This window comes from Klebsiella sp. Ech2A, assembly GCF_030078455.1.
Classification (GTDB): Bacteria; Pseudomonadota; Gammaproteobacteria; order Enterobacterales; family Enterobacteriaceae; genus Klebsiella; species Klebsiella terrigena.
Map to the genome: position 1 here is coordinate 1 of NZ_JAQGFU010000004.1, position 56601 is coordinate 56601.

General features: G+C 56.6%; 55 protein-coding genes (1 of these 55 only partly in view). 28 read left to right on the plus strand and 27 right to left on the minus strand.

The window, feature by feature from the left end; translation table 11 throughout:
- On the minus strand, window positions 1–1149 hold a 1149-nt coding region (gene sbcD / locus PFH44_RS01800), incomplete at its 3' end, for an exonuclease subunit SbcD (protein ID WP_283824141.1).
- 181 nt (window positions 1150–1330) lie between these two features.
- Here sbcD and phoB point away from each other — a divergent pair.
- The 5 genes from phoB (at window position 1331) to malZ (ending at window position 8541) form a co-directional block, all read left to right on the plus strand.
- On the plus strand, window positions 1331–2020 hold the full coding sequence (gene phoB / locus PFH44_RS01805; RefSeq protein WP_045854183.1) for a phosphate response regulator transcription factor PhoB: 690 nt from the start codon (window positions 1331–1333) through the stop codon (window positions 2018–2020).
- A 21-nt stretch (window positions 2021–2041) separates the two neighbouring features.
- The gene (gene phoR / locus PFH44_RS01810; protein WP_045854184.1) at window positions 2042–3337 is read left to right on the plus strand and encodes a phosphate regulon sensor histidine kinase PhoR; all 1296 of its coding nucleotides are present in this window, start codon (window positions 2042–2044) and stop codon (window positions 3335–3337) included.
- Between the two features lie 409 nt (window positions 3338–3746).
- Window positions 3747–5066 carry a branched-chain amino acid transporter carrier protein BrnQ gene (brnQ, locus tag PFH44_RS01815; RefSeq protein ID WP_283824142.1) on the plus strand — a complete coding sequence of 440 codons (1320 nt, stop codon included), beginning with the start codon at window positions 3747–3749 and terminating at the stop codon, window positions 5064–5066.
- A gap of 123 nt (window positions 5067–5189) precedes the next feature.
- The gene (proY, locus tag PFH44_RS01820; RefSeq protein WP_045854186.1) at window positions 5190–6563 is read left to right on the plus strand and encodes a proline-specific permease ProY; all 1374 of its coding nucleotides are present in this window, start codon (window positions 5190–5192) and stop codon (window positions 6561–6563) included.
- A 160-nt stretch (window positions 6564–6723) separates the two neighbouring features.
- Complete coding sequence (malZ, locus tag PFH44_RS01825) at window positions 6724–8541, plus strand: maltodextrin glucosidase (RefSeq protein WP_283824143.1); 1818 nt, start codon at window positions 6724–6726, stop codon at window positions 8539–8541.
- Here the strand turns inward: malZ and PFH44_RS01830 are convergent.
- The gene (locus tag PFH44_RS01830) at window positions 8538–9440 is read right to left on the minus strand and encodes a LysR family transcriptional regulator (protein ID WP_283824144.1); all 903 of its coding nucleotides are present in this window, start codon (window positions 9438–9440) and stop codon (window positions 8538–8540) included. The genes malZ and PFH44_RS01830 overlap by 4 nt on opposite strands.
- 292 nt (window positions 9441–9732) lie before the next feature.
- On the opposite strand from PFH44_RS01830, the gene PFH44_RS01835 reads away from it, so the two are divergent.
- The 3 genes from PFH44_RS01835 to PFH44_RS01845 all read left to right on the plus strand — a co-directional run bounded on the left by PFH44_RS01835 (window position 9733) and on the right by PFH44_RS01845 (window position 13259).
- A complete protein-coding gene (locus PFH44_RS01835) occupies window positions 9733–10374 on the plus strand; it encodes a hydrolase (RefSeq protein WP_283824145.1) in 642 nt (213 codons plus the stop codon).
- Between the two features lie 446 nt (window positions 10375–10820).
- Complete coding sequence (locus PFH44_RS01840) at window positions 10821–11366, plus strand: antibiotic biosynthesis monooxygenase (RefSeq protein WP_041144272.1); 546 nt, start codon at window positions 10821–10823, stop codon at window positions 11364–11366.
- Between the two features lie 24 nt (window positions 11367–11390).
- Window positions 11391–13259 (plus strand): amidohydrolase, encoded by a 1869-nt coding sequence (locus PFH44_RS01845; protein WP_283824146.1) that lies wholly within the window; start codon window positions 11391–11393, stop codon window positions 13257–13259.
- 75 nt (window positions 13260–13334) lie between these two features.
- Here PFH44_RS01845 and fba read toward each other — a convergent pair whose 3' ends face one another.
- The 7 genes from fba to acpH all read right to left on the minus strand — a co-directional run bounded on the left by fba (window position 13335) and on the right by acpH (window position 19197).
- Window positions 13335–14195: a class II fructose-1,6-bisphosphate aldolase gene (fba, locus tag PFH44_RS01850; protein ID WP_283824147.1), complete on the minus strand. Its 861-nt coding sequence runs from the start codon at window positions 14193–14195 to the stop codon at window positions 13335–13337.
- A gap of 29 nt (window positions 14196–14224) precedes the next feature.
- On the minus strand, window positions 14225–15187 hold the full coding sequence (locus PFH44_RS01855; RefSeq protein ID WP_041144275.1) for a carbohydrate kinase family protein: 963 nt from the start codon (window positions 15185–15187) through the stop codon (window positions 14225–14227).
- Between the two features lie 66 nt (window positions 15188–15253).
- The gene (locus PFH44_RS01860; protein WP_045854191.1) at window positions 15254–16645 is read right to left on the minus strand and encodes a PTS ascorbate transporter subunit IIC; all 1392 of its coding nucleotides are present in this window, start codon (window positions 16643–16645) and stop codon (window positions 15254–15256) included.
- Window positions 16646–16665: 20 nt separating this feature from the next.
- Entirely contained in the window at window positions 16666–16953 is a 288-nt protein-coding gene (locus tag PFH44_RS01865) for a PTS sugar transporter subunit IIB (protein WP_041144277.1), read from the minus strand.
- 5 nt (window positions 16954–16958) lie between these two features.
- Window positions 16959–17402 carry a PTS sugar transporter subunit IIA gene (locus tag PFH44_RS01870; protein ID WP_283824148.1) on the minus strand — a complete coding sequence of 148 codons (444 nt, stop codon included), beginning with the start codon at window positions 17400–17402 and terminating at the stop codon, window positions 16959–16961.
- A 441-nt stretch (window positions 17403–17843) separates the two neighbouring features.
- The gene (locus tag PFH44_RS01875; protein WP_004858569.1) at window positions 17844–18446 is read right to left on the minus strand and encodes a peroxiredoxin; all 603 of its coding nucleotides are present in this window, start codon (window positions 18444–18446) and stop codon (window positions 17844–17846) included.
- A gap of 169 nt (window positions 18447–18615) precedes the next feature.
- Entirely contained in the window at window positions 18616–19197 is a 582-nt protein-coding gene (acpH, locus tag PFH44_RS01880; RefSeq protein ID WP_041144279.1) for an ACP phosphodiesterase, read from the minus strand.
- A 366-nt stretch (window positions 19198–19563) separates the two neighbouring features.
- On the opposite strand from acpH, the gene queA reads away from it, so the two are divergent.
- The 5 genes from queA (at window position 19564) to secF (ending at window position 25160) form a co-directional block, all read left to right on the plus strand.
- Window positions 19564–20628: a tRNA preQ1(34) S-adenosylmethionine ribosyltransferase-isomerase QueA gene (queA, locus tag PFH44_RS01885; RefSeq protein ID WP_041144280.1), complete on the plus strand. Its 1065-nt coding sequence runs from the start codon at window positions 19564–19566 to the stop codon at window positions 20626–20628.
- 194 nt (window positions 20629–20822) lie between these two features.
- Window positions 20823–21950 carry a tRNA guanosine(34) transglycosylase Tgt gene (tgt, locus tag PFH44_RS01890; RefSeq protein WP_041144281.1) on the plus strand — a complete coding sequence of 376 codons (1128 nt, stop codon included), beginning with the start codon at window positions 20823–20825 and terminating at the stop codon, window positions 21948–21950.
- 22 nt (window positions 21951–21972) lie between these two features.
- A complete protein-coding gene (yajC, locus tag PFH44_RS01895) occupies window positions 21973–22305 on the plus strand; it encodes a preprotein translocase subunit YajC (protein ID WP_041144282.1) in 333 nt (110 codons plus the stop codon).
- 25 nt (window positions 22306–22330) lie between these two features.
- On the plus strand, window positions 22331–24178 hold the full coding sequence (secD, locus tag PFH44_RS01900; RefSeq protein ID WP_072051773.1) for a protein translocase subunit SecD: 1848 nt from the start codon (window positions 22331–22333) through the stop codon (window positions 24176–24178).
- Between the two features lie 10 nt (window positions 24179–24188).
- Window positions 24189–25160, plus strand: a complete 972-nt coding sequence (gene secF / locus PFH44_RS01905; protein WP_045854195.1) for a protein translocase subunit SecF — start codon at window positions 24189–24191, stop codon at window positions 25158–25160.
- Between the two features lie 73 nt (window positions 25161–25233).
- On the opposite strand, the gene PFH44_RS01910 is transcribed toward secF, so the two are convergent.
- Window positions 25234–25413, minus strand: coding sequence for a hypothetical protein (locus tag PFH44_RS01910; RefSeq protein ID WP_283824149.1), 180 nt, complete (start codon window positions 25411–25413; stop codon window positions 25234–25236).
- A gap of 61 nt (window positions 25414–25474) precedes the next feature.
- Between PFH44_RS01910 and PFH44_RS01915 the strand changes: the two genes are divergently transcribed.
- On the plus strand, window positions 25475–25852 hold the full coding sequence (locus PFH44_RS01915; protein ID WP_283824150.1) for a VOC family protein: 378 nt from the start codon (window positions 25475–25477) through the stop codon (window positions 25850–25852).
- Window positions 25853–25901: 49 nt separating this feature from the next.
- A complete protein-coding gene (locus PFH44_RS01920; RefSeq protein ID WP_283824151.1) occupies window positions 25902–26597 on the plus strand; it encodes a helix-turn-helix transcriptional regulator in 696 nt (231 codons plus the stop codon).
- Window positions 26598–26648: 51 nt separating this feature from the next.
- Here PFH44_RS01920 and PFH44_RS01925 read toward each other — a convergent pair whose 3' ends face one another.
- The gene (locus PFH44_RS01925; protein ID WP_045854198.1) at window positions 26649–27533 is read right to left on the minus strand and encodes a nucleoside-specific channel-forming protein Tsx; all 885 of its coding nucleotides are present in this window, start codon (window positions 27531–27533) and stop codon (window positions 26649–26651) included.
- A 291-nt stretch (window positions 27534–27824) separates the two neighbouring features.
- Window positions 27825–28367, minus strand: a complete 543-nt coding sequence (locus PFH44_RS01930) for a SadB/YajI family lipoprotein (protein WP_076944655.1) — start codon at window positions 28365–28367, stop codon at window positions 27825–27827.
- A gap of 148 nt (window positions 28368–28515) precedes the next feature.
- Between PFH44_RS01930 and nrdR the strand changes: the two genes are divergently transcribed.
- From nrdR to pgpA, 6 genes are all read left to right on the plus strand, one after another.
- Window positions 28516–28965 (plus strand): transcriptional regulator NrdR, encoded by a 450-nt coding sequence (nrdR, locus tag PFH44_RS01935; RefSeq protein ID WP_004858609.1) that lies wholly within the window; start codon window positions 28516–28518, stop codon window positions 28963–28965.
- Between the two features lie 3 nt (window positions 28966–28968).
- A complete protein-coding gene (ribD, locus tag PFH44_RS01940) occupies window positions 28969–30072 on the plus strand; it encodes a bifunctional diaminohydroxyphosphoribosylaminopyrimidine deaminase/5-amino-6-(5-phosphoribosylamino)uracil reductase RibD (RefSeq protein ID WP_283824152.1) in 1104 nt (367 codons plus the stop codon).
- Between the two features lie 197 nt (window positions 30073–30269).
- On the plus strand, window positions 30270–30740 hold the full coding sequence (gene ribH, locus PFH44_RS01945) for a 6,7-dimethyl-8-ribityllumazine synthase (RefSeq protein WP_041144290.1): 471 nt from the start codon (window positions 30270–30272) through the stop codon (window positions 30738–30740).
- Between the two features lie 22 nt (window positions 30741–30762).
- Window positions 30763–31182 carry a transcription antitermination factor NusB gene (nusB, locus tag PFH44_RS01950; protein ID WP_045854201.1) on the plus strand — a complete coding sequence of 140 codons (420 nt, stop codon included), beginning with the start codon at window positions 30763–30765 and terminating at the stop codon, window positions 31180–31182.
- A 97-nt stretch (window positions 31183–31279) separates the two neighbouring features.
- Complete coding sequence (gene thiL, locus PFH44_RS01955; protein ID WP_283824153.1) at window positions 31280–32257, plus strand: thiamine-phosphate kinase; 978 nt, start codon at window positions 31280–31282, stop codon at window positions 32255–32257.
- Window positions 32238–32750, plus strand: coding sequence for a phosphatidylglycerophosphatase A (pgpA, locus tag PFH44_RS01960; protein ID WP_161795666.1), 513 nt, complete (start codon window positions 32238–32240; stop codon window positions 32748–32750). Before thiL ends, pgpA begins: the two co-directional genes overlap by 20 nt.
- A 58-nt stretch (window positions 32751–32808) precedes the next feature.
- On the opposite strand, the gene PFH44_RS01965 is transcribed toward pgpA, so the two are convergent.
- The 4 genes from PFH44_RS01965 to xseB form a co-directional block, all read right to left on the minus strand.
- Window positions 32809–33783 (minus strand): aldo/keto reductase, encoded by a 975-nt coding sequence (locus PFH44_RS01965; protein WP_283824154.1) that lies wholly within the window; start codon window positions 33781–33783, stop codon window positions 32809–32811.
- Between the two features lie 64 nt (window positions 33784–33847).
- The gene (dxs, locus tag PFH44_RS01970) at window positions 33848–35710 is read right to left on the minus strand and encodes a 1-deoxy-D-xylulose-5-phosphate synthase (protein ID WP_283824155.1); all 1863 of its coding nucleotides are present in this window, start codon (window positions 35708–35710) and stop codon (window positions 33848–33850) included.
- Between the two features lie 18 nt (window positions 35711–35728).
- A complete protein-coding gene (ispA, locus tag PFH44_RS01975) occupies window positions 35729–36628 on the minus strand; it encodes a (2E,6E)-farnesyl diphosphate synthase (RefSeq protein WP_283824156.1) in 900 nt (299 codons plus the stop codon).
- The gene (gene xseB, locus PFH44_RS01980) at window positions 36629–36871 is read right to left on the minus strand and encodes an exodeoxyribonuclease VII small subunit (protein ID WP_041144297.1); all 243 of its coding nucleotides are present in this window, start codon (window positions 36869–36871) and stop codon (window positions 36629–36631) included. It lies immediately after the preceding gene.
- 285 nt (window positions 36872–37156) lie between these two features.
- On the opposite strand from xseB, the gene thiI reads away from it, so the two are divergent.
- Window positions 37157–38605 (plus strand): tRNA uracil 4-sulfurtransferase ThiI, encoded by a 1449-nt coding sequence (thiI, locus tag PFH44_RS01985; RefSeq protein ID WP_283824157.1) that lies wholly within the window; start codon window positions 37157–37159, stop codon window positions 38603–38605.
- A 103-nt stretch (window positions 38606–38708) separates the two neighbouring features.
- Here thiI and yajL read toward each other — a convergent pair whose 3' ends face one another.
- Window positions 38709–39302 carry a protein deglycase YajL gene (gene yajL / locus PFH44_RS01990; RefSeq protein WP_283824158.1) on the minus strand — a complete coding sequence of 198 codons (594 nt, stop codon included), beginning with the start codon at window positions 39300–39302 and terminating at the stop codon, window positions 38709–38711.
- On the minus strand, window positions 39265–40176 hold the full coding sequence (gene panE / locus PFH44_RS01995; protein ID WP_045854209.1) for a 2-dehydropantoate 2-reductase: 912 nt from the start codon (window positions 40174–40176) through the stop codon (window positions 39265–39267). Before panE ends, yajL begins: the two co-directional genes overlap by 38 nt.
- 198 nt (window positions 40177–40374) lie before the next feature.
- Here panE and PFH44_RS02000 point away from each other — a divergent pair, with 198 nt between their 5' ends.
- The gene (locus PFH44_RS02000) at window positions 40375–40866 is read left to right on the plus strand and encodes a YajQ family cyclic di-GMP-binding protein (protein WP_041144301.1); all 492 of its coding nucleotides are present in this window, start codon (window positions 40375–40377) and stop codon (window positions 40864–40866) included.
- A 27-nt stretch (window positions 40867–40893) separates the two neighbouring features.
- On the opposite strand, the gene PFH44_RS02005 is transcribed toward PFH44_RS02000, so the two are convergent.
- The 9 genes from PFH44_RS02005 to PFH44_RS02045 form a co-directional block, all read right to left on the minus strand.
- Window positions 40894–42258 carry an MFS transporter gene (locus PFH44_RS02005; RefSeq protein ID WP_045854210.1) on the minus strand — a complete coding sequence of 455 codons (1365 nt, stop codon included), beginning with the start codon at window positions 42256–42258 and terminating at the stop codon, window positions 40894–40896.
- 156 nt (window positions 42259–42414) lie between these two features.
- Complete coding sequence (locus PFH44_RS02010) at window positions 42415–43593, minus strand: Gfo/Idh/MocA family protein (RefSeq protein WP_283824159.1); 1179 nt, start codon at window positions 43591–43593, stop codon at window positions 42415–42417.
- A gap of 341 nt (window positions 43594–43934) precedes the next feature.
- A complete protein-coding gene (gene cyoE, locus PFH44_RS02015; RefSeq protein ID WP_045854212.1) occupies window positions 43935–44822 on the minus strand; it encodes a heme o synthase in 888 nt (295 codons plus the stop codon).
- Between the two features lie 11 nt (window positions 44823–44833).
- The gene (locus tag PFH44_RS02020) at window positions 44834–45163 is read right to left on the minus strand and encodes a cytochrome o ubiquinol oxidase subunit IV (RefSeq protein ID WP_283824160.1); all 330 of its coding nucleotides are present in this window, start codon (window positions 45161–45163) and stop codon (window positions 44834–44836) included.
- A complete protein-coding gene (locus tag PFH44_RS02025; protein WP_041144312.1) occupies window positions 45163–45774 on the minus strand; it encodes a cytochrome o ubiquinol oxidase subunit III in 612 nt (203 codons plus the stop codon). The genes PFH44_RS02020 and PFH44_RS02025 overlap by 1 nt, the downstream gene beginning before the upstream one ends.
- Window positions 45764–47755, minus strand: coding sequence for a cytochrome o ubiquinol oxidase subunit I (gene cyoB, locus PFH44_RS02030; RefSeq protein WP_045854214.1), 1992 nt, complete (start codon window positions 47753–47755; stop codon window positions 45764–45766). Before cyoB ends, PFH44_RS02025 begins: the two co-directional genes overlap by 11 nt.
- Window positions 47756–47774: 19 nt before the next feature.
- Complete coding sequence (gene cyoA / locus PFH44_RS02035; protein WP_045854215.1) at window positions 47775–48722, minus strand: cytochrome o ubiquinol oxidase subunit II; 948 nt, start codon at window positions 48720–48722, stop codon at window positions 47775–47777.
- A gap of 519 nt (window positions 48723–49241) precedes the next feature.
- Entirely contained in the window at window positions 49242–50717 is a 1476-nt protein-coding gene (ampG, locus tag PFH44_RS02040; RefSeq protein ID WP_283824161.1) for a muropeptide MFS transporter AmpG, read from the minus strand.
- A gap of 45 nt (window positions 50718–50762) precedes the next feature.
- Complete coding sequence (locus tag PFH44_RS02045) at window positions 50763–51341, minus strand: lipoprotein (protein WP_045854217.1); 579 nt, start codon at window positions 51339–51341, stop codon at window positions 50763–50765.
- A 303-nt stretch (window positions 51342–51644) separates the two neighbouring features.
- Between PFH44_RS02045 and bolA the strand changes: the two genes are divergently transcribed.
- From bolA to lon, 5 genes are all read left to right on the plus strand, one after another.
- Window positions 51645–51962 carry a transcriptional regulator BolA gene (bolA, locus tag PFH44_RS02050; protein ID WP_041144317.1) on the plus strand — a complete coding sequence of 106 codons (318 nt, stop codon included), beginning with the start codon at window positions 51645–51647 and terminating at the stop codon, window positions 51960–51962.
- 344 nt (window positions 51963–52306) lie between these two features.
- Entirely contained in the window at window positions 52307–53605 is a 1299-nt protein-coding gene (gene tig, locus PFH44_RS02055; RefSeq protein ID WP_041144318.1) for a trigger factor, read from the plus strand.
- Window positions 53606–53964: 359 nt separating this feature from the next.
- Window positions 53965–54588, plus strand: a complete 624-nt coding sequence (gene clpP / locus PFH44_RS02060) for an ATP-dependent Clp endopeptidase proteolytic subunit ClpP (RefSeq protein WP_003021624.1) — start codon at window positions 53965–53967, stop codon at window positions 54586–54588.
- A 132-nt stretch (window positions 54589–54720) separates the two neighbouring features.
- Window positions 54721–55995 (plus strand): ATP-dependent protease ATP-binding subunit ClpX, encoded by a 1275-nt coding sequence (clpX, locus tag PFH44_RS02065; protein WP_045854218.1) that lies wholly within the window; start codon window positions 54721–54723, stop codon window positions 55993–55995.
- Between the two features lie 184 nt (window positions 55996–56179).
- Window positions 56180–56601: the 5' portion of an endopeptidase La gene (gene lon / locus PFH44_RS02070; protein WP_045854219.1), read on the plus strand. The gene runs 1933 nt beyond the window's last position; 422 of the gene's 2355 nt are visible here — the first part of the coding sequence; its start codon is at window positions 56180–56182; its stop codon lies beyond the right edge, outside the window.

Below are 56601 nucleotides of genomic sequence, written 5' to 3' on the forward strand. Positions count from 1 at the left end.
GAGGCGCTGCTGCTGCGGCTCTTCGAGATCCTCCAGCGCCAGGCGACGGGCAAAAACCTCCTCAACCCGCAGTTCGCTGAGGGTTTCCCGCCGCTCGCCGGCCAGAATGCGCTCGCGCTGGGCGCGGCTGCGGCGCACCAGCAGCACTTCTACCGGCAGCGCTTCGCAGCGGGCCTGGATCTGGCGCTGAATATCGTGCAGATATTCATCGCTGGTGATTTCAATATCCAGCCAGGCGGCGGGCAGCTCCGCGTCGTCCTGCCATCGGTCAAGCTGCTCGCTGATGCTGGCGAAATCGCCCTTTAGCACCGCCAGCGGCTGGACTATCGGCACCGTCAGCGGGCTCACGTCCGCCAGTCGGCCCTCGGTAAAGGTCACCAGATTGACGCTTTTACTTTTCCCGGTCTCATCAAAGCTCAGGGAGACTGGCGAGCCGCTGTAGCGGATATGCTCGCAGCCGCCGACGATCTGCGCCCGGTGGATATGGCCCAGCGCGATATAGTCGACGGGAGGAAAGCGGCTGGCCGGGAAGGCATCGAGGGTGCCGATGTAGATTTCGCGCACCGCGTCGCTTTTGCTGGCGCCGACGGTGGTCAGGTGGCCGCTGGCGATAATCGGCAGCGGCCGGTCGCCGCGCAGGGCGCAGGCCTGCTGGTACTGCTGCTGATAGTAGTCGCTGATGGCGGTGAGCAGCAGCTGCTGCTTTTCACCGCTGGAGTGTCCGGCCTGGCTGGTGACCAACTCGCGCGGGCGCAGGAAGGGGACCGGACAGAATATCGCCCCCGGAGAGCCGTCGCGCAGCGGTAGAACGAAGGGGGCATGGCCGGCGTTCGCCACGACCGTGGTTTTTAAAAAGGCCAGGATGTCGCGCGATTCATTCAGCGTGGCGACCGAATCATGGTTTCCCGCCAGCACCACCAGCCGACAGCCGGTTTGCTGGAGCTGAACCACGAAGTGGTTATACAGCTCGCGGGCGTAGCTCGGCGGCGAGCCGGTATCAAAGATATCGCCGGCGACAATAATGGCATCGACCTCGTGCTCCTGCGCGCTGGCCAGCAGCCAGTCGAGAAAGGCCGCATGCTCAGCGGCGCGGCTTTTGCTGTAAAAGTTTTGCCCGAGATGCCAGTCAGAGGTATGAATGATGCGCATAAATATTCCGTTGCCTGAGAGCGTTGCCGCCATTATACCATCGACGCAGGGGGAGTTAAGTGCGTGTCATAATTCAAAATCCTCGATCGTCAGACGACCATTTTTTTCATAAATCTGTCACAAAACTGACGCATAATGGCGCCGCACTCTATACTGATGGCTAAAAAATACAGGGTAAATAATGGCGAGAAGAATTCTGGTCGTTGAAGATGAAGCTCCAATCCGCGAAATGGTCTGCTTTGTTCTGGAACAAAACGGCTTTCAGCCCGTCGAGGCGGAAGATTTTGACAGCGCGCTGAACCAGCTCAATGAACCCTGGCCCGATCTGATTCTCCTTGACTGGATGCTGCCGGGTGGATCGGGTCTGCAGTTTATTAAGCAGCTTAAGCGTGAGGCGATGACCCGTGATATTCCGGTGGTGATGCTGACCGCTCGCGGCGAAGAGGAAGATCGCGTTCGCGGCCTCGAGACCGGCGCCGACGATTACATCACCAAGCCTTTCTCGCCGAAAGAGCTGGTGGCGCGAATCAAAGCCGTGATGCGGCGCATTTCCCCGATGGCGGTGGAAGAGGTGATTGAAATGCAGGGGCTGAGCCTCGATCCCTCCTCCCATCGCGTAATGACCGGCGAAAACCCGCTGGACATGGGACCGACCGAGTTTAAGTTATTACACTTCTTTATGACCCATCCGGAACGCGTATACAGCCGCGAACAGCTGCTGAATCACGTCTGGGGGACCAACGTGTATGTAGAAGACCGAACGGTAGACGTGCATATTCGCCGTCTGCGTAAAGCGCTGGAACACAGTGGCCATGACCGGATGGTACAAACGGTTCGCGGCACGGGATATCGTTTCTCCGCCCGTTTCTGAATGTCGACAGGAGTGTGAACCGTGCTGGAACGGCTGTCATGGAAAAGGCTGGCGCTTGAGCTTTTCTTATGTTGTATCCCGGCCCTGATTCTCGGGGCGGTATTTGGTCATTTGCCGTGGTTTTTACTGGCGGCGGTGACCGGACTTCTTATCTGGCATTTCTGGAATTTATTACGTCTATCGTGGTGGCTGTGGGTGGACCGCAGCATGACGCCACCGCCGGGGAGCGGCAGCTGGGAACCGCTGCTGTACGGCCTCCACCAGATGCAGATGCGTAATAAAAAACGCCGACGCGAGCTGGGAAGCCTGATCAAACGCTTTCGCAGCGGGGCGGAATCGCTGCCCGATGCGGTGGTGCTGACCACCGAGGAGGGGGCGATCTTCTGGTGTAACGGCCTGGCACAGCAGATCCTCAATCTGCGCTGGCCGGACGACAGTGGACAAAACATCCTTAACCTCCTGCGCTATCCTGAATTTGCCAACTACCTCAAAAGCAAAGATTTCAGCAAACCGCTTAATCTGATCCTTAATAACGCGCGTCATCTGGAAATCCGCGTGATGCCCTACAGCGACAAGCAGATGCTGATGGTGGCGCGCGACGTGACGCAGATGCACCAGCTTGAAGGCGCCCGGCGCAACTTTTTCGCCAACGTCAGCCACGAGCTGCGCACGCCGCTAACGGTGCTGCAGGGATATCTGGAGATGATGCAGGAGCAGGTGCTGGAAGGGGTGACGCGGGAAAAGGCCCTGCATACCATGCGCGAGCAAACTCAGCGTATGGAGGGGCTGGTTAAACAGCTGCTGACCCTGTCGCGTATTGAAGCGGCCCCGGTTCTGGCGATGAACGACAAAATCGACGTGCCGATGATGCTGCGGGTTGTCGAGCGCGAGGCGCAAACGCTCAGCCAGAAAAAGCATACCCTGCACTTTGTGGTCGATGAGTCGCTGCAGGTGCTCGGTAACGATGAGCAGCTGCGCAGCGCGATCTCGAATCTGGTGTATAACGCGATCAACCATACGCCGGCGGGAACGGAAATTACCGTCAGCTGGCAGAAAGCGCCGCACGGCGCGCTGTTTAGCGTTGAGGATAACGGCCCGGGGATCGCGCCCGAGCATATTCCGCGGCTGACCGAGCGCTTCTATCGCGTGGATAAAGCGCGCTCGCGGCAAACCGGGGGCAGCGGCCTGGGGCTGGCTATCGTTAAGCATGCGGTCAACCATCACGACAGCCGGCTGGATATTGAGAGCACGCCCGGTAAAGGAACGCGGTTTAGCTTCCTGCTGCCGGAACGTTTAATTGCCAAAAAAAGCGGCTAGGCGCCGCGCTGTCAACATAACTTGTCAATGACCAGCTCCGGCTGGTCATTTTCGTTTGCAGTCAATTTTCAGCTGCGTAATTAACGAACGCCTGCTGCTTTTTTGTTCGCATGATTAGCCACATGTTTTCCTTCATTATGGTTAATAACGCTGGTTGAAATTGTAGACTTAGCATAATCATCTGCTTTTACGATCCCGCCTTGCTTTAAAACGTTATAAGCGTTTAAATTGCGCCCCATGCGGTCGTAGACAGACTGCTTTTGCGTGGTATTTCAAAAAACAATTCTTTCCCACGCCGCTTCGGGAGCATATCTCGCTGAGTTTCCGGCAATAGCCGCTGTATCATCCCTAAGGGAAGGCACGGTATTTTTCCGTTTAACACCACCACATCCACAGGCAGTATGAATTTATGACCCATCAGTTAAAATCTCGCGACATCATAGCGTTGGGCTTTATGACCTTCGCGCTGTTCGTCGGTGCAGGCAACATCATCTTCCCCCCAATGGTTGGTTTACAGGCTGGTGAACACGTCTGGACCGCCGCTATCGGCTTTCTGATCACCGCCGTGGGTTTACCGGTGCTGACGGTCGTGGCGCTGGCGAAAGTCGGCGGCGGCGTTGAAAGCCTGAGCACCCCGATTGGCAAAGTGGCGGGAATTCTGCTGGCCGTCGTCTGCTACCTGGCGGTAGGACCGCTGTTCGCGACTCCGCGTACCGCGACGGTCTCCTTTGAAGTGGGGATTGCCCCGCTGACCGGCGACGGCGCGATGCCGCTGCTGATTTATAGCGTTATCTATTTCGCCCTGGTGATCCTCGTTTCGTTATACCCCGGCAAGCTGCTGGATACCGTCGGCAATTTCCTCGCTCCGCTGAAAATCATTGCCCTGATTATTCTCTCCGTCGCGGCGATTATTTGGCCGGCAGGCCCGATCAGCAACGCGCTGGAGGCCTACCGCACCGCGCCGTTCTCAAACGGCTTCGTCAACGGCTATCTGACGATGGACACCCTCGGCGCGATGGTCTTCGGCATCGTCATTGTTAACGCCGCCCGTTCTCGTGGCGTCACGGAAGCGCGCCTGCTGACCCGCTATACCGTGTGGGCCGGCCTGATGGCGGGCGTCGGCCTGACGTTGCTGTACCTCGCCCTGTTCCGCTTAGGCTCCGACAGCGCGACCCTGGTCGATCAGTCAGCTAACGGCGCGGCCATTCTGCACTCGTACGTCCAGCACACCTTCGGTGGCGCGGGAAGCTTTATGCTGGCGGCGCTGATTTTCATTGCCTGCCTGGTGACCGCGGTTGGCCTGACCTGCGCCTGTGCGGAATTTTTCGCCCAGTATCTGCCGCTCTCCTACCGCTCGCTGGTGTTTATTCTCGGCATCTTCTCGATGGCGGTCTCCAACCTCGGGCTGAGCCACCTGATTCAGATTTCGATCCCGGTGCTGACGGCTATCTATCCGCCGTGTATCGCACTGGTGGTATTAAGCTTTACCCGCAACTGGTGGCATAATTCGTCCCGCGTTATTGCGCCGGCCATGTTTATCAGCCTGATGTTTGGTATCATTGACGGCATTAAAACGTCAGCCTTTGCCGATATGCTGCCGGCGTGGACCGCGCGCCTGCCGTTGGCGGAGCAGGGTCTGGCCTGGCTGATGCCGACCGCCGTGATGGTGGTTCTGGCGGTGGTCTGGGACCGCGCCGTGGGGCGTCAGGTGACATCCAGCGCGCACTAGCCGACGTTTAAAAATCAGTGTTAAACCACGGGACTTCAGGTCCCGTGGTTTTTTGTTTTTCAGGTAATCCTCTTTTGATCTTCGCCCGACGGAGGCTAAAGGAGAAAAACGGCATGGAATACGATGGAAAGTAGTAACAAACTTAAGCGCGGGCTAAGTACCCGGCATATCCGCTTTATGGCGCTGGGTTCGGCAATTGGTACCGGCCTGTTCTATGGCTCGGCCGATGCGATTAAAATGGCCGGCCCGAGCGTGCTGCTGGCCTATATTATCGGCGGCGTGGCGGCGTACATTATTATGCGCGCGCTGGGCGAGATGTCGGTGCATAACCCCGCCGCCAGCTCATTTTCGCGCTACGCGCAGGACTACCTCGGCCCGCTGGCGGGCTATATCACCGGCTGGACCTACTGCTTTGAAATTCTGATTGTCGCCATCGCCGACGTGACGGCCTTCGGCATCTATATGGGCGTCTGGTTCCCGACGGTTCCGCACTGGATCTGGGTGCTCAGCGTGGTGCTGATTATCTGCGCCGTCAATCTGATGAGCGTGAAGGTGTTTGGCGAGCTGGAGTTCTGGTTCTCCTTCTTTAAAGTCGCCACCATTATTATCATGATCCTCGCCGGTTTCGGCATCATTATCTGGGGCATCGGCAACGGCGGCCAGCCGACCGGCATCCATAATCTGTGGAGCAACGGCGGCTTCTTCAGCAACGGCTGGCTGGGAATGGTGATGTCGCTGCAGATGGTGATGTTCGCCTACGGCGGGATTGAAATCATCGGTATTACCGCCGGGGAAGCGCAGGATCCGGAGAAATCCATTCCGCGCGCCATCAACTCGGTCCCGATGCGTATTCTGGTGTTCTACGTCGGCACGCTGTTCGTGATTATGTCTATTTATCCGTGGAACCAGGTCGGGACTAACGGCAGCCCGTTCGTCTTAACCTTCCAGCATATGGGCATCGCGTTTGCCGCCAGTATCCTCAACTTTGTGGTGCTGACCGCCTCGCTGTCGGCGATTAACAGCGACGTATTCGGCGTCGGGCGCATGCTGCACGGCATGGCCGAGCAGGGCAGCGCGCCGAAAATGTTCGCCAAAACGTCGCGCCGCGGCGTGCCGTGGGTGACAGTGATGGTGATGACCATCGCGCTGCTGTTTGCGGTCTACCTGAACTACATCATGCCGGAAAACGTCTTCCTGGTGATCGCCTCCCTGGCAACCTTTGCGACGGTGTGGGTGTGGATTATGATCCTGCTGTCGCAGATTGCCTTCCGCCGCCGTCTGCCGCCGGAAGAGGCCAGGGCGCTGAAGTTTAAGGTGCCGGGCGGCGTGGCGACCACGGCGGTAGGCCTGGCGTTCCTCGTCTTTATCATCGCGCTGATTGGCTACCATCCGGATACGCGTATTTCCCTGTACGTCGGCTTCGCCTGGATAGCGCTGCTGCTGGTCGGCTGGAAGCTGAAAACCCGCCGCGACCGTCAGCTGGCGCAGGCCCGCTAGGCGGGCCGCTCGCCTGCCGGATATGCGCGCTGTCCGGCAGGCGATTTCCGCTTTTCCGATATCCTCCTCCGCTCTCCTCCCCCAATAATTCTGCCGATGATGAGTCATACGCATACGCGCTGTGGCAAGGTGTGCCCATTCTGTACAGAGAGGAATAACGATGTTGAAGGCATGGCACCTGCCTGTTGCCCCGTTTATCAAGGAGCAGCAGGGACGACTCTTTATCACCCTATGGGTTAGCGGCGATGAGCTGCCGCAGCGCGTCACGCTGCGTGCGGAAGAAGACAACGAAGAGCTTTCGCTGCCGATGCACCGCCTGCGCCAGGAGCCGCGGCCGGGCGTCGTCGCGTGGCGCGGTGAGATTAATCTGGCCAGCGGCCAGCCGCGTCGGCGCTATAGCTTCAAGCTGCTGTGGGCCGACCGGCAGCGTTGGTTTACCCCGCAGGGCTTTAACCGCTTCCCGCCGGCGCGGCTGGAGCAGTTTGCGGTCGACCTGCCGGACAGCGGCCCGCAGTGGGTTGCCGATCAGGTCTTTTATCAAATCTTTCCTGACCGCTTTGCGCGCAGCGAACCGCGCCAGGCCGAGCAGGATAGACCCTACCATCACCACGCTGCGGGACAGGATATCGTTCAGAAGCAGTGGGATGAACCGTTAACCGGCGAGGCGGGTGGCTCAACTTTCTACGGCGGCGATCTGGACGGTATCAGCGAGAAGCTGCCGTATCTCAAGCAGCTGGGCGTCACGGCGCTGTACCTGAATCCGGTGTTTGTCGCGCCGAGCGTGCATAAATACGATACCGAAGATTATCGTCGCGTCGATCCGCAGTTCGGCGGCGACGCCGCGCTGCTGCGCCTGCGGCACAATACGCAGCGGGAGGGGATGCGCCTGATCCTCGATGGCGTGTTCAACCATACCGGAGATTCACACGTCTGGTTTGACCGCCACCAGCGCGGCAGCGGAGGCGCCTGCCACAGCGCGGATTCACCGTGGCGCGACTGGTTCACCTTCTCCCCCGAGGGCGAGGCGCACAGCTGGCTGGGCTACGCCAGCCTGCCGAAGCTGGATTACCGGTCGACCAGCCTGATTAACGAAATCTATGCCGGGGAAGACAGCATCGTGCGCCACTGGCTGAAGGCGCCGTGGAGTATGGACGGCTGGCGCCTGGACGTGGTGCATATGCTGGGTGAGGGCGGCGGGGCGCGTAATAATTTGCGCCATATTGCCGGTATAACCCAGGCGGCGAAGGAGACACAGCCAGAATCCTTTGTTTTTGGTGAACATTTTGGTGATGCGCGCCAGTGGCTGCAGGCCGATGTCGAAGATGCGGCGATGAACTATCGCGGGTTTACCTTCCCGCTGTGGGGCTTCCTGGCGAATACCGATATCTCTTACGATCCGCAGAAGATAGATGCGCAAACCTGCGTGGCGTGGATGGATAACTACCGCGCCGGGCTGTCGCACCAGCAGCAGCTGCGGATGTTTAACCAGCTTGATAGCCACGATACGGCGCGCTTTAAGTCGCTGCTGGGTAAGGACGTTGCGCGTCTGCCGCTGGCGGTGGTCTGGCTGTTCTGCTGGCCGGGCGTGCCGTGCATCTACTACGGCGACGAAGTGGGCGTTGATGGCAATAACGATCCGTTCTGCCGCAAACCCTTCCCGTGGGACCCGGCTTTGCAGGACGCTACGCTGCTGGGCCTGTATAAACGCATGGCGAAGCTGCGCAAGGCGAACCAGGCGCTGCGCTACGGCGGGTGTCAGGTGATTTATGCCGAAGAAAACGTGGTGGTATTTGCCCGGGTGTATAAAAATCAGCGCGTGCTGGTGGCTATCAACCGCGGCGAAGCCTGTGAGGTCGTCGTGGAGGATTCACCGCTGCTGGACGTGGGCGAGTGGCAGCTCAAAGAGGGCGGCGGAGCGCTGCACGACGGCGTGCTGACGCTACCTGCCGTCTCCGCCAGCGTGTGGTTTAGCCGTTAGGGATAAAGCTGGTGTAGAAACGGTTCTTCGAGAATGGCTTCCCGCCACCAGCGCTGGGCCAGGCCGTCGTTATCCGTACGCCAGGCCATGTAGGCGATATCCTTTTCGCGAAAAGAGATGACGGTTTTCTCCACCAGTTCGCCGCTCGCCAGCCACGGATGGGCGACGTGGCGGGGGAGAAAACCGCAGCCGATCCCGGCCCGCAGCAGCGCGACCTTGCTGGCAAAATCATCGACGCGAATTTGCGGCTGCTCGGTGAGAAAGTTGCTGTTGAGCGGATGGCAGTGGCGGGCGCTATCGCTGATCACCACCGCGCGATGCAGGCTGAGCTGCTTGTTGGTCAGCGGTTGTACCGTTTCCGCCAGCGGGTGGCCGGGCGCGACCACAAATACGTTATCCAGCGTGCCGAGCATTTTCCACGACCATTCGGCGGAGGTCGGCGGTTCGTTGATCGCGCCAAGAATGATATCCGCCCCGTTACGGGTCAGCTCTTCCCAGGCGCCCGCCAGCGTATGGTGGGTAAAATTGAGGCGGGTTTGCGGGTTTTGCGCGTAAAACGCGTCGATAAGCGGGAGTAGACGATCGAAAGGGAAGGAGGCGTCCAGCGCGATGGCCAGATCCCGCTCCCAGCCGGCATTCAGCTGCAGCGCCTGCTTTTCCAGATCCTTTGCCGCGTTGAGCAGCAGCCGACCCTTTTCCAGCACCATTGTGCCGGTATCGGTAAACTTCGCCCGGTGTCCGCTGCGATCCAGCAGGGTGATACCGAGATCGCTTTCCAGCTTTTGGATCATGTAGCTCAGGGCGGCGGGCGTTTTATAGAGCGATTCCGCGGCGGTGGCGAAGGAGCCATGGGTCTCCAGGGCATCGAGGATCTGCAGGACATCAAGATTCAGGCGCATCGGCGGCTTACCGGTAATAAATAATCCCTCTGTTTTACCGAAGCCAGTTGCTCAATACCAGTGAATAATTTAGAACCGTTACCCGCAATTTTTTGATAAACATCATTATCGCCCTCTTCGCTAATAGCGTATTTTTTATTTCTTGTCTTTTATTTTTGAAATAAATCAGAAAAATTTCTTTAATAACTCGTTAGAAATTACTGACTATACTCACCATGCTTTATCCGTCAGGATCCAGACCCACAGCAGCGCTGATTTTCTCTTTTTAACTCATTGATTAAGAAGGTATGCTATGTCTATTCGGGAACTGATTGATCCAACCAACTCAACGCTTATCTTTATTGACCACCAGCCGCAGATGTCGTTTGGTGTCGCCAATATCGATCGCCAGACGCTTAAAAATAATACCGTTGCGCTAGCCAAAGCGGGCAAGATTTTTAATGTTCCGGTGATTTACACCTCCGTGGAAACAAAAAGCTTTAGCGGCTATATCTGGCCGGAATTGCTGGCGGTGCATCCGCAGGTTAAACCGATAGAACGTACCTCAATGAACTCCTGGGAAGATGCGGGGTTCGTTAAGGCGGTTAAGGCTGCCGGGCGTAAGAAGCTGATTATCTCCGCGCTGTGGACCGAAGTCTGCCTGACGTTCCCGGCGCTGATGGCGCTGGAAGAGGGATATGAAGTGTACGTGGTGACCGACACTTCCGGTGAGACCTCCGTCGATGCGCATGAGCGCTCGATTGACCGCATGGTGCAGGCCGGCGCGGTGCCGGTGACCTGGCAGCAGGTGCTGCTTGAGTACCAGCGCGACTGGTCGCGCAAAGAGACCTACGACGCGGTGATGGACCTGGTTCGCGAACATAGCGGCGCGTACGGCATGGGCGTGGATTACGCGTATACCATGGTGCACGGCGCGCCGGAGCGCCAGGCCTAAATACACTTCATCCTTCAGGCTGCCTCTTTGTTGGCTGCACTCAGAAACCCCAGTCGCATAGTTATCTATGCTCCAGGGGATTTCTTCCCTTGCCGCCCCGGCGCAGCTTGAATGATTTTGTGTATTGTCATCGTCCTTCAGGCTGCCTCTTTGCTGGCTGCACTCAGAAACCCTGGCCACATAGTTACCTATGCTCCCGGGGATTTCTTCCCTTGCCGCCTCGATGCAGCATGAATGATTTTGTGTATTTCAGGCTGCCTCTTTGCTGGCTTCGTTTGCCCGCCCCGGCGCAGCTTGAATGATTTTGTGTATTGTCATCGTCCTTCAGGCTGCCTCTTTGCTGGCTTCGTTTGCCCGCCCCGGCGCAGCTTGAATGATTTTATGTATTGTCATTTATGGCTGATGGCGGGGTAATTCCGCCGCTTCCCTGCAGCAAGGAGCTCCTTATGGCGCAACAGAAATCGGTAACGCTGGTTATCAGTCATATGCTCGATCCCGAACACGGTAAGCGCTATGAAGAGTGGCTCGGAAAAATTATGCCCGTGGCGGCGGAGTTTCCCGGGCACCTTGGCGCTAACGTTATTCGCCCGGGGGCCGGGCAGAATTTATGGAGCGTGATTATTCGCTTCGACACCATTGAGCACCTCTACGCCTGGACGCAGTCGGAAACGCGCCGCGAACTGGTTGCCGAAATTGCGCCGCTGCTTAACGAGGGCGATCGCACGGAGGTCCGTACCGAGCCGGCTTTCTGGTTTACCCCGCCGGCGGCCAACGTGCGCCAGCCGCTGCGCTGGAAGCAGTTTCTGATAACCCTGCTGGTTATCTTTCCCAGCACCAACCTGGTGCCCTGGCTGACCGGCATGCTGCTGCCCTCGATGCGGGGAAGCCTGCCGCTGCATTTGATAAACGATGCCTGCGTCGTCGCGCTGGTGGTCTGGTTCTGGATGCCCATCGTGACCCGCCTGTTTGCTGGCTGGTTAAAGAAAAACTGAGTCAGCCTCCTCAAGGAGAGCGTTATGTCACAAACTGCCACACTGATCCTGACCCATGGTCGGATCCACACCCTCGATCGCCAAAACCCGCTGGCCGACGCGGTCGCGATCGCCGACGGTAAGATCCTCGCGGCCGGGAGCCACGATCGAATCATGAGCTTTGCCGCCGAAGGCACGCAGATCGTCGATCTGCAGGGCCATACGGCGATCCCCGGCCTGAATGATTCCCACCTGCACCTGATCCGCGGCGGGCTGAACTACAACCTTGAGCTGCGCTGGGAAGGCGTTCCCTCGCTGGCGGACGCGCTGCGGATGCTCAAAGAGCAGGCCGATCGCACGCCTTCGCCGCAGTGGGTGCGGGTGGTCGGCGGCTGGAGCGAATTTCAGTTTGCCGAGCGGCGCATGCCGACGCTGGAAGAGCTCAACCAGGCTGCGCCGGATACGCCGGTATTCGTGCTGCATCTCTACGATCGCGCGCTGCTTAACCGCGCGGCGCTGAAGGCCGTAGGCTATACCAAAGAGACGCCGGATCCGGCGGGCGGAGAAATTGTGCGGGATAGCAACGGCAACCCGACCGGGATGCTGATCGCCAGGCCCAATGCCATGATCCTTTACGCGACGCTGGCGAAAGGGCCCAAGCTGCCGCTGGAGCTGCAGGTGAACTCGACGCGCCAGTTTATGCGCGAGCTGAACCGTCTTGGGCTGACCAGCGCGATTGACGCCGGCGGCGGCTTCCAGAACTACCCGGAAGATTACGAAATTATTGAACAGCTGCACGCGAACCAGCAGATGACCGTGCGCATTGCCTATAACCTGTTTACCCAGCGTCCGAAGCAGGAGCTGGATGATTTCGAACGCTGGACCGATATGCTGAAGCCGGGGAAGGGGACCGACTTTTTCCGCGCCAACGGCGCCGGCGAGATGCTGGTCTTTTCGGCGGCGGATTTTGAAGATTTCCTGCAGCCGCGTCCGGATCTGCCGGCGGGAATGGGGGACGAACTGGAGCGGGTGGTGCACCACCTGGTGGAACACCGCTGGCCGTTCCGCCTGCACGCCACCTATGACGAATCCATCAGCCGGATGCTGGACGTCTTTGAGAAGGTGAACCGCGAGATTCCGTTTAACGGCCTGCACTGGTTCTTTGACCATGCGGAAACCATCACCGAGCGCAATATTGAGCGCGTGAAGGCGCTGGGCGGCGGGATTGCGGTACAGCACCGGATGGCCTTCCAGGGGGAATATTTTGTCGACCGCTACGGCATCGATGCGGTGAAGCACACCCCGCCGGTGGCGAAAATGCTGGAAATGGAGGTGCCGGTGGGGCTCGGCACCGACGCCACCCGCGTGGCGAGCTACAACCCGTGGACCGCGCTCTACTGGCTGGTTTCCGGGCGCACCGTCGGCGGCATGGCAATGTACGACGAGAGCAACCGCCTGCCGCGCGACGTGGCGCTGGAGCTGTGGACGGCGGGCAGCGCCTGGTTCTCCAGCGAGCAGGGTAAAAAAGGGCGTATTGAGCAGGATCAGCTCGCCGATCTGGTGGTGCTGTCGAAGGACTATTTCAGCGTGCCGGAAGAGGAGATAAAAGGCATCGAATCGGTGCTGACGGTGGTTGATGGCAAAGTGGTTTATGCCGCCGGACGCTTCTCGCCGCTGGCGCCGCCGCCCATCCCGGTGCTGCCGGAGTGGTCTCCGGTGGTCAAGGTTCCGGGCCACTACCGCTCGGCGCCGCCTGCTGCGGCAAAAATCGGCGCCATCGTGCAGATGCACCAGTGCTGCGGCAGCTGCGGCGTCCACGGCCACCAGCACGATATTGCGCGGCGGTCGCCGATCCCGGTTGCCGATGAGCAGGCGTTCTGGGGCGTGCTGGGCTGCTCCTGCTTCGCGTTTTAGCCCCTGATTAACCAGCCTCCGGATCTGTCCGGGGCTGGGTTCTTCCTGAAGTGGCGTCGATAAAGTGAATATTGGCTAATAGCGGTTTTGTGAGCCAAACAGCTCAATGCGCCGCGCAATCATTTCGCGCACCGGTTTCAGCCCCTGGCCGATCACTTTGCGCGGGTCGTTTACATCATGACCGGTATCGGCGGATAGTATGGCCTTCACCTCCTGGCACCAGGCGTACATATTTTCGGTATTGACGTTAATTTTGGCCGTGCCGCAGGCAATGGCCTTACGCATATCCTCGTCGGCAATGCCGGTGCCGCCGTGCAGCACCAGCGGAACCTTAACCCGCTCCGCAATCGCCTTCATCTCCGTAAACCCGAGCTTTGCTTTGCCTTTGTACAGCCCGTGGGTCGAGCCTAGCGCCGCCGCCAGACAATCGACCTGCGTTTCGCTGACCAGGGTGTAGCACTCCTGCGGGTCGGCATAGATCACCGTCGAGTTAACGATACCGTCTTCGCTTCCGGCAATGGTGCCCAGCTCAGCTTCAACCGAAATGCCTCTGGCATGCGCTAGCTCGACCAGATGGCGGGTGATGGCCAGGTTTTCGCTAAACGGCAGGTGCGAACCATCAAACATGATGGAGCTGAATCCGGCCTCAATAGCCGCTTTGCAGGCTTCACGGGTGGTCCCGTGATCGAGATGCAGCGCGACCGGAATATCAATGTGTAAATAATCAATCGCGTTGACCACGATGTCATGAATACATTTTAATCCCAGCATATGCTTAACGGTACCGCCGGAGACGCCGAGAATAACCGGGGAGCGCAGCTGTTGTGCGGTGCTTAATACCGCGCCGACCCATTCCAGATTATTAATATTGAACTGCCCTACGGCATAACCGTCCCGCAGGGCATGCTGAAGCATGTCCTTCATAGAAACTAACATGATCACCTCTCGATATTGATTAACGAAAATTATTCACCAAAATATTGCGTTAAGTTTCTTTCGTAGTTATTTAGCGAGTTATGGACGATGGCAAGGTCGGGCATTGATTCACGCACGCCCTTTTTCTCAATAGAGATTGCCGCGGTCAGGCTGGCAAACAAAATAATATTGTCGATATGCCACGAGTAGTGCACGCCATAGGTAAAGGCGCCGTGGAATACGTCCCCGGCGCCGGTAGTATCAACCACATTGCAGAGCCAGGCCGGAACAATTTGCAGCATGCCGCTTTTTAAGAATGCACAGCCTTTTTCCCCCAGCGTAATAAAGGCGTCACCGCGGCAAATTTTATTTAGCTCGATCAGCGCCGCTTTAATTTCCGCTTCGGTCTCGAGGGCGCGATAGCCCATATAGTCTCTGGCGAAATGCTCGCTAACAACAAAGTAATCGGTCCAGGCTGCCAGCTTAATATTGCTGGCGCGCAGCGAACCACCGTCCATAACTACCTTTGCGGCTGGCAGTTTCTTAATGATATATTCGCTGAGTTCTGCTTCATGCCCATCAACTAATAGCGTTACCGGTTCCTCTGATTCAATGAGCCGCGCCGCTAAATCATCAATTTTCAGCTTCTGGTCGTAGGTCAGCGAAGGCGGTGTTTGCATTTTGCGGGTAATAATCGTCCTTGAGCCCGACAGGCGATTCACCAGCACCGACGCCAGCGGGGTGATCATTTCATCGGAGAAGACCACCTGGCTGGTATCGACCCCGGCCTCGGCAAACTCATCGATAATACGCTGGCCGTAAAGGTCCTTATTCAAATGGCCAATGTAGTAAACATCTTCCCCCCACAGGCCCAGCAACCATGCCGCATTTGCTGCCGGGCCGCCGCCGCTCTCGATAAAGTCGTGGCAGAAATTTTTGGTATTCTCCTGCGGCCATTCGTTAAGAAAAAAGAACTGATCGAAACATGAAAACCCAATGGACAAGATAGCCATAACAACTCCTGATTATTTTGTCAGCTGCGGGAGGAAGTCCCTTCCCGCAGGGAAAAATGAAACCGCTTATTCATTTTTCTTATCCGCAGTGAGCTCCTCATAGCTGAGGGTGTCACCGACCACGCGCACCGAGCGGAAGCAGAATGGCACCAGCAGCGCGACCAGAAGCGCCAGGCAGATGAGATAAATCGTTATCTGACCAAACTGGGTGAATGCATTGCCGATGATGATGCCCCAGACCGCAAAGTCGAAGTCGGCGAAGGTGCTGTTCTCAAAGCCGAGGCTACCCAAAGCCGGAAGCAGCATCGCCGGCAGGAACGCAAGGAATATGCCGCCGATAAATGAGGCGATGACGCAGCCGCGTTTGCCGCCCAGCTTATCGGCAAAGACTCCGGAGGTTCCGCCGCAGAAGAAGTGCGGCACCATGCCGGGGATTATCAGCGCCATGCCAAATGCGCCGAGGAAAAGCATGCCCACCAGGCCGCCAACGAACGAGCTGATGAACCCCACGACAACGGCGGTTGGGCTAAAGGTAAAAAATACGGCGCAGTCGACGGCGGGGATGGAGTTCGGTATCAGCTTCTGACTGATCCCCTGGAACGCCGGGACGAGATCGCCGAGGATCAGCCGTACGCCGTTGTAGACGATGGCGACGCCGACCGCGAACTGCAGGCCGGTAAGGATAGAGAAGATCAGCATATTCTGGTCGGTTATCGTCCGCAGGTACTCCGTGCCCGCGACGGCGCTGCAGACGAAGTAGATAACAAACATCACGATCCCGGTGGTGACCGTGGTGTCGCGCAGAAAGCCCCATTTCTCTGAGATTTCTGTATCGGCAAATGAATTTGCCGGATTACCGGTTTTCGTGGCGATCCAGGCCGAGATGTAATAGCCCAGCGAACCGAAATGCCCCATCGCAATGCCGCCATCTTCGGTAACCTGTTTGGTGTAGCGCTGACCGATTGCCGGAGAAATGGCCGACCACGAGCCCAGCAGGAATCCGCCGATTAACACCAGCATCCAGCCGTGGAATTCTGCCGCCTGCAGCACCGCGGAGAACAGGCATGCCAGGAAGAAAGAGTGGTGCCCGGTAAGAAAGATATATTTGTACTTGGTGCAGCGGGCAATGAGCAGATTGAAAATAAAGCCTAAGAGCAAAATGCTCATGGTTTCCACGCCCAGCATTTTTTGCGCGACGGAAACAATGGCCTCATTATTAGGGATCACCCCGCGAATATTAAATCCGGCTTCAATAATGCCGCCGAGAGGGTTGAGGTTTGCCACAATAACCCCGGCGCCGGCGCTTAACATCAAATAGCCTAATATTGGCTTAAGGGTCCCGGTCAGTAATTTATTACCCGGGGAGCGTAGCGCCACTAAACCGACAAAGGCGATAATCCCCATCAGAAATGCGGGTTGACTAAATATTTCCGCTAAGAAGCTAAGAATAGCCTGCATGGTCGTTCCCTCAATAATGATTAAGAGTGAGTTGCAGCAATTTTGGTGAGTGCTTCAGTAATATCCTCGGCGATTTTTGCTTTGTGCACGTAGCTGCGAATAATGGCGACGTTGCAGCGCGCAGGAAACTGGTTTGCCAGCTCTTTAATGGTGACGTAGAGGTCGGCTTTTTCTCCTACCGCATTGGCAAAATCAACGGAGGCCACGTCGGCTTTAATACCTAATTCATCGCATATTTTTTTGACATTATTCGCAGCCATTAATGAACTGCCAATACCGTTACCACAAACCGTTCTGATAACTAACATAATGACTACTCCATTTGCTTTTGGATGAAATGTAATACTGAATTGGCGTCATGCTCCTGTTGAAGAAACGTGACAATATCTGACTCAATCAGCGAGGCTATCAGCTGGATCATTTTTATATGGCTATTCGCATCCGCCCCGGCGATGGCGATAATGACGTTCACCGGATCGAACTCCTCGTGGCCAAATGCGATCGGCCGTTGGGTGGTGACTAAGGAAAAACCCGTCTGTAATGCGCCTTTTTCCGGTCGGGCATGGGGCATCGCCAGGCCGTGGTCGATAACAATCGCCGGACCAAAATCCCGATACACCCCGACCATCGCATTAATATATTCCGGGCGACAAATATTTTGCCGGGCAAGCAGCGTTCCGGCGCATTCGATCGCCTGCTCGGCTGTGGAAATATTCTGCTTAAGCGCAATTAATGTAGGGTTAAAAATAATATCCATCATCCGATCCTTAATGCGTTCATATTCCTGAATCAGATCATGAACAAAGATCTCAACAAAAATTATGGTCCAGATCACATATGGATTTTTAAATATTGAAGCCGATCACATCGAATGGATTGGGGGAATATTTTTCTCAAATGGATAAATTTTATTATATCGTTATATATCAATGGATTATGATTTATTATTTTTCCGGAGAAGGAATAACATGGGGTAGGGAATGGGCCTGCGTCTTAATTTAAAATGAAAAAATGCAGCGCTTATCACAAATATCAGGGCGCTTTTTCAGCAAAGTTTGAACGGGGTTACAAAAAAAGGCGTACAGGGGGCCTTTTATCCCTTTACGGTATCCGCCGTCTGTTTCCAGCAGCCGCAAAGCCAGGCATAAAGCAACAAAAAAGGCTCGCGGTTGCGAGCCTTTTTATCAACGGCAGCCGATTACAGGCTGGAAACGTTCTCGGTCAGGTATTTAGCCACGCCTTCCGGAGAAGCGGCCATCCCTTCTTTACCTTTTTCCCACTGAGCCGGGCACACTTCGCCGTGCTCTTCGTGGAACTGCAGCGCGTCAACCATGCGCAGCATTTCGTCGATGTTACGTCCCAGCGGCAGGTCGTTAACCACCTGGTGGCGAACAACGCCGTTCGCGTCGATCAGGAAGGAGCCGCGCAGCGCAACGCCTTCGTCCGGATGTTCGATACCGTAGGCTTTCTGGATTTCACGCTTGATGTCAGCAACCATCGCGTATTTAACCGGACCAATACCGCCCTGGTCTACCGGGGTGTTACGCCATGCGTTGTGAACGAATTCGGAGTCGAAGGAAACGCCAACAACTTCTACGCCGCGCTTCTGGAATTCTTCATAGCGTTTGTCAAAAGCGATCAGCTCAGACGGGCAAACGAAGGTGAAGTCCATCGGCCAGAAGAACAGTACGGTGGCTTTACCGTTGGTGTGCTGTTTGAAGTTGAATTTCTCAACGATTTCGCCGTTACCTAAAACTGCTGCTGCGGTAAAATCCGGAGCCTGACGAGTTACCAGAACCATATGATTCTCCTGTTAATACTAAGGTTAATTGAAACGCAACGCGGGCAAGTATAGGGGCAGGAGCGGGCGAACTCAACGTGAGGCTGACAATCGATGAGATAGGTTTTACCTATCAATCTGCATGGAAGTGTGACCTTCAGAATAGCCTTTTTGTCAGCAAACGCAACCGCTAGAGTTCGCGATTTTTCGCCTGCGCCATCATGCGCGGATAAAAAAGCCAGAACTGCTGCTCCAGCTTGTCGTAGTGGGTATCGAGGTCCTGCCAGGAGTCGCGCAGGGCGTCGAGGCGCGGGCGACGGCTGGCCATTCCGTTAAGGACGCGCTGGATAAACGCCATATCCTCATAGCGCTCGAGCCAGCGCTCGGACCACATATATTCATTGAGATTGACGAAGCGCGGCGGCGAATCCGGCAAAATGGTTGCCACCTGGGCATGAGCGTAGCGGACGAACTCGCTGAGCGGCATATCGGGCGAGATGCGGTCCCAGTGGTGCGAGAGAAAGTGATCCCACATGACGTCGAGCGTAATGGGCGCCACGCGCCGGGTCTGCGGACGAAACCACTCCCGGGCGGCCTTAACTTCCGCCAGATTGTCGGTCATGACGTCTATTCGCCGATGCATAAAGATGCCGTCAACGATCTCCAGGGGATAGTCCGACTGCGGATTACCGCGGACGAAATCGGCCAGCAGGTTGCCCGGCAGCGAGCTGTCGGCAAGGTGGGCCAAGTGCAGGTGTGCGAGAAAATTCATAATACTCGTTGTACTTCCGGTTGCATGTGCGTTGGCTTCCTTACTTGGTCCATTCGTGGGCCTTGTTCTTCCCTGTCACTGAGTTGACTAAGCGCCCGGGATTAATGAAGGATATCCATGCCCCTCACCGGAGGCCAGGCCTCGGCAGGTTAAATTCGCTGCTGACGAATTTGCCTCCCGATTGCCGCACGACTCGCCGACGGCCTCGCCCTCATGGGGCCAGAGCAGGCGCTGTTTAAGGCACAGGCGCCTTGTCCTGCAGCGCGAATTATTTAGAGTATTATAACCGTGCTGCGGGGTAAAGGTTGCAGGGAGAACGCCCCGGCACTAGACTACCCGCCTCTTTATTTAGTCTGAGCCACCGTCATGCGCGTTACCGATTTTTCCTTTGAACTACCCGAATCCCTGATTGCCCACTACCCGCAGCCTGAGCGCAGTAGCTGCCGCTTGCTGTCGTTAGACGGGCCGACGGGCGCGCTGACGCACGGCACCTTCACCGATCTGCTCGATAAGCTTAATCCCGGCGATCTGCTGGTCTTTAACAATACCCGGGTGATCCCGGCGCGCCTGTTCGGGCGTAAGGCCAGCGGCGGTAAGATTGAAGTGCTGGTCGAGCGCATGCTGGATGACAAACGCATCCTGGCGCACATCCGCGCCTCGAAGGCGCCGAAGCCGGGCGCCGAGCTGCTGCTGGGCGATGATGAAAGCATCCAGGCGACGATGGTGGCACGCCACGACGCGCTGTTTGAAGTCGAGTTTAACGACGAGCGTCCGGTGCTGGATATCCTTAACAGCATCGGCCATATGCCGCTGCCGCCCTATATCGACCGCCCGGATGAAGAAGCCGACCGCGAGCTGTACCAAACCGTTTATAGCGTCAGGCCGGGCGCGGTAGCCGCGCCGACCGCGGGCCTACACTTTGACGAGCCGCTGCTGGAAAAGCTGCGCGAGAAAGGCGTTGAGATGGCGTTCGTGACGCTGCACGTCGGCGCGGGGACGTTCCAGCCGGTGCGCGTGGACAGCATCGAAGAGCACATCATGCACTCCGAATATGCCGAAGTCCCGCAGGACGTGGTTGACGCGGTGCTGGCCGCCAAAGCGCGCGGCAGCCGCGTTATCGCCGTGGGAACGACCTCGGTACGCTCGCTGGAGAGCGCGGCCCAGGCGGCAAAAAACGATCTGATCGAACCCTTCTTCGGCGACACGAAGATTTTTATCTATCCGGGATATCAGTACAAAGCGGTGGATGCGCTGGTCACCAATTTCCATCTTCCTGAATCTACTCTGATTATGCTGGTTTCGGCGTTTGCAGGCTATCAGCACACCATGAACGCCTATAAGGCTGCGGTAGAACAAAAATATCGCTTTTTTAGCTACGGGGACGCGATGTTTATCACGTACAATCCGCGGGCTATTTTTGAGCGTCCGTAAGCAGGCTATCTCACCTGCCATGTTGACGCCGGGCAGCGCTTGCCATCCTCACGTACTGCGCGTACGTGAGGATGGCAAGCGCTGGCCAACCCCAAACTGGCTGCGCCGATAGCGCCTCCAGGTATTTTTAGCTATGGAATCATTCCGTAGCGAGTTGTTTAACGTCAGACTGTTTTTCTGACGCAGGAGTGATAATGAAATTTGAACTGGATACCACCGACGGTCGCGCCCGCCGCGGTCGCCTGGTGTTTGAGCGCGGCGTGGTTGAAACGCCTGCATTTATGCCCGTCGGCACCTACGGTACCGTTAAAGGGATGACGCCGGAAGAAGTTGAAGCCACCGGCGCGCAGATCATTCTGGGCAACACGTTCCACCTGTGGCTGCGTCCTGGTCAGGAGATCATGAAGCTGCACGGCGACCTGCACGACTTTATGCAGTGGAAAGGGCCGATTCTCACCGATTCCGGCGGCTTTCAGGTCTTCAGCCTCGGCGATATCCGCAAGATAACCGAGCAGGGCGTGCACTTCCGCAACCCGATCAACGGCGATCCTATCTTCCTCGATCCGGAAAAATCGATGGAGATTCAGTTCGATCTCGGTTCCGATATCGTGATGATCTTCGACGAATGTACGCCGTATCCGGCGGACTGGGACTACGCCAAACGCTCAATGGAGATGTCCCTGCGCTGGGCGCAGCGCAGCCGCGACCGCTTTGACGGCCTGGGCAACAAAAACGCGCTCTTCGGCATCATTCAGGGCAGCGTTTACGAAGATTTACGTGATATCTCCGTTAAAGGTCTGGTAGATATCGGCTTTGATGGCTACGCTGTCGGCGGTTTGGCTGTCGGCGAGCCGAAAGAGGACATGCACCGTATTCTCGAGCACGTCTGCCCGCAGATCCCGGCCGACAAGCCGCGATATCTGATGGGCGTCGGCAAGCCGGAAGATCTGGTTGAAGGGGTACGTCGCGGTATCGATATGTTCGACTGCGTTATGCCTACGCGTAACGCGCGTAACGGTCACCTGTTCGTCACCGATGGCGTCGTAAAAATCCGTAATGCGAAGCATAAAAGCGATACGGCGACGCTGGATGCCGAGTGTGATTGCTATACATGTCGCAATTATTCACGCGCTTACTTGCATCATCTCGATCGCTGCAACGAAATATTGGGCGCGCGCCTCAACACCATTCATAACCTGCGTTATTATCAGCGCTTAATGGCTGGTTTACGCAAGGCTATTGAAGAGGGTAAATTAGAGAGCTTCGTGGCCGATTTTTACCAACGTCAGGGACGAACCGTTCCTCCTTTGAACGTTGATTAATTTTAATAATGAGGGAATTTCAATGAGCTTTTTCATTTCTGATGCGGCAGCAGCAACCGGTGGCGCAGCGCAGAGCAGCCCGATGTCTCTGATCCTGATGCTGGTGGTGTTTGGTCTGATTTTTTACTTCATGATCCTGCGCCCACAGCAGAAACGCAGCAAAGAACATAAAAATCTGATGAGCTCCATCGCCAAAGGTGATGAAGTGCTGACGAATGGTGGCCTGGTTGGTCGCGTCACTAAAGTTGCCGAAAGCGGATACATCGCTATCGCACTGAACGACACCACTGAAGTGGTTATCAAACGTGACTTCGTAGCCGCCGTTCTGCCGAAAGGCACCATGAAGGCGCTGTAATCCACTTTTCCCTAAGGGAACTGCCGTGTTAAACCGTTATCCTTTGTGGAAGTACGTCATGCTGGTCGTCGTCATTGTCGTCGGCCTGCTGTATGCGCTCCCCAACCTGTATGGTGAGGATCCGGCTGTTCAAATCACTGGCGCGCGCGGCGTCGCCGCCAGTGAGCAAACGCTGATCCAGGTCCAGAAAACGTTACAAGAAGAAAAAATTACCGCTAAGTCTGTGGCACTGGAAGAGGGCGCAATTCTTGCGCGCTTCGACACCACCGATGTCCAGCTCCGCGCACGCGAAGTGCTGGTGGACGTGTTGGGTGATAAATACGTCGTGGCGCTGAACCTTGCTCCGGCAACCCCGCGCTGGCTGGCGGCCATCCATGCCGAGCCGATGAAGCTGGGTCTTGACCTTCGCGGCGGCGTACACTTCCTGATGGAAGTCGATATGGACACCGCGCTGGGCAAACTGCAGGAACAAAATATCGACAGCCTGCGCAGCGAGCTGCGTGATAAAGGCATTCCTTACTCCACCGTGCGTAAAGAAGACAATTTTGGTCTGAGCATCGCTTTCCGTGACGCTACCGCGCGCGATCAGGCAATCTCTTATCTTAGCCCGCGTCACCGCGACCTGGTTATCTCCACTCAGGGCAGCACCGGCCTGAAAGCGGTGATGACCGACGAGCGTCTGAAAGAAGCCCGCGAATACGCCGTGCAGCAGAACATCAACATTCTGCGTAACCGTGTAAACCAGCTGGGCGTTGCCGAGCCGCTGGTTCAGCGTCAGGGTGCCGACCGCATCGTAGTTGAGCTGCCGGGTATTCAGGACACCGCGCGCGCGAAAGAGATTCTTGGCGCCACCGCGACCCTGGAATTCCGTCTGGTCAACAGCAACGTTGACAGCTCCGCAGCCGCTTCCGGCCGCGTCCCTGGCGATTCTGAAGTGAAAAGTACGCGTGAAGGTCAGCCGGTTGTGCTGTACAAGCGCGTGATTCTGACCGGTGACCATATCACCGACTCCACTTCCAGCATGGACGAGTTCAACCAGCCGCAGGTTAACATCTCGCTCGACAGCGCCGGTGGTAACATCATGTCTAACTTCACCAAGGACAACATCGGTAAGCCGATGGCGACCCTGTTTGTGGAGTACAAAGACAGCGGTAAGAAAGATGCCAACGGTCGCGCCATTCTGGCGAAAGAGGAAGAGGTGATTAACATCGCCAACATCCAGTCTCGCCTGGGTAACAGCTTCCGTATTACCGGTATCAGCAACCCGAACGAAGCGCGTCAGCTCTCTCTGCTGCTGCGTGCCGGTGCGCTGATCGCGCCGATTCAGATCGTTGAAGAACGGACTATCGGCCCGACCCTGGGTATGCAGAACATCAAGCAGGGCCTGGAAGCGTGTCTGGCCGGTCTGGTGGTGTCTATCCTGTTCATGATCTTCTTCTATAAGAAATTCGGCCTGATCGCGACCTCTGCGCTGGTGGCTAACCTGGTGCTGATCGTCGGTATCATGTCCCTGCTGCCTGGGGCGACGCTGAGTATGCCGGGGATTGCGGGTATCGTCTTAACCCTTGCGGTGGCGGTCGATGCGAACGTTCTGATCAACGAGCGTATTAAAGAAGAGTTGAGCAACGGGCGTTCCGTTCAGCAGGCTATTGATGAAGGTTACAGGGGCGCATTCAGCTCGATCTTCGATGCGAACATTACGACGTTGATCAAAGTTATCATCCTGTACGCGGTCGGTACCGGTGCAATTAAAGGGTTTGCTATTACTACCGGTATCGGTGTGGCAACCTCGATGTTTACCGCTATCGTCGGCACCCGTGCCATCGTGAACCTGCTGTACGGCGGCAAGCGCGTTAAAAAGCTGTCTATCTGAGGAGTGCGTTGTGGCACAGGAATATACTGTTGAACAATTGAACCACGGCCGTAAAGTCTATGACTTTATGCGCTGGGACTACTGGGCTTTCGGCATTTCCGGTTTTCTGCTGATTGCCGCCATTGTGGTGATGGGCGTGCGTGGGTTTAACTGGGGTCTCGATTTCACCGGCGGTACGGTGATTGAAATTACCCTCGAAAAACCCGCCGACCTGGATCAGATGCGCGAAGCGCTGCAGAAGGCGGGCTTTGAAGAGCCGCAGCTGCAGAACTTCGGCAGCAGCCGCGACATCATGGTACGTATGCCGCCGGTACATGATACCAACGTCAGCCAGGAGCTGGGCAGCAAGGTCGTGAGCGTGATTAACCAATCGACCAGCCAGGACGCGACGGTTAAACGTATCGAGTTCGTGGGGCCGAGCGTCGGGGCCGATCTTGCGCAAAGCGGTGCAATGGCGCTGCTGGCGGCGCTGATCTGTATCCTGGTATACGTCGGCTTCCGTTTCGAATGGCGTCTTGCCGCCGGGGTGGTCATCGCCCTGGCGCACGATGTGGTCATTACGATGGGTATCCTCTCGCTGTTCCATATCGAGATTGACCTGACCATCGTTGCCTCGCTGATGTCGGTTATCGGCTACTCGCTGAACGACAGCATCGTGGTATCTGACCGTATTCGTGAAAACTTCCGTAAGATCCGCCGCGGTACGCCGTACGAGATCTTCAACGTGTCGTTGACCCAGACGCTGCACCGTACCTTGATCACTTCCGGGACCACGTTAGTGGTGATCCTGATGCTGTATCTCTTTGGCGGTCCGGTTCTCGAAGGCTTCTCGCTGACGATGCTGATCGGTGTCTCCATCGGTACGGCCTCTTCTATCTACGTGGCGTCCGCGCTGGCGCTGAAGCTGGGCATGAAGCGCGAGCATATGCTGCAGCAGAAAGTGGAGAAAGAAGGGGCGGATCAGCCGTCAATTCTGCCGTAAGGCAGTCCCGTTCTGATAACGCAATCCCGGCCGCAAGGCCGGGATTTTTTTATTACAGCGTCGCCAGTTTTGGCTACTCTTCATTATCCGCATGTGATGACAGGGAGTAACGCCCGCGGCCGTCGTAACCCGCTTCGCACTCCCCAACCGACCCTCCGGTACGGCCTGCCCGGCCCTGCGCCTGCGCAAAGCCGTACAGGCTCCGGGTAGCGAAGAGGCGCTGTACGGCGGGGAAGCCAATCGCTACTGACACTACGCTGTCAGTAGCCCTGTCGTAGACTCCTCCTGAACCCAAACAATGGACAGGAGGATGTATGAACAACGTAATTAACTGGTTTGAAATTCCGGTCGCCGATATGGATCGCGCGGTGGCGTTTTACGAGCCGGTGCTGCAGGTGACGCTGCGTCGGGAAAATATGGATAGCGCTGAAATGGCCGTTTTCCCGTACCAGGACCCGGCTCCCGGCGGCGCGCTGGCAAAATTTGACGGGGTTAAACCTGCCGCTCAGGGATGTATTATCTATCTGCATACCGACAATCTGGCCGCGACGCTCGACCGCGTAAGCTCTGCCGGCGGCAGCTGCGTCTTTGGCCCGCTTGAGCTGTCGAACGATATCGGCACCATCGCGCTGTTTATTGACAGCGAAGGTAATCGGATTGGCCTGCATCAACCAAAGAACCTGTCCCATTAATGCTCAATGACGCCTGCGGGACAAGCCCTAAAGAGTAAGAGAAAAGAGAATGAGCCGACGCGCCGACCGCCTTTTTCAAATCGTGCAGATCCTGCGGGGGAGAAGGCTGACCACCGCCGGACTGCTGGCGGAGCGGCTCGGCGTATCGGAGCGCACCGTCTACCGGGATATCCGCGATCTGTCGCTCTCCGGCGTGCCGGTGGAGGGCGAGGCCGGCAGCGGATATCGCCTGCTGGCCGGCTACAGCCTGCCGCCGCTAATGCTGACGACCCAGGAGTCGGAAGCGCTGGTGGCCGCCATTCGGCTGCTGCAAACCTGGGGAGGCGAATCGCTGTCCCAGGCGCTGGAGTCGGCTCAGGAAAAGGTGCTGGCGATTTTGCCTGAGGAGAGCCGGCGCAAGGCCGAGCAGTCGCGGCTTTTTGCGCCGGACTTTGGCGTTCAGGGCTACAGCAAGACGCAGTTCGATCTGGTGCATCGGGCGGTTTCCGGTCAGCGGGTGCTGGCGCTGCACTATCGCGACGAAGCAGGAAAGGTGTCGCAGCGTGAAGTGCTGCCGCTGGGACTGTTTTTCTGGGGCGAGCGCTGGCTGCTGGTGAGCTGGTGCGAGCTGCGCGATGATTACCGCTGCTTTCGTCTCGACCGCTGTCTGGAAGTGGCGGCTACCGGGCGCCTTTTCAGCGAGCGGGCCGACCGTTCATTGAGTGATTTTCTGCGTAAGGTGAGGTGCGAAGATCGCGAAGCATAATGCGGGTCAATCGATATCCCCGGCGCAGAGGCCGGGGAGCATCGGGCAGGATTAGAAGTTGTAACCCACCACGAAGTAACCACCCCAGCCGGTAGAGCGAACGTTGAAGTCGCCGTCACCGAAGTTCAGCTTCGCGTCGTTAGCCCACTGACCGCCGTTATGGAAGTAACGAGCCACTACCGAGTAGTGCCAGTGTGCGTAGTTCAGTGCCAGGATGTGGCTGGAAGCGATGGAGTTGCTGGTGCGCGCGTGTTTGCCGTTCTGGTCGTAGAAGTTGTCATCGCCCAGATCGGAGCCCCAGTCAAAGTTGGTGAAGCCGATGTAGCTCAGCGAGCCGCCCCACAGGTCGGTCAGCGGAACAAAGTATTTCACCTTGAAGCGGTAGCCATCCCACTCGTTTTCGTTGGATGCGCCGTAGTTCTGCCACTGGTATTTGGCGTAGACGTTCAGGGAGAGGCTCATCGGCAGGCCGGTATCGATGTCGGTACCGAGACCCATATACCAGGTGCTCTGACGACCGGACGCGTTGCGGCCCATGTCGTAGATGTAGTTGTTAGCGAAATACCACTCTTTAAACGGACCGAAGCTCAGGTCGGTATTGGTCAGCTTATCGATAGAGAAACGCGGCTCAATTTCCATAAACAGCGGGGAACCGTGGTTCCAGATACCTTTCGCGTTGGTGTTACCGCCGAAGAATACCGGTGCATCCATGTAACCATAGAAATCAAACCAGTCTTTCTTGGCAAAGGCTTCGTATTCCAGGTAGGTATCGTTGCGGATTTGTGGCCCAAAACGGGTGTGGTAGCTACCCACCACGTTTACACTCTGGTGCCACCAATCAGACAGGTACTGCGGTTTGTCGTTTTCTGCCGCGCCGGCAGTGAAAGATGCGGAGAGCGCCACGACGGCGCTTGCTGCCAGTAATGTTTTTTTCATATTGATGCCACTGTTTAAATTGAGCCGAAAGGCGTGAAGAAATTTGCCGAAGCGTATCTAAATATTTCGTATTTCTGTGGCGTCTATTATAGGAATCATTGCTCACAAAAATATGTGTTGTTTCACAGATCGAAAACATGCGTAATCGATTGCGTTCACGATTCTATGCATTTCTTGACAGAATGCCACTGAAATTCATCACTGAAGCCCATTTTTTCTGAACTGTTGCGAAAAATTGTAAGTGGATTTTCGGCGGGGGAAGCCGGACGTCAGAAACGCCCGGCGGGGAGCTTACTGCGCGTCTGCGGGTTGAATATCGTGGATGCGTACGAAGCCTAGCTGCTCCGGCGTGACGCCGCTGAGGCGTAGCGGAATATCGACGTCGCTCGGTGCCAGAATGCTGGCGGGGGCGCTAATCAGCTGGTCGCGGACGTTGACCTCCCGGTAGCTCTCGGTGGTGCCGCTGATCTGCCCGGAGGCCACGGTTGCGCTAAACGCCGGCAGCGGATCGTTTGATTCGCCCTGGATACGCAGCGTCAGGCGGGTGCCGTCGCCGTCGGGAGCGATATCGCGCAGCGACATCCGCAGGGTGCCTATCTGGCTGTTCAGCCGCGCCGGGGTTTTCGCTCCGGGCAGCAGGTAAACGCCGCTGCTGGACTTCGCGTTAAGGGCGTTTTGCTGGGTAATTTTCACCGTTTGCTGATTGAGCTGGGTCATCTCCTTGCTCAACGTGCTCACGCTCTGATTCATCTGGCGAACTTCGCTTTGCTGAGCGCAGGCGCTGAGCGTAAAAAGGCTACCCACAATCGCCAGCTGCAAATAACGTCTTGTCATGGTCTGGATTCCGTTAACAGAGGGATGCTTAATGGTAGATCGTTTGCATAAGCGCACTATAGATCCTTTGTCTCAAAAGCTCTTTCTTTGTAGTCGGGTCACTTCGCGGTAAACTACCCGCCAGTTTAACTTGATGCCAGGACGCGCTATGCACTGCCCTTTCTGTTTCGCCGTAGATACTAAAGTGATCGACTCTCGTCTGGTGGGGGAGGGCTCTTCTGTACGTCGTCGTCGGCAGTGCCTGGTCTGCAATGAACGCTTCACCACCTTCGAAGTGGCCGAGCTGGTGATGCCGCGAGTGGTAAAAAGCAACGACGTTCGCGAACCCTTCAACGAAGATAAGCTGCGCAGCGGGATGCTCAAAGCGTTAGAAAAGCGTCCGGTCAGCGCCGACGATGTAGAAATGGCGCTCAACCATATCAAAACGCATCTGCGCGGCACCGGTGAACGCGAAGTTCCCAGCAAAATGATCGGTAACCTGGTGATGGAGCAGCTGAAGAAGCTCGATAAAGTCGCCTACATCCGCTTCGCTTCCGTCTATCGCAGTTTTGAAGACATCAAAGAATTCGGCGAAGAGATCGCCCGCCTACAGGATTAAGCCATGCATGACGAAATATACATGGCACGCGCGCTCAGGCTCGCCGCGCGCGGTCGCTTCACCACCCATCCAAACCCGAACGTCGGCTGCGTCATTGTTAAAGACGGCGAAATTGTTGGCGAAGGTTTCCACTACCGCGCCGGCGAGCCGCATGCCGAAGTGCACGCGCTGCGCATGGCCGGTGAAAGGGCCAAAGGCGCCACCGCCTACGTCACCCTGGAGCCCTGCAGCCATCACGGACGCACGCCGCCGTGCTGCGACGCGCTGATTGCCGCAGGCGTTGTGCGGGTGGTGGCCGCGATGCAGGACCCCAACCCGCAGGTGGCCGGGCGCGGTCTGTATCGCCTGCAGCAGGAAGGTATCGACGTCAGCCACGGCCTGATGATGGGCGAGGCTGAAGCGCTGAATAAGGGCTTCCTGAAGCGGATGCGCACCGGCTTTCCCTATATTCAGCTAAAAATGGGCGCCTCGCTTGACGGCCGCACGGCAATGGCCAGCGGCGAAAGCCAGTGGATCACCTCCCCGCAGGCGCGACGCGACGTGCAGCGCCTGCGCGCGCAAAGCCATGCGATCCTCACCAGCAGCGCCACCGTCCTCGCGGACGATCCGGCGCTGACCGTGCGCTGGGACGAGCTCAGCCCTGATATTCAGGCGCGCTATCCGCAGGAGAATCTGCGCCAGCCGCTGCGTATTGTCATCGACAGCCAAAACCGCGTGACGCCGCAGCACCGCATCGTGCAGCAGGCGGGAGAAACGCTGTTTGCCCGCACCCGTCAGGACTCCCGCGAGTGGCCTGAGAACGTGCGCACTCTGCAGATCCCGGAGCATAAAGGCCATCTCGATCTGGTGGTGCTGATGATGCAGCTGGGCAAGCTGCAGATTAACAGCATCTGGGTGGAGGCCGGTCCTGCTCTGGCCGGCGCGCTGCTGCAGGCGGGGCTGGTGGACGAGCTTATCCTCTACATTGCGCCTAAACTGTTAGGAAGCGACGCGCGCGGACTCTGCGCGCTGCCGGGGCTTGAGAAGCTGGCCGACGCTCCCCATTTCAAATTCAACGAGATACGTCATGTAGGCCCGGACGTTTGCCTGCATTTAGTCAGCGCGTGATCGCCCTGCCGGACGGGGAAACCGCGCCGCTACGCCTGGTTATTCAGCATGCGACGAGACGGTCAGCGAGGGACGCAGCCTGAAGAGAGGTCGGGTCGGCCGCAGCTCACGTCAGAGCAGTTTGCAGGATGAAGTGTATAAAATATTATGGTAGAATCCGCCCCCCTTGCGGGGCCAAATGAACCCGAAGGAAGAGTATGAACATTATTGAAGCTAACGTTGCTACCCCGGACGCTCGCGTCGCCATCACCATTGCGCGTTTCAACAACTTTATCAATGACAGCCTGCTGGAAGGTGCTATTGACGCCCTGAAGCGCATCGGTCAGGTAAAAGATGACAATATTACCGTTGTTTGGGTTCCAGGCGCGTATGAGCTGCCGCTGGCGGCTGGCGCACTGGCAAAAACCGGTAAATATGACGCGATAATTGCGCTGGGTACGGTGATCCGTGGCGGTACCGCGCACTTTGAATATGTGGCTGGCGGAGCAAGCAATGGCCTGGCGCACGTCGCCCAGGAAAGCGAGGTTCCGGTAGCCTTTGGTGTTCTGACCACCGAAAGCATTGAGCAAGCCATCGAACGCGCTGGCACTAAAGCCGGTAACAAGGGCGCAGAAGCTGCGCTGACCGCGCTGGAAATGATTAACGTATTGAAAGCCATCAAGGCCTGAATTTTTTTGTAAGGGGAATTCCGTGAAACCTGCTGCTCGTCGCCGCGCCCGTGAGTGTGCTGTCCAGGCGCTTTACTCCTGGCAGTTGTCGAAAAACGACATCTCTGATGTTGAATACCAGTTCCTGGCGGAACAGGACGTTAAAGATGTCGACGTTCTGTATTTTCGCGAACTGCTGTCCGGAGTGGCGACTAACAGCGCATACCTCGACGGCCTGATGAAGCCGTATCTGTCCCGCCTGCTTGAAGAGCTGGGTCAGGTTGAGAAGGCGGTACTGCGTATCGCGCTGTTCGAACTGTCAAAACGTGACGATGTGCCGTACAAAGTCGCCATCAATGAAGCCATTGAGCTGGCGAAAACCTTCGGCGCTGAAGATAGTCACAAGTTTGTCAACGGCGTGCTGGATAAAGCAGCTCCGGCAATTCGTCCCAACAAAAAGTAAACTCCAGGTCGGGCTTTGCAGGACTCATCCTCGTGAACCCGGCCTTAGAGCCTATTTCGGTAGGCTCTCATTTTTTTCTTTTGCTGAGGCATAACGTATGGCATGCGGCGAATTCTCCCTGATTGCCCGTTATTTTGATCGCGTAAAAAGCATGCGTCTCGATGTGGAAACCGGCATTGGCGACGACTGCGCACTCCTGAATATTCCCGAGAAAAAAACGCTGGCAATCAGCACCGACACCCTGGTGGCGGGCAACCATTTCTTACCTGATATCGATCCTGCCGATCTGGCCTATAAAGCGCTGGCCGTTAATCTGAGCGACCTCGCGGCGATGGGCGCGGAGCCGGCGTGGCTAACGCTGGCGCTGACGCTGCCGGAGGTGGACGAGGCGTGGCTGGAGTCCTTCAGCGATAGCCTGTTTATGCTGCTCAACTATTACGACATGCAGCTGATCGGCGGTGATACCACCCGCGGCCCGCTGTCGATGACGCTGGGTATCCACGGTTTTGTGCCGCCGGGACGCGCCCTGAAGCGCTCCGGGGCGAAGCCCGGCGACTGGATTTACGTAACCGGCACGCCCGGCGACAGCGCCGCGGGGCTGGCAATACTGCAGGAGCGGCTGGCGGTGGCTGACGCCGCCGACGCCGACTATCTGCTGGCGCGCCATCTGCGCCCGATGCCGCGCGTGCTGCAGGGCCAGGCGCTGCGCGATCTGGCGAGCTCGGCTATCGATCTTTCCGACGGCCTGGTCTCCGATCTGGGCCATATCCTCAAAGCCAGCGGCTGCGGGGCGCGCATCGACCTTGACGCGATGCCGCTATCCGAGGCGATGCAGCGTCAGGTTGAGCCGGAGACGGCCCTGCGCTGGGCGCTTGCCGGCGGCGAAGATTATGAGCTGTGCTTTACCGTACCGGAGCTCAATCGCGGCGCGCTCGACGTGGCTATCGGCCAGCTTGGGGCGCGATTTACCTGCATCGGGCAGGTTTGCGCCGAAGCCGACGGCCTGCAGTTTTTGCAGGCAGGTAAGGCGGTGAAGCTTGATTTAAAGGGGTACGATCATTTTGGTACGCAGTAAAGATAGTGCAAAAAGTCGGCTGAACCTGCTTAACCCCTGGCATCTGCTGGCGACCGGCTTTGGCAGCGGGCTAAGCCCCATCGTCCCCGGGACTATGGGGTCGCTGGCGTCGATTCCGTTTTGGTATCTGATGACGTTTCTACCCTGGCAGCTCTATTCGCTGGTGGTGATGATGAGCATCTGTATTGGGGTCTATATCTGCCACCGCACGGCGAAAGATATGGGCACTCACGATCACGGCAGCATCGTCTGGGATGAGTTTGTCGGGATGTGGATAACCCTGATGGCGCTGCCGACTCTTGACTGGCAGTGGGTGGCCGCCGGATTCGTCATTTTCCGCATTTTCGATATGTGGAAGCCGTGGCCGATTCGCTGGTTCGACCGTAATATTCACGGCGGAATGGGGATCATGGTCGATGATATCGTCGCCGGCGTGATTTCGGCGGGCGTGCTCTACGTCATCGGCCATCACTGGCCGATCGGTCTTATCTGACGGCAGAACCCCGGCGGCGCGATGCCTGCCGGGGTTCTGGCTTAACGCCGTCGGCAGGCTATTTGAATCCGACCACCGGATGCGGCCTGTACGGCGCTTCCAGCTTTTCTATCTGCTCCGGCGTCAGGGTTAAATCGACGGCGTTCAGCAGCTCATCCAGCTGGTCCTGACGCGAGGCGCCGATAATCGGCGCGGCGACGCCGGGCTTGCTCAGCAGCCACGCCAGCGCAACCTGTGCCCGTCCGACGCCCAGCTCCTCCGCCACCTCCGCGAGATTCGCCGCGATCAGCTCATCGTTGCTATCGCTGGCGCTATACAGCGACTGGCCAAACTCATCGGAGACCAGCCGCGCGGTGGTTTCTCCCCACGGGCGGGTGAGACGGCCGCGCGCCAGCGGGCTCCAGGGGATGACCGAGACCCCTGCTCGATTGCACAGCGGCAGCATCTCGTTCTCTTCTTCGCGGTAGATCAGGTTGTAGTGATCCTGCATGGTGACGAAGCGCGCCCAGCCGTGACGCTCCTGCAGGTCCAGGGCCTGGGCAAACTGGCGGGCATGCATCGACGAGGCGCCGATATAGCGTGCCTTACCCGCCTTAACCACCTCATTCAAGGCTTCGAGGGTCTCTTCAATCGGCGTGGTGTAATCCCAGCGGTGGATTTGCAGCAGGTCAACATACTCCATGTCCAGGCGCCGCAGGCTGTCGTCGATAGAGCGCAGGATCTGCGCGCGGGAGAGGCCTTCCGGCAGATCGCCCACCTGGTGATAAACCTTGGTGGCGACCACCACTTCGTCGCGGCGGGCAAAGTCGCGCAGGGCGCGGCCAACGATCTCTTCGCTGCTGCCTTCGGAGTAGCTGTTGGCGGTATCAAAAAAGTTGATGCCGCCTTCCAGAGCGCGCTGAATTAGCGGGCGGCTGCTCTCTTCCGGTAGCGTCCAGGCGTGTTTGCCCCGGTCCGGCTCGCCGAAGGTCATGCAGCCAAGACACAGTCGGGAAACCCGCAGGTTGGTTGCTTCAGGGGTGATATATTGCATTGATATGCTCCTGCTATGCGCTAAAAAGGGTTTCTTTTAAGCATAGCAGGAGCCGTTCGGAGGGTTATGCGAGCCAGGCGTTGATTTTGGCTTCGATACCGGCGGCATCGAGGCCGAGGTCAACGTGAACTTCTTCCTGGGTTCCCTGGGGAATAAAGAAGTCCGGCAGACCGATATTCAGCACCGGCACCGCGCGGCGATGCGCCATCAGCAGCTCATTAACGCCGCTGCCCGCGCCGCCCATGATCGCGTTCTCTTCCAGGGTGACCAGCGCCTCGTGCCCGGCGGCCAGCTGCAAAATCAGCGCGTTATCAAGCGGTTTCACAAAGCGCATATCCACCAGCGTGGCGTTGAGCTTGTCCGCCACCAGAGCGGCTTCCTTCAGCATGGTGCCGAAGTTCAGGATCGCAATTTTTTCGCCTTCGCGCTTCACCACGCCCTTGCCGATCGGCAGTGCGGCCAGCGGCTCCAGCGTCGCGCCGGTACCCGTTCCGCGCGGATAGCGCACCGCGCTTGGGCCGTCGCCGTAGTGATAGCCGGTATACAGCATCTGGCGGCATTCGTTCTCGTCGCTCGGCGTCATGATGACCATCTCCGGAATACAGCGCAGGAAGGAGAGGTCGAAGGCCCCCTGGTGCGTCTGCCCGTCGGCGCCGACGATGCCGGCCCGGTCGATGGCAAACAGCACCGGCAGCTTCTGGATAGCGACGTCGTGAATCACCTGATCGTAGGCGCGCTGCAGGAAGGTGGAGTAAATGGCCACCACCGGCTTATAGTCGCCGATTGCCAGCCCGGCGGCAAAGGTCACCGCGTGCTGCTCGGCGATAGCCACATCGAAATACTGGTCAGGGAATTTTTTCGAAAATTCGACCATCCCCGAGCCTTCGCGCATGGCCGGCGTCACGGCCATCAGCCTGCTATCTTTCGCCGCGGTTTCGCACAGCCAGTCGCCGAAAATTTTCGAATAAGAGGGCAGGCCGCCGCTGCTTTTTGGCAGCACCCCGCTGGTATGGTCAAATTTCGGCACCGCGTGGAAGGTGATTGGATCTTTTTCCGCCGGCTCATAGCCGCGGCCTTTTTTGGTCATAATATGCAGGAACTGCGGTCCTTTCAGATCGCGCATGTTCTTCAGCGTATTGACCAGCCCGAGCACGTCGTGACCGTCCACCGGCCCGATGTAGTTAAAGCCCAGCTCTTCAAACAGGGTCCCGGGAACCACCATGCCTTTGATATGTTCTTCGGTGCGTTTGAGCAGCTCTTTAATCGGCGGAACGCCTGAGAAGACCTTCTTGCCGCCTTCGCGCAGGGTCGAGTACAGCTTTCCGGAAAGCAGCTGCGCGAGATGATTATTCAGCGCGCCGACGTTCTCAGAAATCGACATTTCATTGTCGTTCAGCACCACCAGCAGGTCGGGTTTGATATCGCCCGCGTGGTTCATGGCCTCAAACGCCATCCCGGCGGTGATCGCCCCGTCGCCAATGACGCAGACCGCGCGCCGCTGCTTGTCTTCCTTCGCGGCGGCAATGGCGACGCCAATGCCCGCAGAAATGGAGGTCGATGAGTGTCCGACGCTCAGCACGTCATATTCGCTTTCGCCGCGCCACGGGAACGGATGCAGCCCGCCTTTCTGCCGAATGGTGCCGATTTTGTCACGGCGGCCGGTCAGAATTTTATGCGGGTAGGCCTGATGGCCAACGTCCCAAATCAGGCGGTCGAAAGGGGTGTTATAGACGTAGTGAAGCGCCACGGTCAGTTCAACCGTGCCGAGGCCGGAGGCAAAATGCCCGCTGGAACGGCTGACGCTGTCCAGCAGATAGCGCCGAAGTTCGTCGCACAGCTTCGGCAGGCTATCTTTCGGCAACAAACGCAGCTCCTGGGTGGAATCTACCAGCGCCAGGGTCGGGTATTTGGCAATATCAAAACTCATCAGAGACTCATTTATTGTTTATTTATCACGCTGAATTATGTAATTCGCGAGCGCTTCCAGTGCCGTGGTATCCAGAGATTGCGCGGCCAGCTCATTTAGCGACTGGCGGGCGTCTTCAATCAGGCCGTGCGCTTTGTTTCGGGCTTGCTCAAGACCCAGAAGCGCGGGGTAGGTACTTTTGCCCAGCTGCTGATCGGCTCCCTGACGTTTGCCAAGGGTCGCAGTATCCCCTACCACGTCAAGAATGTCATCCTGGACCTGGAAGGCGAGGCCGATATTTTCCGCATAGCGATCGAGCGCCGGCAGCGCCGCACGGCAGCGTTCGCCGGCGCTCAGGGCGCCCATGCGTACCGCCGCGCGAATCAGCGCCCCGGTCTTATGGCGATGAATGCGCTTGAGCGCTTCAAGGTCAACCTGATGGCCTTCGGCTTCGAGATCCAGCGCCTGACCACCGCACATCCCGGCAACGCCGCTGGCCTGAGCCAGCTCGGAAACCATCGCCAGCCGGTCGCGATCCGGTACTTCCGGCATCGCCGCATCACTTAGTATAGAAAACGCCAGCGTTTGTAGGGCATCTCCGGCAAGAATTGCGTTGGCTTCGCCAAATTTAATATGGCAGGTAGGCAGGCCGCGACGCAGATCGTCATCGTCCATGGCCGGCAGATCGTCATGCATCAGCGAATAGGCGTGGATGCATTCAACGGCCGCGGCCGGCGCGTCCAGGGTTGCGCGGCTGACGCCAAACATGTCGCCGGTGGCGTACACCAGGAAGGGGCGCAGGCGCTTGCCGCCTAATAATGCGCCGTATTGCATGGCTTCAACCAGCGGAGTGTTCTGAAACGGCAGCGGCGCAAGAAAACGGCGCAGCGCGTCGTTGGCCTGCTCAACGCAGGCCTGAAGCTGTTGCGGGAAATCCATCTATTCAGCGTCCGGTGTAAAAGGCGTCAGCGGCGTATCTTCGCTCTCTGCCAGCAGAATTTGTACGCGCTGCTCGGCCTGCTGCAGCTTTGCCTGTCCCTGACGCGCCAGCTGCACGCCGCGCTCAAACTCACCGAGCGCTTCTTCTAACGGCAGAGCGCCGCTTTCCAGACGATTGACGATCTGCTCCAGTTCGCTCAGGGCGGTTTCAAAGCTGGCCGGGGCCTCATTTTTCTTTGGCATAGTGAATATAGACTCTTGTTATGTCGCGACAGCAGTATGGTAACGAAGTCACGTGGTTAAGCAAATATACGCTTTATCCGGCAAGCGGCGCCGGCCTAAGCCTGATGCGCTCCCGGCGAACCTGTCGTCCCGGCTGCGGCAGATGATTTAGCGTAAAACACGCAATGCCGGGTGAAAAGCTTCCATTAGTGGTATACTTCGCGCCCTGGATGCAGGCACCGCGGTGCACTGCAGTACATCTTTTGCTTAAAGCCCTGTCGGGCTTGCCAACGAACTATTGTCGCCATGAAGTTTATCATTAAATTGTTCCCGGAAATCACCATCAAAAGCCAATCTGTGCGATTGCGCTTCATTAAAATCTTAACCGGGAACATTCGTAACGTTCTCAAAAACTATGATGAGACGCTCGCCGTCGTTCGTCATTGGGATCATATCGAAGTTCGCGCGAAAGACGAAAATCAGCGTCCGGCTATTCGCGATGCGCTGACCCGAATTCCCGGTATTCACCATATTCTCGAAGTCGAAGACGTCCCCTTCACTTCGCTGCACGATATTTTCGAGCAAACGCTGCCGCTGTGGCGCGAGAAGCTGGAAGGCAAAACCTTCTGCGTGCGCGTGAAGCGTCGCGGTAAGCATGAGTTTACCTCTATCGAAGTGGAACGCTACGTCGGTGGCGGCCTCAACCAGCATATCGAGACCGCCCGCGTTAAGCTGACCAACCCGGATATCACCGTCAATCTGGAGATCGAAAACGATCGCCTGCTGCTGGTGAAAGGGCGCTATGAAGGCATCGGCGGTTTCCCTATCGGCACCCAGGAAGACGTGCTGTCGCTGATTTCCGGCGGCTTTGACTCCGGCGTTTCCAGCTACATGCTGATGCGTCGCGGCTGTCGCGTACACTACTGCTTCTTTAACCTCGGCGGCGCGGCGCACGAAATCGGCGTTCGTCAGGTTGCGCACTACCTGTGGAACCGCTTTGGCAGCTCCCACCGCGTGCGTTTTGTGGCGATTAACTTCGAGCCAGTAGTCGGTGAGATCCTCGAAAAAGTTGACGACGGCCAGATGGGCGTCGTGCTCAAGCGCATGATGGTTCGCGCGGCTTCGCAGGTAGCCGAACGCTACGGCGTGCAGGCGCTGGTGACCGGCGAAGCGCTGGGTCAGGTATCCAGCCAGACGCTGACCAACCTGCGGCTGATCGATAACGTCTCCGATACGCTGATTCTGCGTCCGCTGATCTCTCACGATAAAGAGCACATCATCAACCTGGCGCGCGAAATCGGTACCGAAGATTTTGCCCGCACCATGCCGGAATACTGCGGCGTGATCTCGAAGAGCCCGACCGTGAAGGCGGTGAAGGCGAAGATCGAAGCGGAAGAGCAGAACTTCGATTTCAGCATCCTTGAGAAGGTGGTGGCGGAAGCCAATAACGTCGATATCCGCGATATCGCCCAGCAGACTCAGCAGGAAGTGGTTGAAGTTGAAACCGTCAGCGGTTTTGGCCCCAACGACGTGATTCTGGATATTCGCTCGGTTGACGAGCAGGATGAGAAACCGCTGAAGGTGGAAGGCGTCGAGGTGGTTTCGCTGCCGTTCTACAAGCTGAGCACCCAGTTCGGCAACCTCGACCAGAGCAAAACCTGGCTGCTGTGGTGCGAGCGTGGCGTAATGAGCCGCCTGCAGGCGCTCTATCTGCGCGAGCAGGGCTTTGATAACGTGAAGGTCTATCGCCCGTAGCCGGCGGAGAGCACCCCGTAAAGCGCCGCCCGGCGCGAACGGGGAGGTCCCGGATAGCGGCAGCGATGCCTTATCCGGGCGACCAATCCTGACCCGTCGCGGATCAGGCTTCGTAGAAGTTATAGATTCCCGCCGCCATCACCAGCTGTGAAGCGACCTCGTACGCCTTTTCACGACCGACCAGCAGATCGATCATCTTGAGCGCAAAATCAATCGCCGTTCCCGGCCCCTGGCTGGTGAGCAGGTTAACCCGCGGATCCCAGACCACGCGCTTATCCTGCCACTGCCCGACGGGAATTTGCTCCTTCAGCGCTGGAAAGCCGGTCATGTTGCCGATGGGGAAAAGGTTATGCGGGACCAGCACCGTGGCGGCAGCGGCGCAGATGGCGGCGACGATCCGCCCGGAGAGATGGAACTGGCGGACCGTTTCGACCAGCAGCGGGCTATCGCGGAAGTATTCCGCGCCCTTGATGCCGCCGGGCAGAACGATAATGTCATAGTCGCCGTCGGCAACTTCGACCAGCGGCGCATCGGCCAGCAGCTTAACGCCGCGCGAGCAGACAACGGTCAGGCTGCCGTCGCCGGCGACGCTGGCGGTGGTGACCTGCACGCCGCCGCGTACTAATAAATCGATAGCGGTGACCGCTTCCGTCTCTTCGCTACCAGGGGCGAGGCAAATCAGTGCCGACGCGCTCATATTCATTCTCCTTACGCTTGACCAGTTCAAACATGCGGGCGTTTTCCGGTACGGCAAGGCCGTGGGCGCGGGCGCGCTTGAGCAGAAAACCGGTGATATAGTCGATTTCCGTATGACGCTGAGCGCGGATATCCTGCAACATCGAAGAGATATTTTCTGCCGTACTTTCAATTACCTGATGAACATAAAATAGCAGGTTTTCCGGCGACGTATGTATGCCTTCGCGCTCCATCACCGCGGCAACTTCCCGGCAGATAGTTTCTACCTCCGCCGCCGCGTCGCGCAGATCGCCGTTTTTACAGTTTCGTAGCGCCGTCAGCGGATTAATCACGCAGTTGACCGCCAGCTTGCTCCAGAGCGCCGGCTGAATATTATTGTGCCAGGCCACGTCGGGCAGGACGTTTTGCAGCGTATCGGCAAGCGCGCTGTAGTCCTGCGGATAGCCCTTCGCCGGGCCAATATGGGTGGTCCCGTTAGCGACGTGAACGATAACGTTGCCGTCGCGCCGTGCGGCCTGGGTGGTTGACGCCAGCAGCAGGGGCTGGGTGACGCCTTTGAGCTCGTCGACGGTGCCCATGCCGTTATGGATAAGCAGTATCGGGGAGGAGGCGGGCAGGCGCTCGGCGAGGTTCTTTACCGCCGTAGAGACCTGCCAGGCCTTCAGGGTAACCAGCAGCAGGTCGCTGCTGGCGAGAAAATCGGGATCGTTAGCAGTTAACGATTCGTTGAAAATGCTGCCGTCACTCTCGACCAGATTGACGCTGCAGAATGGCTGTGGGACGCGCAACCACCCCTGGACTTCGTGTCCATGTTTACACAGCGCGGTCAGCCATAGCTGCCCAAGCGCACCGCATCCGAGTACGGTTACCTTCATTAATCCTCCTCACCTGCGACAATCCCAGGCACTCATAGCTAAAGTATATACTCGTTGTCCTTCCTGCTGCAGCCAATGCCGCCGCGGCGGGAAAAACCTGGAGCATAGCGCCGTCAGCTATGCTTGCGGGATAACCAGTTGAGTTATGCCGTGTTGCAGGTATTATGCAACGCAAAAGAAACGAAAGGAGAGGAAAAGATGCCATCTTTCGATATTGTCTCTGAAGTCGATCTTCAGGAAGTTCGAAACGCCGTAGAGAATGCGACCCGTGAAGTTGAATCGCGTTTTGATTTTCGTAACGTGGAAGCCAGCTTTGAGCTGAACGAAAAAAATGAGACCATCAAGGTTCTCAGCGAGTCTGATTTCCAGATTAACCAGCTGCTGGATATTCTGCGCGCTAAGCTGCTGAAGCGCGGCATTGAGGGCAGCTCTCTCGAGGTGCCGGAAGAGTTCGTGCACAGCGGTAAAACCTGGTTTGTGGATGCCAAACTGAAGCAGGGCATTGAGAGCACGATGCAGAAAAAAATCGTTAAGCTCATCAAAGACAGCAAGCTGAAGGTGCAGGCGCAGATTCAGGGCGAAGAGATCCGCGTGACCGGCAAGGCGCGTGACGATCTGCAGGCGGTAATGGCGCTGGTGCGCGGCGGCGATTTAGGCCAGCCGTTCCAGTTCAAGAACTTCCGCGACTAATAAAAAAGCGGGTTATCCCCGCTTTTTTTAACTTCCTTTTATCGCCTGCTCAACCTCAAAGCGATTGGTCAGCTTGCTGTCGATTTTGACGTAGACCGAACGCTCTTCGGCCACCACCAGCGCCTGCTTCACCCCGTCGAGGGCCAGCAGACGCGTCTGCAGTGAATCATCAACGGCCACCTCACCCGGGATTTCAATTCTCAGGCTGCTGACGTACGGCGGCTCGCTCATCGTTCCGGCAACCAGCAGCCACAGCATCGCCAGCAGCGCGCCGAGCAGGAACACGGTCTGCGAATCGAAGAAGCCGTCAACCCAGCCGCCGAGCGCGCCGCCAATCGCCACGCCGAGAAACTGGCTGGTGGAGTAGATGCCCATCGCGGTGCCTTTATACCCGGCCGGCGACTCTTTGCTAATCAACGACGGCAGCAGCGCTTCCAGCAGGTTAAAGGCGAGGAAGAACAGCTGAACCCCCGCGACCAGCTCCCAGAAGTATCCGCCCGCGCCCCACAGGACGATTTCGGCGACCAGCAGCAGCGCAACGCAGAACACGAAGACCTGCTTCATCTTGCGCTTCACTTCGGCATAGATGATAAACGGCACGACCGAGACAAAAGAGATAAGCATGGTCACCAGATAAATCTTCCAGTGCTCAGCGGCGGGGAAGCCTGCGGCCTCCAGCTGGCCGGGAAGGGCGACGAATGTCGACATCAGCATGATGTGCAGGCACATAATGCCGAAATTGAGCTTCAGCAGCTTTGGCTCGGCGAGCACTTTGCTAAAGCAGCCTTTTACCATGCCTGATTCGCGGTTCAGCACGTGATTATGGCTGTTGGGCACCACCCACAGGGTGAGCAGAATGCCCATTGACGCCAGTCCGGCGATCATCCAGAACAGGGCGTGCAGGCCCAGCTGGTGGGTGACTATCGGCCCCAGTACCATGGCGATAGCAAAGGTTACGCCGAAGCTGACGCCAATAAAGGCCATCGCTTTGGTGCGGTTCTGCTCGCGGGTTAAATCGGAAAGGAGCGCCATGACCGCGGCGGCAATCGCCCCGGAGCCCTGCAGCGCCCGGCCGAGAATAATGCCCCAGATGGAGTCGCTGAGCGCGGCGATAACGCTGCCAATAACGAAGATCAGCAGGCCGCCTACGATCAGCGGCTTGCGGCCGATACGGTCGGAAAGCAGGCCGAACGGGATCTGAAACAGGGCCTGGGCCAGTCCATAAATACCAATCGCCAGACCGATAAGCGCCTCGCTGGCGCCCTGTAATGCCATACCGTAGGTGGTTAGAACCGGCAGAACCATAAACATGCCGAGCATACGCAGCGAGAATACGGTTCCCAAACCCCAGGTCGCGCGCAGTTCGCCTGGCGTCATTTTGTTATCGTTCATTACCACCTCAATCTAAAAACTGCGCCTAGTGTAGTGGGGGGAGCCGGAAGCGTAAATAAATGTTTGTTTAACAGATATTACCGGTCTGTTGCGCGGCGAGGTAAGTGCGGTAGAAATAAAGAAACCGGTGGAGGAAGCCCCACCGGGATGCAGCATTTATTGTAAATTAAAGTCAACCCACTGGCCGCCGGCGTCGGCGGATTTCACGCATTGTTCAACCCAGTAGACGCCGTGCAGGCCAGCCTCGACGTTCGGGTACCAGAAGTCTGCCAGCAGCTCGGCGTCGCCGCGATCCGTCGCATCTATGGCAATAGCGAAGCGGCGGTAGAGGTTTGCCCAGGCTTCGAACAGACCCTCAGGATGGCCGCCGCCGATGCGATCGTCCGCCAGCGCCTCGCGGCTGAGGTAGGGCATTCCGCGCTCAAGGATCCGTACCGGTTCGCCCTGCACCTCGTAGCTGAGCTGATTGGGGCGCTCATCCCACCATTCGATACTGGCCTTTTCACCAACCACGCGCACCTTTTGCGAATGCATGGCGCCGCTGTTGACCGCGCTGGTCCACATCGAACCGACCGCACCGTTGTCGTACTCCATCAGCACGAAGGCGTTATCTTCCAGCGGCGCCCTGGACTTAACGAAGCTCTGGCGGGCGCACATCAGGCGCTTAATGTTGATCTGCGGCACCATGGTTTCGGCGATAAACAGCGGGTGCGTTGCGAGATCGCCCAGCACGTAGCTCGGACCCGCGTATTCCGGCGTTACCCGCCAGCGGGTCGATTCCGCCTGCAGCTCGATCGCCTCGTTATGAAAACCGTGGGCGAACTGCATGGTGATCACCCGAATCTGGCCGAGCAGCCCTTCGGCGATCATCTGCCGCGCCTGCTGGACCATCTGATATCCGGCATAGCCGTAGGTGACGCCGACGATTTTGTTCTGCCGGCGGCTCAGCGCCAGCAGCTCGTTGGCTTCGGCGGCGGTGAAGCACAGCGGCTTTTCGCAGATAACGTGCAGCCCGGCTTCCAGCGCGGCTTTGGCGATCGCAAAGTGGGTATTGTTTGGCGTGGTGACCGACACCACCTCGACGCCATCGGGACGCAGCGCCTCCTCGCGGAACAGGGTTTGATAGTCGGCGTAGCAGCGCTCCGGCGCGATGCCGAGCTGCTGGCCAAACCGACGCCCGCGTTCGGCATCGATATCGAGCGCGCCCGCCAGCAGGGTAAAGACGTCGTCGCGCAGCGCCGCAGAGCGGTGGCTGTAGCCAATCTGGCTGGTGCCGCCGCCGCCGACCATCCCCCAGCGAAGGGAACGGGGCAGGGGTTTCATGCCGTTTAACATGGAGCTCTCCTTTCAAAAACACGGGTGTCAGAGGGGACGTTGAGTGATTCCTGCCGCTTGCGCCGTCGACGGGGCATATTTCGGCATCCACATTATGGAATTATTTATTTCATTTTATTATTAATTTGAAATTTATTTTTCGTTTGTGCGAGGGCGATCGAAAAATGGCGATATCCGTGAAGAAATAAAGGGGAGGAGAAGAAAGAGAAGGCTATGTGCCGGGCGATACGGGGCGACACATCCGGCGGGCGTGAGATAAGCAGGGAGGCGCAGGCGATGCTGATTAGCGAGCGGTACAAATAAAAAACCCCGCCGAAGCGGGGTTTGTCACAGAGCCAATCTTATCCGACGTAGGCCAGCAGATTGTGCGAGTTCGGCACCATAAAGTCGACGGACATCATCACCGACAGCGCGGTAATAGCGACGATGGAAAAGACGAACAGCTTGCGCGCCCAGACTTTATCATCGGCCACTTTGTAACCGCGCAGCGCCATACCCAGCCACCAGACGCTCACCGCGGCCGCCACCACCAGGTATTTATACCCGGCGTAGCCACCCAGAGAGAGCATCAGCGTCGCGACGGCGAAAGCAATGATGTAGACGGTGATATGGTTCTTGGCAACCGAGATACCTTTCACTACCGGCAGAACCGGAATATTTGCCGCCTGATAATCCTTGAAGCGGAAAATCGCGATGGCATAGGAGTGAGGCATCTGCCACAGGCTAAAGATAGCCAGCAGAATGGCGGCACCGCTATCGAAATTACCGGTAACCGCACAGTAGCCAATCACCGGCGGCGCAGCGCCGGAGAGAGAACCAATCAGCGTGCCGTAAACGGAGTGGCGCTTCATGTACAGGCTGTAGACGCCGACATAAACCACGAACCCCATCACCCCCAGCCAGCAGGCCAAGGGATTAGCGCCAAACCACAGGAGCATGAAGCCAGCAATACCCAGCAAGGTGGCGTATACCAGCGAAGCTCCTGGCGAGATCAGCCCTTTGACCAGCACCCGGTTTTTCGTCCGTTCCATCTTGCGATCGATATCGCGGTCGATGTAGTTGTTGAATACACAACCCGAGGCGACCACCAGGGACACGCCGAGGAGCGTCCAGGCGAACAGCGGATAGTCGATGTGGCCCTTAGAGGCCAGCAGGAAACCGCCGATCACCGAGATCAGGTTGCCGAAAATGATGCCAGGTTTCGTTACTTGCAGGTATTGCTTAAACATACTCGCCGCTCTTAGTGCATCATCATGTTGTAGTTCAGGTTCCACATAATCCAGATGGAGCCGATAACAACGATAGCAATGATGATTACGGTGAAGATAAACGCGGTCAGGTTCCAACCTTCGTCAGATTTGCTGTTCATGTGCAGGAAGTACACCAGGTGTACCACGATCTGCACAATAGCAGTGACCAGGATAGTTCCCAGAATAGCCGCATGCGATGCGGAGCCACTCATAACCATAGCAAACGGAATGGCCGTCAGAATGATCGACAGGATAAACCCTGTCATGTAGCTCTTAACGCTGCCGTGAGAAGCGCCGTTATGATCGGTAGAATGACTCATTACATTGCCCCCATCAGATAAACAACAGAGAACACGCAGATCCACACCACGTCCAGGAAGTGCCAGAACAGGCTCAGGCACATGATACGGGTACGGTTAGTTGGCGTCAGGCCGCGACGCGAAACCTGGAACATCAGCACCGCCATCCAGATCAGACCGGAGGTGACGTGCAGACCGTGCGTGCCTACCAGCGCGAAGAACGCTGACAGGAAGCCGCTGCGATCCGGACCCATACCTTCAACAATCAGGTGATGGAATTCATAGAGTTCCATCGCGATGAACCCTGCCCCGAAGAGGAAGGTCAGCGCCAGCCAGGAAACGACCTGGCTCTTGTTGTTTTTGTACATGGCGATAGCCGCCATGCCGTAGGTGATGGAGCTGAACAGCAGCAGAGCAGTTTCAACCAGAACGAACGGCAGTTCGAAAATATCTTTACCGGTCGGGCCGCCCGCCGTGCCGTTCACCAGAACGGCATAGGTAGCGAACAGGGTGGCGAAGATAATGCAGTCGCTCATCAGGTAGATCCAGAAGCCGAATACCTTCATCGGCCCTGTATCGTGATGCCCGTGGTCGTGTCCGTGGGCGTTATGCGCAAGAGTATCAGTTGCCATTTTTCAGCCCCGCTTTGTTAATTTCATCGAAATGCTGACCTTCCAGTTTTTCGACTTCTGCAACAGGCACGTAGTAATCCACGTCTTCGTCAAAGCTCTTAATAATCCAGGTAACAACGATGCCGACAAAGCCAACAATCGCCATCCACCAGATATGCCAGATCATCGCGAAACCAAACACCGTAGCGAAGGCAGCAATAACGATGCCGGCGCCGCTGTTTTTCGGCATATGAATCTCTTCATAGCCTGCAGGTTTCTTGTACGCTTCGCCTTTTTCTTTCATTTCCCAGAACGCGTCGCGCTCGTGGACGTTCGGAACGATAGCAAAGTTATAGAACGGCGGAGGTGAAGAGGTTGCCCACTCCAGCGTACGGCCGCCCCACGGGTCACCGGTCAGGTCGCGGTTTTGCTCGCGATCGCGGATGGAGACGTAGAACTGAGTCAGCTGGCAGAGGATACCGCAAGCGATCAGCGCCGCGCCGCAGGCTGCAACAACCAGCATCGGGTGGAACTGCGGATCGATTTGCTGGCTCAGACGACGGGTCATCCCCATGAAGCCCAGCACGTACAGCGGCATAAACGCTACGAAGAAGCCGATGATCCAGAACCAGAACGCGCGTACGCCCCAGGTTTCGTTCAGCGTGAAGCCGAAGGCTTTTGGCCACCAGTAGGTCAGACCTGCGAAGCAGCCGAAGACCACGCCACCGATAATAACGTTATGGAAGTGGGCAATCAGGAACAGGCTGTTGTGCAGAACGAAGTCCGCGCCCGGAACCGCCAGCAGTACACCGGTCATGCCGCCTACGGAGAAGGTGACGATGAAGCCGATAGTCCACAGCATGGCAGAGTTCAGGACGATACGTCCCTGGTACATAGTGAACAGCCAGTTGAAGATCTTCACCCCGGTCGGGATGGCGATAATCATGGTTGTAATACCGAAGAAGGCGTTAACGTTCGCGCCGGCACCCATGGTGAAGAAGTGGTGCAGCCAAACGATGAACGACAGAACGGTAATACAAATGGTTGCCCATACCAGCGAGGTATAGCCGAACAGACGCTTACGCGAGAAGGTTGCCGCGATTTCGGAGAACACGCCGAATACGGGCAGAACCAGAATGTACACTTCCGGGTGACCCCAGGCCCAAATCAGGTTGATGTACATCATCATGTTGCCACCCATATCGTTGGTAAAGAAATGGGTGCCCAGGTAGCGGTCCAGGGTCAGCAGCGCGACGGTGACGGTCAGAATTGGGAAGGAAGCAATAATCAGGATGTTGGCGCACAGAGAAGCCCAGGCGAACACGGGCATCTTGAACATCGTCATGCCAGGGGCACGCATCTTGATAATGGTCACAAAGAAGTTAATACCGGTTAAGGTTGTCCCGATACCGGACAGCTGGAGAGCCCAGATCCAGTAATCGACCCCAACGCCCGGGCTGTACTCGATTCCCGATAGCGGCGGGTAGGCCAGCCAACCGGTCTGCGCGAACTCACCGACGCCCAGAGAGAGGTTAACCAGGATCACGCCAACAACGGTGAACCAGAAGCTCAGGTTGTTAAGGAACGGGAACGCCACGTCGCGCGCGCCGAGCTGCAGCGGAACAACGAGGTTCATCAGACCGATAACAAACGGCATCGCTACGAAGAAGATCATGATAACGCCGTGGGCGGTAAAGATCTGATCGTAGTGGTGAGGAGGCAGGAAGCCCGCATCCCCGGCCGAGGCCAGCACCTGCTGGCTACGCATCATGACGGCGTCAGCAAAGCCACGCAGCAGCATAACGATTGCTACGATGACGTACATGATACCGAGTCGTTTGTGGTCAACCGAAGTCAGCCACTCTTTCCATAGGTAGGACCACTTACCGAAGTAAGTGATTGCCGCCAGAAGCGCCAGTCCCCCGATGATGATTGCAGCTACCGTAATCACGATAATAGGTTCGTGATAGGGCACTGCATCCAGTGTTAGTTTTCCGAACATCGTTTTCTTCCTCGGTCCCTTAGTGAGCGGTTTCCGCGTGGCTCATGTCCATGCCTTCCATTCCTTCGTGCGCTGCGTGCTCGCCTTCAGGTTGGGACATGTCCATGCTCTTGCCGTGAGACATGAATTTGCCGATAACGTCTTTAAACAAATCTGGCTTCACGTTAGAGAAGTATTCCACTTTGTTGTATTCGCTAGGCGCAGCCACTTTTTCGAAGGCAGCCATGGAGTCCATGGTGTTCGAAGACTGTTTAACTTTCGCTACCCACTGATCGAAGGATGCACGATCCGGCGTGGCGAAAGCTTTGAACTTCATTCCTGAGAAGCCCGGGCCGCTGTAGCTGGCGGAGATACCGTCATAAGTACCAGTTTCGTTCGCGATGAGGTGCAGCTGAGTCTGCATCCCGGCCATTGCGTAAATCTGGCTGCCTAAACGTGGGATAAAGAACGAGTTCATCACGGAGTTAGAGGTCACTTTGAAGTGTACCGGTACGTTCGCCGGGAAGGCGATTTCGTTGACGGTAGCAATACCCTGTTCCGGATAAATAAAGAACCATTTCCAGTCCATCGAAACAACTTCGATGACGATCGGATTCTCTTCGTGAGCTAGCGGTTTGCTTGGCTCGAGTGCGTGAGTGGTTTTCCAGGTCAGAACGGCCAGGAACAGGATGATCAGGATAGGAACCGTCCAGACCACAGCTTCAACTTTGTTGGAGTGTGACCAGTTCGGGCTATACTTCGCATCTTTATTGCTCGCGCGATACTTCCAGGCAAATCCTACTGCCATTAAGACGGCGGGAATAACGACAATCATCATCAGGCCAAAGGCCGTCAGTATCAAAGAACGTTGCTCCAGTCCAATCTGTCCTTTTGGGTCAAGGAGCGCAGAATCACAACCACTGAGTAATACAGTACCTGCGATTAATGACATCCATCCCAAACTTTTATTGTATTTCCTAAGTCTCATTGAACGACCTCAATTCCACGGAATCTGGTGGCGCTTAAAGTGTGCGGGCATTTTACGGGAAGGTTGCATTACTGTAAACATGATTGGAGCTGTGTCAGTTCCGTGTTAGTGGGTTCTGCTTGCTTTGTCACATATGTAACCGAGTGTGACGCTGTCGCTTGCAAAGCCTGATTTGCGCTGGATCTATAACGAAAGGGATAAGAATGAAGTCGCTTATGGGGTAATGAGTATAACTATCGAGAAAATAGCACAACTAATTAACATTTAATTATCAAATAAAAGACATCGACGGCGAGAGGAAATAAACGCCCTTTGCTGAATCGTTTAAATTATTTAATGAATTGAATAAAAGTTGTCAATAATTTCCCAAAATGTAAAGCGCACAAAACAACAAATGAAAAAAGGAAAATATAAAATCGTTAATAAGCCGTTATAATTACGTTTAGTGATTAAAACGACTTATTCCCACTGTCGGCAGTCGCGGGCCCAGGCGCGCTGGGCCCCGCAGAACGCGGCAACCTAAGCCAGCTCCGTTTTGCGCAGCGCCAGATAGTCCAGCAGGCTGCCGAGCAAAATGCCGCCAATGGCGGTCAGCGCCGCAATCTCCAGCAGGTCGGTTAAGAAGGAGAACGCGGTGTAATCGAGGGCGTTCAGCACCAGCAGCAGCAGCCAGACCGCCAGCATGGTGCAGCCGATAGCCAACACGATCAGGGCCAGGGAATAGGCCTGCCGATAATGCGTGCGCGGCATAAACGTCTCCGTGCGCTGGGTATGTTCCAGGGTGCGCCGACAGATAAGCAGCAGTACGATGCCAGGAACGGCCGCCACCACCGAGAAGAGATAAAACGTCGGCCAGCCGTGGGCTTCAACAAACCAGCCGGCAATCGGCCCGACGTACACGCGCCCGACGGCAGAGAGCGCCGACAGCAGCGCAAACTGGGTGGCGGAGAACGATTTATTGCACAGCGTCATCAATAGCGCGACAAACGCCGCGGTCCCCATCCCGCCGCACAGGTTTTCAAAAAATACCGCCGTGGCCATCGTGTAAATATGCTTATCGGTAATCGACAGCAGCCAGTAGCCGGCGTTGGAGACCCCCTGCAGCAGGCCGAAAATCAGCAGGGCGCGAAACAGGGTCAGGCGCTGCATCAATACGCCGCCGTAGAGAGCACCGACGATCGTGGCAAACAGCCCCAGCGTTTTATTCACCATCCCCACCTCACCGGCGTCAAAACCGACGCCGCGGATCAGAAAAGTGGTCGTCAGGCTCATCGCAAAAGCGTCGCCGAGCTTATAAAGGACGATTAACAGCAGGATCAGCCAGGCGTTGTTGCGGCCGAAGAAATCGCGAAGCGGTTCCGCGACGGCCTGCTCAAGGCTTTTCGGTACCGGGATCGCGTCGCTGGGCTCCGGCGCCAGCAGGGTGGCGATGATGCACGGAACCAGCAGCGCGGCCATCAGCCAGTACATGCCCTGCCAGCCCAGCCAGCGGTCGGCCAGCCACAGTGCCAGGCCGCCGGAAACCAGCATCCCCAGGCGGTAGCCCAGCACGCTAACCGCGGCGCCGGCTCCGCGCTCCTCGGCGGCCAGAATGTCGGTTTTCCACGCGTCGAAGACGATATCCTGCGATGCGGAACAGAAGGCAATCACCACCGCCAGCGCCGCCATCCAGCGCAGCTGCGTCGAGGGTTCAAGGAAGCCCATGGCCGCGATGGCGATAAGCAGCAGAAACTGCGTCGTCAGCAGCCAGCCGCGGCGCCTGCCGAGAAACGGCGGCGTGTAGCGGTCCATAACCGGTGACCACAGGAACTTGAAGACGTAGGCCTGGCCGACAAGCGAAAAGAAACCGATGGTTTTCAGATCGATATTCTCGACGGTCATCCACGCCTGCAGCGTGCCGGAGGTGAGGGCGAGAGGCAAACCGGAAGCAAAGCCAAGGATCAGCAAAATAGCTGATTTAGGCTGCTGAAAAATACGTAAGTAGTGACTGGACATGGGCCTGTAGCACGAACCCGACCGCCGGCCGGGTTCGTGATTTTATTAACGCGCGTTTTGCTTGATGAAGTCGTGGATGCTGGTGTCCTGCGCCATGTCGGCGATAGTGTCGGTCAGAACGCTGTTCACCGCATTGGCGATATTCTTATTGGTAGCCTGGAATGCGCCCTCCACGGAATAGCTGGCGCGGTAGTTTTTGGTCATCCTGGTGCCGTTCGCCGCGGTGGCGATGATGGCGATATCCGCCTTGGTGGCGATGTTGTAACGCACGTTGCCCTGGGAAACGTCGGCGTACAGTTTATTCACGATGATTTGCAGATCGACGGCGCCGTTCGGCCCAATCATATAGCCGCGGGCGGTCATCTGTTTCTCCAGCACTTCCTGCAGCAGGAAGCGGAGATCGCGGGAGGCGGTCAGGGTAACCTGCTGATTATCGCGGGTCACTTTGGCCAGGGCCTGGTCCGGACGCTGGTCGGCGCCGTTAATGCTGACGGTAACGCCCATCAGGCTCGGATCCTGCTGAGGCAGGGACATTTTCGGCGAGACATCAATAGTGGTCGGCGGTGTGGCGCATCCTGCCAGCATAAACATTGCGACCAGCGGGAAAAGAATTTTCTTAAACATGTTCAGGGGTCTCAAGGCATGGTGTTGTTATGAGGAAAATTGCCGTCATCATAACATCGCCAACGGCGAGGGGAAGTGGCAACGTATGTAAATTCATCTCGCAGTGCGTTTTCTGGCCGTCTTCCCATTTTTATGGCGATCCAGACGGAGATTACGACACGCAGAGCCAGTAAACTTGATACTTTTGAATGAAAATATCAGAGAAATGCTAATTTTTTGTTGTTTTCCGGTAATGGAAACGGTAAAAGCGGCTAACATTTAAAAGGAATGGCGGCATCTCAGCGTTGTCGGAGGAGAAAATTCATGATGATACGTGAACAGATCGAAGCAAAACTTAGGGCAGCGTTCGACCCCGTGTATCTCGAAGTCGTGGATGAAAGTTATCGCCACAATGTTCCCGCGGGCTCCGAAAGTCATTTTAAAGTGGTGCTGGTGAGCGATCGTTTCACCGGCGAGCGTTTTCTCAGCCGTCACCGTATGATTTACGGTACGTTGACCGAGGAGCTGTCTGGCCCCGTGCACGCGCTGGCGCTGCATACCTATACGATTAAAGAGTGGGAAGGACTCCAGGACACCGTCTTTGCCTCCCCTGCCTGTCGCGGGGCTGGAAGCATCGCGTAGAAATCCTATTTGCAACCGCCGGAGCTTTTCCAGTATGTTGCGTGAAGATTTATCAGAAAACGGCCTACGGGCCGTTTTATTTTGCCTGGAAAATGTGCGCTATGGACACTTTTACAGGTAAATTTGCACGAGAAATGTGAAAAATGCCGCAGCAGTGGGCGACAACCGTTCTCGACTCACAAAAGTGATGCCGCTATAATGCCGCGTCTTATATGAATGTCTTCGGGATGATTCTGACGACAGGGAATGTGTTTCTGAAGTGAAGAGGGCATCCCGGTTCTGCGAAGCAACCTACACGCGCTTCCAGAGTTGACCGAGCACTGTGATTTTTTTGAGGTAACAAGATGCAAGTTTCAGTTGAAACCACTCAGGGCCTTGGGCGCCGTGTAACGATTACTATCGCTGCTGACAGCATCGAGAATGCTGTCAAAAGCGAGCTGGTCAACGTAGCGAAAAAAGTTCGCATTGACGGCTTCCGCAAGGGTAAAGTGCCGATGAATGTTGTCGCTCAGCGTTATGGCGCATCCGTTCGCCAGGACGTGCTGGGTGACCTGATGAGCCGTCACTTCGTTGACGCGATCATCAAAGAGAAAATCAATCCGGCTGGCGCACCGAACTATGTTCCGGGCGAATACAAGCTGGGTGAAGACTTCACCTACGCGGTAGAATTCGAAGTTTATCCGGAAGTTGAGCTGCAGGGTCTGGACGCGATCGAAGTTGAAAAACCGGTTGTTGAAGTGACCGAAGCTGACGTCGACACCATGCTGGACACCCTGCGTAAGCAGCAGGCGAACTGGAAAGACAAAGACGGCGCTGTTGATGCAGAAGACCGCGTAACCATCGACTTCAGCGGTTCCGTTGACGGCGAAGAGTTCGAAGGCGGCAAAGCGTCTGACTTCGTACTGGCGATGGGCCAGGGTCGTATGATCCCGGGCTTTGAAGACGGTATCAAAGGCCACAAAGCTGGCGAAGAGTTCACTATCGAAGTGACCTTCCCGGAAGAGTACCACGCAGAAACTCTGAAAGGTAAAGCGGCTAAGTTCGTTATTAACCTGAAGAAAGTTGAAGAGCGTGAGCTGCCGGAACTGACTGCAGAATTCATCAAACGTTTCGGCGTTGAAGATGGTTCCGTAGAAGGTCTGCGCGCTGAAGTGCGTAAAAACATGGATCGCGAGCTGAAAGGCGCCGTGCGTAACCGCGTGAAGACTCAGGCTATCGAAGGTCTGGTGAAGGCTAACGAAATCGACGTTCCTGCGGCACTGATCGACAGCGAAATCGACGTTCTGCGTCGTCAGGCTGCTCAGCGCTTTGGTGGTAACGAAAACCAGGCTCTGGAACTGCCGCGTGAGCTGTTCGAAGAGCAGGCTAAACGCCGCGTTGTTGTTGGCCTGCTGCTGGGCGAAGTGATTCGTACCAACGAGCTGAAAGCTGACGAAGACCGCGTGAAAGGCCTGATCGAAGAGATGGCTTCTGCTTACGAAGATCCGACTGAAGTTGTTGAGTTCTACAGCAAAAACAACGAACTGATGGACAACATGCGTAACGTAGCTCTGGAAGAGCAGGCTGTTGAAGCGGTACTGGCGAAAGCTAAAGTTTCCGAGAAAGCGACCTCCTTCAGCGAGCTGATGAACCAGCAGGCGTAATTTCGCCCGGCGGTTTAAGGTTCGAGCAAAACCCGTTGCCGAGAGGCTGCGGGTTTTTTTTTAGAACAATGATGGCGTTAGGACGAGTGCGAAAAGCCGATTTCAGTGATAGCGTTACGACAAAAGATTGTTATGCTTGAATTATGGCGACAACGCCCCCATTACCGGGGAACGTAACTGCACGCGTGAAATCATGCATAATGACGAAGCGTGTCTGGCCGCCATCATTGAGGACGCAGGAATTCAGCTTAAGCAGCGGTAATTCGAATGATGACGGGCAGAAGACTCTGGCTGATAATCCGTCCATAAGGTTACAATCAGTGCAGCAGGTTTATTCAAAATTAATCCAGGAGACGGAAATGTCATACAGTGGCGAACGAGATAACTTTGCACCCCATATGGCCCTGGTGCCGATGGTCATTGAACAGACCTCGCGCGGTGAACGTTCTTTTGATATCTATTCCCGTCTGCTCAAGGAGCGCGTCATTTTTCTGACCGGCCAGGTGGAAGACCATATGGCGAACCTGATCGTGGCGCAGATGCTTTTTCTGGAAGCAGAAAACCCGGAAAAAGACATTTACCTGTACATTAACTCTCCAGGCGGGGTGATTACCGCCGGGATGTCGATTTATGACACCATGCAGTTCATCAAGCCTGACGTGAGCACCATTTGTATGGGCCAGGCGGCGTCCATGGGCGCATTCCTGCTGACCGCAGGGGCAAAAGGCAAGCGTTTCTGCCTGCCGAATTCCCGCGTGATGATCCACCAGCCGCTGGGCGGCTATCAGGGTCAGGCAACGGATATCGAAATTCACGCCCGTGAAATTCTGAAAGTGAAGGGGCGCATGAATGAACTGATGGCACACCATACGGGTCAATCCCTTGAGCAGATTGAGCGCGACACCGAGCGTGACCGCTTCCTGTCTGCATCAGAAGCGGTGGAATACGGCCTGGTCGATTCCATTTTGACCCATCGTAATTGATGCCCCTGGCGCAAGGGTGCCGCTATACTTGTCTGAAGTAGGGCGGCACAACGCTTACCAGCGGCTTGCGCCTGAGAATGGCATTTGCGTCGTCGTGTGCGGCACAAAGAACTTAATAAGAGGTTTGGACTCATGACAGATAAACGCAAAGATGGATCGGGCAAATTGTTGTATTGCTCTTTTTGCGGCAAAAGCCAGCATGAAGTGCGTAAGCTGATCGCCGGGCCATCCGTGTATATCTGCGACGAATGCGTTGATTTATGTAACGACATCATTCGCGAAGAGATTAAAGAAGTGGCGCCGCATCGCGAGCGCAGCGCGCTGCCGACTCCGCACGAGATTCGCCACCATCTTGACGATTACGTTATCGGCCAGGAACCGGCGAAAAAAGTGCTGGCAGTGGCGGTATACAACCACTACAAGCGCCTGCGCAATGGCGATACCAGCAACGGCGTAGAGCTGGGTAAAAGCAACATTCTGCTGATTGGGCCGACGGGCTCCGGTAAGACTCTGCTGGCGGAAACGCTGGCTCGCCTGCTGGATGTACCCTTCACCATGGCTGACGCCACCACCCTGACCGAAGCCGGTTATGTGGGTGAGGACGTCGAAAACATCATTCAGAAACTGCTGCAGAAATGCGACTACGACGTGCAGAAAGCGCAGCGCGGCATCGTTTATATCGATGAAATCGACAAAATTTCCCGTAAGTCGGATAACCCGTCGATTACCCGCGATGTTTCCGGTGAAGGCGTGCAGCAGGCGCTGCTGAAGCTTATCGAAGGCACCGTTGCCGCCGTTCCGCCTCAGGGCGGGCGCAAGCATCCGCAGCAGGAGTTCTTGCAGGTTGATACCTCCAAGATTCTGTTTATCTGCGGCGGTGCGTTTGCCGGCCTGGATAAAGTGATTTCTCATCGCGTAGAGACCGGTTCCGGAATTGGTTTCGGCGCGACGGTAAAAGCGAAATCCGACAAGGCCAGCGAAGGCGAGCTGCTCTCTCAGGTTGAGCCGGAAGATCTGATCAAGTTTGGTCTGATCCCCGAGTTTATCGGCCGTCTGCCGGTGGTGGCGACCCTCAATGAGCTGAGCGAAGACGCGCTGATTCAAATCCTGAAAGAGCCGAAAAACGCCCTGACCAAGCAGTATCAGGCGCTGTTCAATCTGGAAGGTGCTGAGCTGGAGTTCCGTGATGAAGCGCTGGACGCTATCGCCAAAAAAGCGATGGCGCGCAAAACCGGCGCCCGCGGCCTGCGTTCTATCGTAGAAGCGGCGCTGCTCGATACCATGTACGATCTTCCTTCAATGGAAGACGTCGAAAAAGTGGTCATCGACGCCTCGGTTATCGACGGACAAAGCAAGCCGCTGCTGATTTACGGGAAACCGGAAGCGCAGCAGGCGTCTGGTGAATAATTAGCCAACTCGCTCAAGCAGTTAACCAAAAAGGGGGGATTTTATCTCCCCTTTTGTTTTTCCTGCATTCCTGCCGTTGAATGTGTGGATTACATCCCCATATACTGGATTACATATTAACGGCGACGCGATCGAGATTCGTGCCGCCGGCTACCTGGCGGACTTTAAACTAAGAGAGAGCTCTATGAATCCTGAGCGTTCTGAACGCATTGAAATCCCCGTATTGCCGTTGCGCGATGTGGTGGTTTATCCGCACATGGTCATACCCCTGTTTGTAGGGCGGGAAAAATCTATCCGTTGTCTTGAAGCGGCTATGGACCATGATAAAAAAATCATGCTGGTTGCGCAGAAAGAAGCTTCAACGGATGAGCCGGGTGTAAATGATCTTTTCACCGTCGGGACCGTGGCGTCAATTTTACAGATGCTGAAGCTGCCTGATGGCACGGTAAAAGTGCTGGTTGAAGGCCTGCAGCGGGCGCGTATTTCCGCGTTATCCGACGACGGCGAGCATTTTTCAGCGAAAGCGGAGTACCTCGAATCGCCTGCTATTGAAGAGCGCGAGCAGGAAGTCCTGGTTCGCACGGCTATCGGTCAGTTTGAAGGCTA

What these genes read in the sequence shown, in the direction of transcription:
- PFH44_RS01840 (WP_041144272.1), top strand. Translation starts at nt 10,821, where the DNA reads ATGGCGCAACAGAAATCGGTAACGCTGGTTATCAGTCATATGCTCGAT.
- ampG (WP_283824161.1), bottom strand. Translation starts at nt 50,717, where the DNA reads ATGTCCAGTCACTACTTACGTATTTTTCAGCAGCCTAAATCAGCTATT.
- xseB (WP_041144297.1), bottom strand. Translation starts at nt 36,871, where the DNA reads ATGCCAAAGAAAAATGAGGCCCCGGCCAGCTTTGAAACCGCCCTGAGC.
- tig (WP_041144318.1), top strand. Translation starts at nt 52,307, where the DNA reads ATGCAAGTTTCAGTTGAAACCACTCAGGGCCTTGGGCGCCGTGTAACG.
- acpH (WP_041144279.1), bottom strand. Translation starts at nt 19,197, where the DNA reads ATGAATTTTCTCGCACACCTGCACTTGGCCCACCTTGCCGACAGCTCG.
- panE (WP_045854209.1), bottom strand. Translation starts at nt 40,176, where the DNA reads ATGAAGGTAACCGTACTCGGATGCGGTGCGCTTGGGCAGCTATGGCTG.
- PFH44_RS01855 (WP_041144275.1), bottom strand. Translation starts at nt 15,187, where the DNA reads ATGGCTATCTTGTCCATTGGGTTTTCATGTTTCGATCAGTTCTTTTTT.
- PFH44_RS02000 (WP_041144301.1), top strand. Translation starts at nt 40,375, where the DNA reads ATGCCATCTTTCGATATTGTCTCTGAAGTCGATCTTCAGGAAGTTCGA.
- phoB (WP_045854183.1), top strand. Translation starts at nt 1,331, where the DNA reads ATGGCGAGAAGAATTCTGGTCGTTGAAGATGAAGCTCCAATCCGCGAA.
- PFH44_RS01865 (WP_041144277.1), bottom strand. Translation starts at nt 16,953, where the DNA reads ATGTTAGTTATCAGAACGGTTTGTGGTAACGGTATTGGCAGTTCATTA.
- PFH44_RS02005 (WP_045854210.1), bottom strand. Translation starts at nt 42,258, where the DNA reads ATGAACGATAACAAAATGACGCCAGGCGAACTGCGCGCGACCTGGGGT.
- PFH44_RS02020 (WP_283824160.1), bottom strand. Translation starts at nt 45,163, where the DNA reads ATGAGTCATTCTACCGATCATAACGGCGCTTCTCACGGCAGCGTTAAG.
- PFH44_RS01845 (WP_283824146.1), top strand. Translation starts at nt 11,391, where the DNA reads ATGTCACAAACTGCCACACTGATCCTGACCCATGGTCGGATCCACACC.
- yajL (WP_283824158.1), bottom strand. Translation starts at nt 39,302, where the DNA reads ATGAGCGCGTCGGCACTGATTTGCCTCGCCCCTGGTAGCGAAGAGACG.
- brnQ (WP_283824142.1), top strand. Translation starts at nt 3,747, where the DNA reads ATGACCCATCAGTTAAAATCTCGCGACATCATAGCGTTGGGCTTTATG.
- tgt (WP_041144281.1), top strand. Translation starts at nt 20,823, where the DNA reads ATGAAATTTGAACTGGATACCACCGACGGTCGCGCCCGCCGCGGTCGC.
- PFH44_RS01925 (WP_045854198.1), bottom strand. Translation starts at nt 27,533, where the DNA reads ATGAAAAAAACATTACTGGCAGCAAGCGCCGTCGTGGCGCTCTCCGCA.
- PFH44_RS01870 (WP_283824148.1), bottom strand. Translation starts at nt 17,402, where the DNA reads ATGGATATTATTTTTAACCCTACATTAATTGCGCTTAAGCAGAATATT.
- fba (WP_283824147.1), bottom strand. Translation starts at nt 14,195, where the DNA reads ATGTTAGTTTCTATGAAGGACATGCTTCAGCATGCCCTGCGGGACGGT.
- clpX (WP_045854218.1), top strand. Translation starts at nt 54,721, where the DNA reads ATGACAGATAAACGCAAAGATGGATCGGGCAAATTGTTGTATTGCTCT.
- malZ (WP_283824143.1), top strand. Translation starts at nt 6,724, where the DNA reads ATGTTGAAGGCATGGCACCTGCCTGTTGCCCCGTTTATCAAGGAGCAG.
- PFH44_RS01860 (WP_045854191.1), bottom strand. Translation starts at nt 16,645, where the DNA reads ATGCAGGCTATTCTTAGCTTCTTAGCGGAAATATTTAGTCAACCCGCA.
- proY (WP_045854186.1), top strand. Translation starts at nt 5,190, where the DNA reads ATGGAAAGTAGTAACAAACTTAAGCGCGGGCTAAGTACCCGGCATATC.
- ribD (WP_283824152.1), top strand. Translation starts at nt 28,969, where the DNA reads ATGCATGACGAAATATACATGGCACGCGCGCTCAGGCTCGCCGCGCGC.
- PFH44_RS02045 (WP_045854217.1), bottom strand. Translation starts at nt 51,341, where the DNA reads ATGTTTAAGAAAATTCTTTTCCCGCTGGTCGCAATGTTTATGCTGGCA.
- cyoE (WP_045854212.1), bottom strand. Translation starts at nt 44,822, where the DNA reads ATGTTTAAGCAATACCTGCAAGTAACGAAACCTGGCATCATTTTCGGC.
- PFH44_RS01875 (WP_004858569.1), bottom strand. Translation starts at nt 18,446, where the DNA reads ATGGTTCTGGTAACTCGTCAGGCTCCGGATTTTACCGCAGCAGCAGTT.
- ribH (WP_041144290.1), top strand. Translation starts at nt 30,270, where the DNA reads ATGAACATTATTGAAGCTAACGTTGCTACCCCGGACGCTCGCGTCGCC.
- cyoA (WP_045854215.1), bottom strand. Translation starts at nt 48,722, where the DNA reads ATGAGACTTAGGAAATACAATAAAAGTTTGGGATGGATGTCATTAATC.
- cyoB (WP_045854214.1), bottom strand. Translation starts at nt 47,755, where the DNA reads ATGTTCGGAAAACTAACACTGGATGCAGTGCCCTATCACGAACCTATT.
- PFH44_RS01920 (WP_283824151.1), top strand. Translation starts at nt 25,902, where the DNA reads ATGAGCCGACGCGCCGACCGCCTTTTTCAAATCGTGCAGATCCTGCGG.
- PFH44_RS02025 (WP_041144312.1), bottom strand. Translation starts at nt 45,774, where the DNA reads ATGGCAACTGATACTCTTGCGCATAACGCCCACGGACACGACCACGGG.
- PFH44_RS01930 (WP_076944655.1), bottom strand. Translation starts at nt 28,367, where the DNA reads ATGACAAGACGTTATTTGCAGCTGGCGATTGTGGGTAGCCTTTTTACG.
- PFH44_RS01965 (WP_283824154.1), bottom strand. Translation starts at nt 33,783, where the DNA reads ATGCAATATATCACCCCTGAAGCAACCAACCTGCGGGTTTCCCGACTG.
- nrdR (WP_004858609.1), top strand. Translation starts at nt 28,516, where the DNA reads ATGCACTGCCCTTTCTGTTTCGCCGTAGATACTAAAGTGATCGACTCT.
- thiI (WP_283824157.1), top strand. Translation starts at nt 37,157, where the DNA reads ATGAAGTTTATCATTAAATTGTTCCCGGAAATCACCATCAAAAGCCAA.
- PFH44_RS01835 (WP_283824145.1), top strand. Translation starts at nt 9,733, where the DNA reads ATGTCTATTCGGGAACTGATTGATCCAACCAACTCAACGCTTATCTTT.
- bolA (WP_041144317.1), top strand. Translation starts at nt 51,645, where the DNA reads ATGATGATACGTGAACAGATCGAAGCAAAACTTAGGGCAGCGTTCGAC.
- ispA (WP_283824156.1), bottom strand. Translation starts at nt 36,628, where the DNA reads ATGGATTTCCCGCAACAGCTTCAGGCCTGCGTTGAGCAGGCCAACGAC.
- clpP (WP_003021624.1), top strand. Translation starts at nt 53,965, where the DNA reads ATGTCATACAGTGGCGAACGAGATAACTTTGCACCCCATATGGCCCTG.
- thiL (WP_283824153.1), top strand. Translation starts at nt 31,280, where the DNA reads ATGGCATGCGGCGAATTCTCCCTGATTGCCCGTTATTTTGATCGCGTA.
- PFH44_RS01915 (WP_283824150.1), top strand. Translation starts at nt 25,475, where the DNA reads ATGAACAACGTAATTAACTGGTTTGAAATTCCGGTCGCCGATATGGAT.
- PFH44_RS01830 (WP_283824144.1), bottom strand. Translation starts at nt 9,440, where the DNA reads ATGCGCCTGAATCTTGATGTCCTGCAGATCCTCGATGCCCTGGAGACC.
- queA (WP_041144280.1), top strand. Translation starts at nt 19,564, where the DNA reads ATGCGCGTTACCGATTTTTCCTTTGAACTACCCGAATCCCTGATTGCC.
- dxs (WP_283824155.1), bottom strand. Translation starts at nt 35,710, where the DNA reads ATGAGTTTTGATATTGCCAAATACCCGACCCTGGCGCTGGTAGATTCC.
- yajC (WP_041144282.1), top strand. Translation starts at nt 21,973, where the DNA reads ATGAGCTTTTTCATTTCTGATGCGGCAGCAGCAACCGGTGGCGCAGCG.
- PFH44_RS02010 (WP_283824159.1), bottom strand. Translation starts at nt 43,593, where the DNA reads ATGTTAAACGGCATGAAACCCCTGCCCCGTTCCCTTCGCTGGGGGATG.